Origin of the sequence: Dactylosporangium cerinum, from assembly GCF_042653625.1 — a bacterium.
GTDB lineage: Bacteria > Actinomycetota > Actinomycetes > Mycobacteriales > Micromonosporaceae > Dactylosporangium > Dactylosporangium cerinum.
The window spans coordinates 139,794-195,879 of the sequence record NZ_JBHSIU010000037.1 but is presented as its reverse complement, the minus strand read 5'-3'; the positions used below and the strand labels follow the sequence as shown (position 1 = coordinate 195,879).

General features: G+C 71.7%; 51 protein-coding genes and 1 riboswitch (1 of these 52 running past the window's edge). Of the genes, 18 read left to right on the top strand and 33 right to left on the bottom strand.

The annotated features are described in order from the left end of the window. Positions 1-515: 515 nt before the first annotated feature. From ACFPIJ_RS27525 to ACFPIJ_RS27515, 3 genes are read right to left on the bottom strand one after another with little or no spacing between them, the layout of a single operon-like run. On the bottom strand, positions 516-1,334 hold the full coding sequence (locus ACFPIJ_RS27525; protein WP_239136016.1) for an ABC transporter permease: 819 nt from the start codon (positions 1,332-1,334) through the stop codon (positions 516-518). After that, on the bottom strand, positions 1,334-2,101 hold the full coding sequence (locus tag ACFPIJ_RS27520) for an ABC transporter permease (protein ID WP_380118778.1): 768 nt from the start codon (positions 2,099-2,101) through the stop codon (positions 1,334-1,336). Before ACFPIJ_RS27520 ends, ACFPIJ_RS27525 begins: the two co-directional genes overlap by 1 nt. Next, entirely contained in the window at positions 2,101-3,033 is a 933-nt protein-coding gene (locus ACFPIJ_RS27515) for an ABC transporter ATP-binding protein (protein ID WP_380118776.1), read from the bottom strand. The genes ACFPIJ_RS27520 and ACFPIJ_RS27515 overlap by 1 nt, the downstream gene beginning before the upstream one ends. 55 nt (positions 3,034-3,088) lie before the next feature. Between ACFPIJ_RS27515 and mptB the strand changes: the two genes are divergently transcribed. Further along, positions 3,089-4,528, top strand: a complete 1,440-nt coding sequence (gene mptB / locus ACFPIJ_RS27510) for a polyprenol phosphomannose-dependent alpha 1,6 mannosyltransferase MptB (protein ID WP_380118774.1) — start codon at positions 3,089-3,091, stop codon at positions 4,526-4,528. 150 nt (positions 4,529-4,678) lie between these two features. Here mptB and ACFPIJ_RS27505 read toward each other — a convergent pair whose 3' ends face one another. Further along, positions 4,679-5,218 carry a hypothetical protein gene (locus ACFPIJ_RS27505; protein ID WP_380118771.1) on the bottom strand — a complete coding sequence of 180 codons (540 nt, stop codon included), beginning with the start codon at positions 5,216-5,218 and terminating at the stop codon, positions 4,679-4,681. A 16-nt stretch (positions 5,219-5,234) separates the two neighbouring features. Further along, the gene (gene dnaG, locus ACFPIJ_RS27500) at positions 5,235-7,082 is read right to left on the bottom strand and encodes a DNA primase (protein WP_380118768.1); all 1,848 of its coding nucleotides are present in this window, start codon (positions 7,080-7,082) and stop codon (positions 5,235-5,237) included. A gap of 121 nt (positions 7,083-7,203) precedes the next feature. Between dnaG and ACFPIJ_RS27495 the strand changes: the two genes are divergently transcribed. Both ACFPIJ_RS27495 and ACFPIJ_RS27490 read left to right on the top strand, forming a co-directional pair. Beyond that, the gene (locus ACFPIJ_RS27495) at positions 7,204-8,190 is read left to right on the top strand and encodes a SanA/YdcF family protein (protein ID WP_380118766.1); all 987 of its coding nucleotides are present in this window, start codon (positions 7,204-7,206) and stop codon (positions 8,188-8,190) included. Positions 8,191-8,345: 155 nt separating this feature from the next. After that, positions 8,346-9,653, top strand: a complete 1,308-nt coding sequence (locus ACFPIJ_RS27490; protein WP_380118763.1) for a polyprenyl synthetase family protein — start codon at positions 8,346-8,348, stop codon at positions 9,651-9,653. A 26-nt stretch (positions 9,654-9,679) separates the two neighbouring features. Here ACFPIJ_RS27490 and ACFPIJ_RS27485 read toward each other — a convergent pair whose 3' ends face one another. Both ACFPIJ_RS27485 and ACFPIJ_RS27480 read right to left on the bottom strand, forming a co-directional pair. After that, positions 9,680-10,408: a hypothetical protein gene (locus ACFPIJ_RS27485; protein ID WP_380118761.1), complete on the bottom strand. Its 729-nt coding sequence runs from the start codon at positions 10,406-10,408 to the stop codon at positions 9,680-9,682. A gap of 119 nt (positions 10,409-10,527) precedes the next feature. Then, positions 10,528-10,670, bottom strand: a riboswitch (cyclic di-AMP (ydaO/yuaA leader). A 46-nt stretch (positions 10,671-10,716) separates the two neighbouring features. Continuing rightward, positions 10,717-12,255 (bottom strand): diguanylate cyclase domain-containing protein, encoded by a 1,539-nt coding sequence (locus ACFPIJ_RS27480; protein WP_380118758.1) that lies wholly within the window; start codon positions 12,253-12,255, stop codon positions 10,717-10,719. Between the two features lie 181 nt (positions 12,256-12,436). Here ACFPIJ_RS27480 and ACFPIJ_RS27475 point away from each other — a divergent pair, with 181 nt between their 5' ends. Further along, positions 12,437-13,099 (top strand): hypothetical protein, encoded by a 663-nt coding sequence (locus ACFPIJ_RS27475; protein WP_380118756.1) that lies wholly within the window; start codon positions 12,437-12,439, stop codon positions 13,097-13,099. Here the strand turns inward: ACFPIJ_RS27475 and ACFPIJ_RS27470 are convergent. The 6 genes from ACFPIJ_RS27470 to ACFPIJ_RS27445 all read right to left on the bottom strand — a co-directional run bounded on the left by ACFPIJ_RS27470 (position 13,057) and on the right by ACFPIJ_RS27445 (position 19,202). Then, on the bottom strand, positions 13,057-14,199 hold the full coding sequence (locus ACFPIJ_RS27470) for a sensor histidine kinase (RefSeq protein ID WP_380118754.1): 1,143 nt from the start codon (positions 14,197-14,199) through the stop codon (positions 13,057-13,059). The genes ACFPIJ_RS27475 and ACFPIJ_RS27470 overlap by 43 nt on opposite strands. Further along, positions 14,196-14,861 carry a response regulator gene (locus ACFPIJ_RS27465; RefSeq protein ID WP_380118751.1) on the bottom strand — a complete coding sequence of 222 codons (666 nt, stop codon included), beginning with the start codon at positions 14,859-14,861 and terminating at the stop codon, positions 14,196-14,198. Before ACFPIJ_RS27465 ends, ACFPIJ_RS27470 begins: the two co-directional genes overlap by 4 nt. Positions 14,862-15,133: 272 nt before the next feature. Further along, positions 15,134-16,378 carry an NAD(P)/FAD-dependent oxidoreductase gene (locus tag ACFPIJ_RS27460; RefSeq protein WP_380118748.1) on the bottom strand — a complete coding sequence of 415 codons (1,245 nt, stop codon included), beginning with the start codon at positions 16,376-16,378 and terminating at the stop codon, positions 15,134-15,136. A gap of 88 nt (positions 16,379-16,466) precedes the next feature. Further along, the gene (locus ACFPIJ_RS27455; protein ID WP_380118746.1) at positions 16,467-17,726 is read right to left on the bottom strand and encodes a deoxyguanosinetriphosphate triphosphohydrolase; all 1,260 of its coding nucleotides are present in this window, start codon (positions 17,724-17,726) and stop codon (positions 16,467-16,469) included. Next, positions 17,723-18,841: an AI-2E family transporter gene (locus ACFPIJ_RS27450; protein WP_380118744.1), complete on the bottom strand. Its 1,119-nt coding sequence runs from the start codon at positions 18,839-18,841 to the stop codon at positions 17,723-17,725. Before ACFPIJ_RS27450 ends, ACFPIJ_RS27455 begins: the two co-directional genes overlap by 4 nt. A 7-nt stretch (positions 18,842-18,848) precedes the next feature. Continuing rightward, the gene (locus ACFPIJ_RS27445; RefSeq protein WP_380118742.1) at positions 18,849-19,202 is read right to left on the bottom strand and encodes a VOC family protein; all 354 of its coding nucleotides are present in this window, start codon (positions 19,200-19,202) and stop codon (positions 18,849-18,851) included. A gap of 239 nt (positions 19,203-19,441) precedes the next feature. Between ACFPIJ_RS27445 and ACFPIJ_RS27440 the strand changes: the two genes are divergently transcribed. The 4 genes from ACFPIJ_RS27440 to ACFPIJ_RS27425 all read left to right on the top strand — a co-directional run bounded on the left by ACFPIJ_RS27440 (position 19,442) and on the right by ACFPIJ_RS27425 (position 21,529). Then, complete coding sequence (locus tag ACFPIJ_RS27440; protein ID WP_380118740.1) at positions 19,442-19,621, top strand: hypothetical protein; 180 nt, start codon at positions 19,442-19,444, stop codon at positions 19,619-19,621. Then, positions 19,618-20,604, top strand: a complete 987-nt coding sequence (locus ACFPIJ_RS27435; protein WP_380118738.1) for a hypothetical protein — start codon at positions 19,618-19,620, stop codon at positions 20,602-20,604. Before ACFPIJ_RS27440 ends, ACFPIJ_RS27435 begins: the two co-directional genes overlap by 4 nt. A gap of 32 nt (positions 20,605-20,636) precedes the next feature. Next, positions 20,637-21,056: a roadblock/LC7 domain-containing protein gene (locus ACFPIJ_RS27430; protein WP_380118736.1), complete on the top strand. Its 420-nt coding sequence runs from the start codon at positions 20,637-20,639 to the stop codon at positions 21,054-21,056. 101 nt (positions 21,057-21,157) lie between these two features. Continuing rightward, positions 21,158-21,529 carry a hypothetical protein gene (locus tag ACFPIJ_RS27425; RefSeq protein ID WP_380118734.1) on the top strand — a complete coding sequence of 124 codons (372 nt, stop codon included), beginning with the start codon at positions 21,158-21,160 and terminating at the stop codon, positions 21,527-21,529. Between the two features lie 11 nt (positions 21,530-21,540). Here ACFPIJ_RS27425 and ppdK read toward each other — a convergent pair whose 3' ends face one another. Then, positions 21,541-24,201, bottom strand: a complete 2,661-nt coding sequence (gene ppdK / locus ACFPIJ_RS27420; protein ID WP_380118732.1) for a pyruvate, phosphate dikinase — start codon at positions 24,199-24,201, stop codon at positions 21,541-21,543. Between the two features lie 377 nt (positions 24,202-24,578). Here ppdK and ACFPIJ_RS27415 point away from each other — a divergent pair, with 377 nt between their 5' ends. Both ACFPIJ_RS27415 and dusB read left to right on the top strand, forming a co-directional pair. After that, entirely contained in the window at positions 24,579-25,778 is a 1,200-nt protein-coding gene (locus ACFPIJ_RS27415) for a pyridoxal phosphate-dependent aminotransferase (protein ID WP_380118730.1), read from the top strand. A 35-nt stretch (positions 25,779-25,813) separates the two neighbouring features. Next, a complete protein-coding gene (gene dusB, locus ACFPIJ_RS27410) occupies positions 25,814-26,929 on the top strand; it encodes a tRNA dihydrouridine synthase DusB (RefSeq protein WP_380118728.1) in 1,116 nt (371 codons plus the stop codon). Positions 26,930-26,958: 29 nt separating this feature from the next. Here the strand turns inward: dusB and budA are convergent, their stop codons facing one another. The 3 genes from budA to ACFPIJ_RS27395 all read right to left on the bottom strand — a co-directional run bounded on the left by budA (position 26,959) and on the right by ACFPIJ_RS27395 (position 30,420). Further along, entirely contained in the window at positions 26,959-27,717 is a 759-nt protein-coding gene (budA, locus tag ACFPIJ_RS27405) for an acetolactate decarboxylase (protein ID WP_380118726.1), read from the bottom strand. 78 nt (positions 27,718-27,795) lie between these two features. After that, positions 27,796-29,475 carry an acetolactate synthase AlsS gene (gene alsS / locus ACFPIJ_RS27400; protein ID WP_380118724.1) on the bottom strand — a complete coding sequence of 560 codons (1,680 nt, stop codon included), beginning with the start codon at positions 29,473-29,475 and terminating at the stop codon, positions 27,796-27,798. Between the two features lie 270 nt (positions 29,476-29,745). Then, the gene (locus tag ACFPIJ_RS27395) at positions 29,746-30,420 is read right to left on the bottom strand and encodes an RICIN domain-containing protein (RefSeq protein WP_380118722.1); all 675 of its coding nucleotides are present in this window, start codon (positions 30,418-30,420) and stop codon (positions 29,746-29,748) included. Here ACFPIJ_RS27395 and ACFPIJ_RS27390 point away from each other — a divergent pair. Beyond that, the gene (locus tag ACFPIJ_RS27390) at positions 30,419-30,640 is read left to right on the top strand and encodes an RICIN domain-containing protein (protein ID WP_380118720.1); all 222 of its coding nucleotides are present in this window, start codon (positions 30,419-30,421) and stop codon (positions 30,638-30,640) included. The two genes, ACFPIJ_RS27395 and ACFPIJ_RS27390, sit on opposite strands and share 2 nt — an antisense overlap. A gap of 69 nt (positions 30,641-30,709) precedes the next feature. Here ACFPIJ_RS27390 and ACFPIJ_RS27385 read toward each other — a convergent pair whose 3' ends face one another. Beyond that, positions 30,710-32,737, bottom strand: coding sequence for a ThuA domain-containing protein (locus tag ACFPIJ_RS27385; RefSeq protein ID WP_380118718.1), 2,028 nt, complete (start codon positions 32,735-32,737; stop codon positions 30,710-30,712). A gap of 66 nt (positions 32,738-32,803) precedes the next feature. Further along, entirely contained in the window at positions 32,804-35,707 is a 2,904-nt protein-coding gene (locus ACFPIJ_RS27380; RefSeq protein ID WP_380118715.1) for a PQQ-dependent sugar dehydrogenase, read from the bottom strand. 122 nt (positions 35,708-35,829) lie between these two features. Between ACFPIJ_RS27380 and ACFPIJ_RS27375 the strand changes: the two genes are divergently transcribed. Beyond that, positions 35,830-36,111 carry a hypothetical protein gene (locus tag ACFPIJ_RS27375; RefSeq protein ID WP_380118712.1) on the top strand — a complete coding sequence of 94 codons (282 nt, stop codon included), beginning with the start codon at positions 35,830-35,832 and terminating at the stop codon, positions 36,109-36,111. 70 nt (positions 36,112-36,181) lie between these two features. On the opposite strand, the gene ACFPIJ_RS27370 is transcribed toward ACFPIJ_RS27375, so the two are convergent. Both ACFPIJ_RS27370 and ACFPIJ_RS27365 read right to left on the bottom strand, forming a co-directional pair. Continuing rightward, positions 36,182-36,553, bottom strand: coding sequence for a hypothetical protein (locus ACFPIJ_RS27370; RefSeq protein ID WP_380118710.1), 372 nt, complete (start codon positions 36,551-36,553; stop codon positions 36,182-36,184). Positions 36,554-36,638: 85 nt separating this feature from the next. Further along, positions 36,639-39,293, bottom strand: a complete 2,655-nt coding sequence (locus ACFPIJ_RS27365) for a glycosyl hydrolase family 95 catalytic domain-containing protein (RefSeq protein WP_380118708.1) — start codon at positions 39,291-39,293, stop codon at positions 36,639-36,641. A 440-nt stretch (positions 39,294-39,733) separates the two neighbouring features. On the opposite strand from ACFPIJ_RS27365, the gene ACFPIJ_RS27360 reads away from it, so the two are divergent. Genes ACFPIJ_RS27360 through ACFPIJ_RS27350 form a run of 3 tightly spaced genes read left to right on the top strand, consistent with a single transcriptional unit; the run spans position 39,734 to position 43,109 of the window. Next, positions 39,734-40,069, top strand: coding sequence for a hypothetical protein (locus tag ACFPIJ_RS27360; protein WP_380118705.1), 336 nt, complete (start codon positions 39,734-39,736; stop codon positions 40,067-40,069). Beyond that, the gene (locus tag ACFPIJ_RS27355; protein WP_380118703.1) at positions 40,038-42,143 is read left to right on the top strand and encodes an MFS transporter; all 2,106 of its coding nucleotides are present in this window, start codon (positions 40,038-40,040) and stop codon (positions 42,141-42,143) included. Before ACFPIJ_RS27360 ends, ACFPIJ_RS27355 begins: the two co-directional genes overlap by 32 nt. Positions 42,144-42,200: 57 nt before the next feature. After that, entirely contained in the window at positions 42,201-43,109 is a 909-nt protein-coding gene (locus ACFPIJ_RS27350; RefSeq protein ID WP_380118700.1) for an NAD(P)H-binding protein, read from the top strand. A 10-nt stretch (positions 43,110-43,119) separates the two neighbouring features. Here the strand turns inward: ACFPIJ_RS27350 and ACFPIJ_RS27345 are convergent, their stop codons facing one another. The 4 genes from ACFPIJ_RS27345 to ACFPIJ_RS27330 form a co-directional block, all read right to left on the bottom strand. Continuing rightward, on the bottom strand, positions 43,120-43,884 hold the full coding sequence (locus ACFPIJ_RS27345) for a metallophosphoesterase family protein (RefSeq protein WP_380118698.1): 765 nt from the start codon (positions 43,882-43,884) through the stop codon (positions 43,120-43,122). Beyond that, positions 43,881-44,648 carry an SAM-dependent methyltransferase gene (locus tag ACFPIJ_RS27340; protein ID WP_380119161.1) on the bottom strand — a complete coding sequence of 256 codons (768 nt, stop codon included), beginning with the start codon at positions 44,646-44,648 and terminating at the stop codon, positions 43,881-43,883. Before ACFPIJ_RS27340 ends, ACFPIJ_RS27345 begins: the two co-directional genes overlap by 4 nt. Positions 44,649-44,756: 108 nt before the next feature. Then, a complete protein-coding gene (locus ACFPIJ_RS27335) occupies positions 44,757-45,782 on the bottom strand; it encodes a CU044_5270 family protein (protein ID WP_380119159.1) in 1,026 nt (341 codons plus the stop codon). A gap of 5 nt (positions 45,783-45,787) precedes the next feature. After that, positions 45,788-46,390 carry an RNA polymerase sigma factor gene (locus ACFPIJ_RS27330; RefSeq protein ID WP_380118696.1) on the bottom strand — a complete coding sequence of 201 codons (603 nt, stop codon included), beginning with the start codon at positions 46,388-46,390 and terminating at the stop codon, positions 45,788-45,790. Between the two features lie 210 nt (positions 46,391-46,600). On the opposite strand from ACFPIJ_RS27330, the gene ACFPIJ_RS27325 reads away from it, so the two are divergent. Further along, entirely contained in the window at positions 46,601-47,329 is a 729-nt protein-coding gene (locus ACFPIJ_RS27325; protein WP_380118694.1) for a zf-HC2 domain-containing protein, read from the top strand. Here the strand turns inward: ACFPIJ_RS27325 and cobF are convergent. Further along, positions 47,326-48,078, bottom strand: a complete 753-nt coding sequence (gene cobF / locus ACFPIJ_RS27320) for a precorrin-6A synthase (deacetylating) (protein ID WP_380118692.1) — start codon at positions 48,076-48,078, stop codon at positions 47,326-47,328. The genes ACFPIJ_RS27325 and cobF overlap by 4 nt on opposite strands. Positions 48,079-48,141: 63 nt before the next feature. Between cobF and ACFPIJ_RS27315 the strand changes: the two genes are divergently transcribed. Further along, positions 48,142-49,116, top strand: a complete 975-nt coding sequence (locus tag ACFPIJ_RS27315; RefSeq protein WP_380118690.1) for a class I SAM-dependent methyltransferase — start codon at positions 48,142-48,144, stop codon at positions 49,114-49,116. Between the two features lie 21 nt (positions 49,117-49,137). Here the strand turns inward: ACFPIJ_RS27315 and ACFPIJ_RS27310 are convergent, their stop codons facing one another. From ACFPIJ_RS27310 to ACFPIJ_RS27295, 4 genes are all read right to left on the bottom strand, one after another. Continuing rightward, positions 49,138-49,569 (bottom strand): YcxB family protein, encoded by a 432-nt coding sequence (locus tag ACFPIJ_RS27310; protein WP_380118688.1) that lies wholly within the window; start codon positions 49,567-49,569, stop codon positions 49,138-49,140. A gap of 133 nt (positions 49,570-49,702) precedes the next feature. Then, the gene (locus tag ACFPIJ_RS27305) at positions 49,703-50,431 is read right to left on the bottom strand and encodes a histidine phosphatase family protein (RefSeq protein WP_380118686.1); all 729 of its coding nucleotides are present in this window, start codon (positions 50,429-50,431) and stop codon (positions 49,703-49,705) included. A 1,009-nt stretch (positions 50,432-51,440) separates the two neighbouring features. Then, entirely contained in the window at positions 51,441-52,391 is a 951-nt protein-coding gene (locus ACFPIJ_RS27300; RefSeq protein ID WP_380118684.1) for a TIGR03943 family putative permease subunit, read from the bottom strand. Then, a complete protein-coding gene (locus ACFPIJ_RS27295; RefSeq protein ID WP_380119157.1) occupies positions 52,388-53,386 on the bottom strand; it encodes a permease in 999 nt (332 codons plus the stop codon). Before ACFPIJ_RS27295 ends, ACFPIJ_RS27300 begins: the two co-directional genes overlap by 4 nt. A 48-nt stretch (positions 53,387-53,434) precedes the next feature. Here ACFPIJ_RS27295 and ACFPIJ_RS27290 point away from each other — a divergent pair, with 48 nt between their 5' ends. Continuing rightward, on the top strand, positions 53,435-53,866 hold the full coding sequence (locus ACFPIJ_RS27290; RefSeq protein WP_380118682.1) for an XdhC family protein: 432 nt from the start codon (positions 53,435-53,437) through the stop codon (positions 53,864-53,866). Here the strand turns inward: ACFPIJ_RS27290 and ACFPIJ_RS27285 are convergent. From ACFPIJ_RS27285 to ACFPIJ_RS27275, 3 genes are all read right to left on the bottom strand, one after another. After that, on the bottom strand, positions 53,863-55,245 hold the full coding sequence (locus ACFPIJ_RS27285; protein ID WP_380118680.1) for a glycine--tRNA ligase: 1,383 nt from the start codon (positions 55,243-55,245) through the stop codon (positions 53,863-53,865). The genes ACFPIJ_RS27290 and ACFPIJ_RS27285 overlap by 4 nt on opposite strands. Before the next feature lie 156 nt (positions 55,246-55,401). After that, entirely contained in the window at positions 55,402-55,896 is a 495-nt protein-coding gene (locus ACFPIJ_RS27280) for an Rv0361 family membrane protein (protein ID WP_380118678.1), read from the bottom strand. A gap of 17 nt (positions 55,897-55,913) precedes the next feature. Next, on the bottom strand, positions 55,914-56,086 hold the 3' portion of the coding sequence (locus ACFPIJ_RS27275) for an antibiotic biosynthesis monooxygenase family protein (RefSeq protein ID WP_380118676.1). 151 nt of this gene lie beyond the right edge of the window; 173 of the gene's 324 nt are visible here — the last part of the coding sequence; the start codon falls outside the window, past its right edge; the stop codon is at positions 55,914-55,916.

The following is a 56,086-nucleotide window of genomic DNA, read 5'->3' as shown; positions in this document are numbered from 1 at the left end:
CATGCGTTACACCCGTGTTGCGTCGAGACTTTAGGCCCTGAAAAGCGCCGCGTCTAGGTCTTCTATCCCCCGTTACCAAACTTTTGCTGAATCCAACGGAAGTTGGCCCACTTCCGAACGTTTCCAGGTTTTCCCAGCTCAGACCGCTTGCCGCCGCTTCTGCAAAGCCCCGCTTATCGGACGAATCGCCCCACAGCCCGGACACTCCCATCCGGTCCCGGCCCGCCCCGCGGCTCCCAGGGCTGTCAAGCCCCCACCGATGCAACATTCCCACTCACGTGGCTCCGGTCCGCACGATCGAAGGACCGGACCGGCCACCAAAGTTCCGTGATCACGGCACGGGGACGACCACCACCAACGGCACCGACCCGACGAGGGTCAGCGCCGCACCCGTGATCGAAGTCGCGGCCGGGTCGGGGCCATACACCACCCCGGCGGACGCGACCCGCCCCGCGCAGCGGAAGCCGCCCGCGCAGCAACGGAAGCCGGGCCGAGCGGCAGTGGCGTGGGCGGGGTTACTTCAGCAGCAGCACACCCATCCGGCGGCTGGCCATCGTCAGGCCGGCCACGGCCAGGGCGACCAGATACGCCACATGCCACAGCACCGTCCAGTCCGGCGAGCCGGTCGTGATCGCCCGCAGCAGCGCCACCCCGTGATACAGCGGCGTCACCTCGATCAGGATCTGCAGCGGCACCGGGAAGTCCGACGGCGGGGAGAACGTGCCGCTGAACAGGAACAGCCCGAACTGGGTCACGTTGATGTAGTCGAAGTCCTGCCAGGAGCGCAGCAGCGTGGACAGGCCCATGCCGAGCGCGCCGAACGCGAACCCGACCAGCAGCGTCACCGGCAGCGCCACCAGCGCCCAGCCCCACGTGGTGAGGTCGAGCGCCGCCATGACGACGAGGAAGACCGCGGAGTAGACGCCGCCCCGGCACATGGCCCAGATGAGCTCGCCGACGGAGACCTGCATGGGCGTGATCGGGGTGGCGAGCGTCGCATCGTAGATGCGCATGAACTTGAGCTTGCCGTAGAAATTCATCGTCGTCTCTGCCAAGGCCCCGTTCATGGCGGAGGCGGCCAGCATCGCCGGCGCGACGAACTGCGCATACGTCACGAGCCGCCCGTCGGGCAGCGCGATGTCACCGACGAGCCGGCCGACACCGACGCCGATCGAGAGCAGGTAGAGCAGCGGCTCGACGAAGCCGGACAGCAGCACCCACCAGTACGCGGCGTGCCGGGCCGCGGCGAGGTTACGCGCGGTGACGGACAGGGCGCCCGAGGCGCGGTGGTCGAGGCGGGACATCGCCCGCGGGAAGATCAATGTGGTGACCATCAGTCGCCCAGCTTCCGGGTGAACGAGCGCAGCGCCAGCACGTAGCCGACCGCGCACCACACAGCGAGGACCGCGGCGTGCGCGGGCACTCCCCAGGCGGTCGTGGTGCCGAGGGTGGCGGCCCGGGACAGTTCGACGCCGTGCCACAGCGGTGACACGTACGCCAGCAGGCGTGCCGCCCACGGCAGCCCCTCGACCGGGAAGAACACGCCCGCGAACAGGGTCATCGGGACCACCGCCACCCGGAACAGCACCGCGAAGGCGCCGTCGCTGCTGGCCCGTGCGGCGAACCCGAAGCACGGCGCCGCGCACGCCGCGCCCACCAGGACGGCGACCAGCGGGGTCGTCAGCGCCCACCACGAGTGCAGCGCGCCGAACAGCAGCAGCACCACCAGGAACCCGGCGCTGGACAGCGCGACCCGCAGCAGGACGAACGCCAGATGTCCCCGCAGCACGTCACCCACCGTGAGCGGCGACGCCCGCATCGCGTGATACACCCTCGTCCAGTGGAACCCGCCATACACCGGCCACGTCGAGTCGCCGACCGCGACCTGCAGGGCCGTCGCGGCCAGCAGGCCGGGCCCCAGATAGTCCAGGTAGGGCACGCCGATCGAGGTGGACCGCTCGTCGATGTAGTGCCCGACGGTGATCCCCATCGCGACCAGGAACATCGCCGGCAGCGCGAACGAACTGAACACGCTGGAGCGCCAGGTGCGCTTGTAGGCCACGAGGTGGAACTCGAGCGCCAGCGCGGTCGGATGCGCCATCAGTCGACCAACGTCCGGCCGGTGAGCTGCAGGAACACGTCTTCGAGTGAGCCGCGCCGGACCAGCACGCTCGACGGCGTCAACCCCCGGCCGTGCACCTGCGCGGCGGCCGCGTCGCCGTCGCCGGTGTAGACGAGGATGCGGTCGGGCAGCACCTCGAGGCGCTCGCCGATGCCGTCGAGTTTGTCCGCGAACCCGTCGAGCGGGTCGTTGCCGAACCGCACCTCCAGGACCTCCCGGGTCGAGTGCCGGTCGATGAGCTCCCGCGGTGAGCCCTCCGCGACGATCCGGCCGGCGTCCATGACGACCAGGCGGTCGCACAGCTGCTCCGCCTCGTCCATGTAGTGCGTGGTCAGCACCAGCGTCACGCCACGCTGCTTGAGCCGGAACAGCCGCTCCCACACGAGGTGCCGGGCCTGCGGGTCGAGGCCCGTCGTCGGCTCGTCGAGCAGCACGATCTCCGGCTCGTTGACCAGCGCCCGGGCGATCGTGAGGCGGCGCTTCATCCCGCCGGACAGCGGCTCGACCTTGTCACCGGCGCGGTCGGCGAGCTGCACGAAGTCGAGCAGCTCCATGGCCCGCGCCCGGGCCACCTTGCGCGGGATGTTGAAATAGCGCGCATAGACCGTGAGGTTCTCCAGGACGGTGAGCTCCAGGTCGAGCGAGTCCTGCTGGGGGCACACCCCGAGCCGCGCCCGGATCGCCGCGCCGTCCTTCGCCGCGTCCAGGCCCAGGATCCGCAGCGCCCCGCCGGTGGGCCGGGACACACAGCCGATCATCCGCATCGTCGAGGACTTGCCGGCCCCGTTGGGACCGAGGAACCCGAACGCCTCCCCGGCCTGCACCCGCACGTCGATGCCATCGACCGCGGTGAAGTCTCCGAACTGTTTGACCAGCGCGGTCGCCGCGATCAATGCTTCGTCTTCAGCCACGTGGCGACACTAACCCAGGGGTCTGACAAAAACGGGCCCGTGGCACGATGGGCGGGTGAGCGTCAACCCGCGCTGGCTCGGGCTGGCCGCCACCGTCCTGCTCGCCGCCAGCGGTTTCCTGGCCGGCAAGCCGGTCCCGCACGACCGCGCGTGGCTGCTCGGCGTCGTCGTGTGGTTCGTCGCCCTCGCGATGCTGATCCGCGCCTGGTGGACGCTGCGGGAGGAGACCGACCAGCGCGGGGTCCTGGTGACGGCCGCGATCTGGAGCGTGCCGCTGCTGTTCGCACCGCCGTTGGGCAGCCACGACGTCTATGCGTATGCCTGCCAGGGCCAGCTCTTCAACGCCGGCCTCGACCTCTACCAGGTGGGCCCGGCGGCGCTGCCCTGCACCTGGCTCTCCGACGTGCCGGAGCTGTGGCGGGAGACCCCGACGCCCTACGGTCCACTGTGGATCGCGATCGAGGGTGCCGCCGCCTGGCTCGCCCACGGCAGCCTCCCCGCCGCGGTCCTGCTGCTGCGCGTCGCCGCCGTGCTCGGCCTGCTGCTGTGCGTCGCCGCGGTGCACCGCCTGTCCCGCCGCAACGCGCTGCTGGCCGCGAGCCCGCTCGTGCTGGTGCACGTCGTGTCCGGGGCCCACAACGACGTCGTCCTCGCCGGGCTGGTCCTGGCCGGGTTCGTCGCGGCGCGCCGCCCGGGCGCCGCGGCCGGGGCATTGTCCGGGCTCGCCTTCGGCCTCGCCGTCGCCGTCAAGGTCACCGCCCTCGCCGCCGCCCCCTTCGCGCTGTTGTTGCTCTTTTTCGCCGGTACGCCCAGAGCCCGCTGGACCGGTCCCGCGGCGTTCGCCGGGGCGGCCGTCGGCGCGTACACCATCTTCGCCCTCCTCACGGGGCACGGCCTCGGCTTCCTGCACGCCCTCGGCTCGACCAGCACCATGGTGCAGTGGTTGTCCGTCCCGACCGGGGTGGGCATGGCCGTCGGCTACGTCCTGCGCGTGACCGGCCAGCCGGAGTCCTTCGCGACGGCGGTCGCGGTCGCCCGGGCCGCCGGCCTCCTGGCCCTCGCCGCGATCCTCCTGACCCTGTGGTGGCGGGCCGCAAGGACCCTGGCCGCCCAGACCCGCGACGCGCAGGACGGTGACGCGCAGGACGGCGACGCGGCCGGCCACCGCGGGCAGGACGTGGTGCTCACCGCCGCGGGGGTCGGCATGCTCGCCGCGGCGGTCCTCGGCCCGGTCTTCTACGCCTGGTACGCGATCGCCGGCATCGCCCTGCTGGCCGGCACCGTGCTCACCGGCCGGCTGCGCACGGTCGTGCACGTCGCCGCGGCCGGGCTGCCGCTGCTCACCCTGCCCGACAGCCTCGGCCTGGCCACGAAGACGAAGGTCCCCGGCGCGTTCCTCGACGTCGCACTCGTCGCGGCCGCCGCCGTCCACCTGATCCGCCGCCGCCGGCCCGTGACCGAGATCCCGGCGACCCCCGAGACCACCCGCCCGTGACCGTTCAGGCAGTGGCCGGGTCCGGCGACCCGAAACCACCCGCCCGTGACAATTCAGGTGGTGACCGAGGCCCCGGCGACCCCGAACCACCCCGCCGGTGACAGTTCAAGCGGTGACCGAGGCCCCGGCGACCCCGAAGCCAGTGACGGATCAGGCGGTGGCCGGCGTGCCGATGGAGTCGCGGGCCCACGAGACGAGGGTCGCGGTCTGCTCGGCGACCCCCGGGGCGGCCGGGTCGACGCCCTCGTCATAGCGGACGGTCCAGCGCAGGCCGTCGACACCACTGACCCGGCGGGCGACGACACGGACGCCGAAACCAGCCTCGAGTGGATGGTGCGAGGTGTGCGCGATCGACTTGTTCACGCGGGTGCGGACCTGCTCCGGCACCCGGTCCGGGTCGAGCAGCGCGAGGACCAGCGGCGGCAGGTCCTGCATCACGACGTAGCCACCCGGACCGTCGGCGGGCAGCTCGCGGGCCGCGATCAGGGTCAGCTGCCGGCCCGACCACGTCGCCTTGTGGATCTCGTGCCAGCCGAGTCGCTCGCCGGCGCCGGGGAGCCACAGGCCGAGGTTGGTGACGACCACGACGTTGTCGCCGGTCGTGCCAGCCCAGGACAGGACCCGCTCGTCCGCCGCGAGGTCGGGCCGCTGCCCGGCGGGCAGGCGGCGCTTCTTCAAGAAGCCGAACACGACGCACTCCTTCGGGTCACCAGCGGCTCGCGCTGCGGTCGCGCAGCGCCCTGGCGTGCTGCTCCAGGGACACCAGCTCGCTGAACAGGCGCAGATACTCGTCGGCGTTGGTGACGGGGTTGATGCGCTGCTGCTTGGACTTGAGGTCGGCGATGCGCCGGTTGAGCGCGGGCAGCTGCAGCCGCACGACGGTCGCCTCGACATACCGCGGGTCGGGCTCGCCGTCGAGACGCAGCGGCTCCACGGCCAGCTCGGTGACCAGCCCGCCGGCCGCCGGGTCGGGGCAGGCCTCGCGGACCCGCTCGATCCAGACGGCGCCGCCGGTCGCGGAGGAGGCGCCACCGGCGTCGGCGATCGCGGCGCGCAGGGCCGCGTAGGTGGGGTGGGCGTAGATGTCGGCGCCGACGGCGTCGAACATGGGGCCGGCCAGGGCCGGCTGCTGCAGGGCCAGCTTCAGCGCCTCGCGCTCGACGAGGGCCTCGGCGCTGTCGGGTGCCAGGATCTTGCGGGTCGGGGCGGCGGGCGCCTCGACGAGACCCTTCGCGGCGGCACCGACGGAACGCTGGACCGTCTCGAGCTCCATGCCGAGGTCACCGGCGAGCTTGCGGGCATACTCCGGGCGCAGCGTCCGGTCCTTGATCTTCGCGACGAGCGGCGCGGTGGCCTTCAGGGCGCCGACCCGCCCCTCCGCGGTGTCGAGGTCGAACCGCTGGATCACGGAGCGCAACGCGAAGTCGAGCAGCGGTTGCCGGTCGGCGACCAGGTCACGCACCGCGACCGGGCCCTTGGCCATGCGCAGCTCGCACGGGTCCATGCCGTTGGGGCCGACGGCGATGAACGTCTGGGCGACGAACCGCTGGTCGTCCTCGAACGCGCGCAGCGCCGCCTTCTGCCCGGCGGCGTCACCGTCGAACGTGAAGATGATCTCCCCGCCGTAGCCGTCGGCGTCCAGCAGCAGCCGGCGCAGGACCGCGATGTGGTCGGCGCCGAACGCGGTCCCGCAGGTCGCGACCGCCACCGGCACGTCGGACAGGTGGCAGGCCATCACGTCGGTGTACCCCTCGACGATGACGACCTTGCTCTGCTTGGCGATCTCCCGTTTGGCCTGGTCGACGCCATACAGGACGTGGGACTTCTTGTAGAGCGGGCTCTCCGGGGTGTTCAGGTACTTGGGGCCGTCGTCGTCGTCGAACAGCTTCCGGGCGCCGAACCCGATCACGTCGCCGGAGATGTCCTTGATCGGCCACAGCAGCCGGCGGCGGAACCGGTCGATGAGGCTGCCGGACCGGGCCTCCTTCGACAGGCCCGCGGTGATCAGCTCCTGTGCCGTGTAGCCCTTCAACCGCAGATGCTTGCTCAGCGGGTCCCAGCCCTCGGGCGCGAAACCGCAGCCGTAGCGCTCCGCTTCCTCCCGGCCGAACCCGCGCTGGGCGAGGAACTCCCGGGCGAGGCGGGCGCCGGGCGAGCCGAGGTGCTCGGCGTAGAAGCGGGCCGCCTCGGCGTGCGCGGCGATGAGCCGCTGCTTCTGCCCCGTCTGGCGGACCGGTGCGCTGCCCCCCTCCACATACTGCAGCTGCAGGCCTGCCCGGCCGGCGAGCCGCTCCACCGACTCGACGAACGACAGGTGGTCGTGGTCCATCAGGAACTTGATGGCGTCGCCGCCGGCGCCGCAGCCGTGGCAGAAATACACGTTGCGCGCGGGCGACACGTTGAACGAGGCGGTCTTCTCGTCGTGGAACGGGCAGAGCCCCTTGAGGTTGCCGCCCCCGGCCGACTTGAGCGTCACATGCTCGGAGATCACATCCGCGATCGCGGTGCGCTCCCGTACCAAGGCGATGTCCTCGTCCTTGATCTTGCCGGCCAACCGACGCCACCTCCCCTACCCGAGGGATACATCCTGCCTCGCGCCACCGACAATTTACGACTCCACACGATGAGCACCACACGGGCACCACCACATCACAGTGTCGTGCGATGCTGCCGCCATGCCGAAACTGCGTGACGAGCGTGTCGCCTGGCTCGCCGTACAGGACCGGTTGCAGCGTCGCAGCCGCCGCCTGGGGCCACTGGGCTGGCTGATGACGATCGCCACGCTGGGCGCGTGGGCGGTGCTGCGCTCACGCGGGCGGGGCGCGGCGCGGATGGCGGCGTATTCCGTCGCGGTCGACCACGTCACCGGCTATCTCGACGACGACGAGCGCGAGACACTGCACAGCACCCGGAAGGTCCCGTCGTGGTTCCTGTTCGAGGTCGAGCGGGCCCGGTGGGCGGCGCGCGACCGGCAGCGGCTCCCCACCGGCCGGGAGACCCGCCTGCAGCGCCGCCGCCGGATCCTGCTGCGGGTCGTGCTCACCGGCAGCGTCGTCGCCGCGCTGGTGCTCGCGCCGACGGCCTGGGTGCGGGCCGGTTCGCTGGGCCGGATCGGACCGGCCGCCGAGGCGCCGGCCGCGGACGTGGCGATCGTGTTCGGCGCGCAGGTCGCGCCGGGCGGGCAGGTGCCGATGCCGTTCCTCAAGGGCCGGCTCGACGTCGCCGCACGGCTGCTCACCACCGGCAAGGTCAAGGCCCTGCTCATCTCCGGCGACGCGCAGGGCGGCTCCGGCAACGAGGTCCGCGTCATGCGGGAGTACCTGGCCGGGCAGGGCGTGGATCCGGCCAGGATGGTCGTCGACCCGCACGGCCTGGACACCTACGACACCTGCCGCCGCGCCCACGACGTGTACGGGGTGACCAAGGCCCTCCTCGTCAGCCAGGAGCTGCACCTGCACCGCGCGGTCACCCTGTGCCGGCGGCTGGGGGTCGACGCGTACGGCGTTCCGGCGCTCTGCGAGGGATGCCGGCGGGTGACAATCTGGTACAACACGGCCAGGGACGTCGCGGCCGCCCCGAAGGCGGCGTGGGAGGCCTTCCGGCACCGCCGGGCGACAGTCGTGTCGCCACCGGATCCGTCCCTGCTCGAAGCGGCCCGCTGACCCGCCCACCATCGTGGTTTTGGGCGTGTCCGGCGGGCACCTTCGGCATACTTGACCAGTCCACGGCGCCGGCACTGATCGGCGCCTGTCCATGGTCAGCTCCGATGGGTGGTGTGTTTTCCGGTGAGTGTCCCCCGCCAGGCGGTATCCGGTTGATGGTCACCGTGCTGCGCACCGTCGACGACGTCCTTTCCTGGGCCGGCCTCCTGGTCGAGCCGCCGCTGCGCACCGCCGTCGGGCGACTGCCCGCACCGTCCCGCGACGTGGCTGAGCTGCAACTGGGCCGGCTCGACGAGGATCCGCCGGGGATACGGACGCGGGCCGCGCTCAGTCTCGTCTGCGCCGGCGCGGTCGGCGGCGACCCGCACGACGCGGTGGCCGGTGCCGTCGCGGTCGAACTGGTGCATCACTGGTCGGCGCTGCAGCAGGACCTGTTCGACGGGGACCTGACCCGCCGACACCGGCCGACGGCGTGGAGCGTGGTCGGCCCGCACCCGGCGACGCTCGGCGGCGAGGCGATGCTGGCCCTCGCGTTCGACGTGGCGGCCACCGGCGACCCGACCCGGCGCGTGCCGCGGCCGGTGCGCCAGGCCACCCGGAGCCGGCAGCCGGTGGGCGACCCCCGGCCCGGAAACGACGGCCCGCCCACGGCCGGCCCGCCCAGTGGGAGCGAACTGCCGGCGGTGGACGGCACGCCCGCCGCCGACGGACCGGCAACCGGCGAGCGGGGCGACGAACCGCGGGCGACCCGGGACCAGTTCATCGAGCCGCCCGACGAACGGGAGACCCGGGACCGGGTCGTCGACGCGTGCGCCGACGGCGGGCAGCACCGGGCCGGGGCGGCACCCGTCGACCGGGCCGGCGTCCGGGTCCTCGGCGACACCGTCCAGCAGCTCCTGCACAGCCAGCACACGGCCCTCGGTGCCGCCCTCGACACCACGACGACCCGCCGCCGGTCCGGCAGTGACCTGCTGCGCGACTGCATCACGGCGGTCGAGCAGCGCAGCGGCGCCCTGCTCGGCTGCGCGTGCGCGCTCGGCGCCATCGCCGGCGGCGGCGACCCGGCGCGGGTGGAGCAGCTGCGGCTGTTCGGCGTGCGGCTGGGGCTGGCCGTGCAGTTCACCGAGGACCTGCTCGGCATCTGGGGCGACCCGGACGTGACCGGCCGGCCGGCGTTTCCCGACCTGCGCCGCCGCCGGCTGTCGCTGCCGGTCGCCGCCGCGCTCGCGGCCGGCGCCGACGAGCTCACCGAGCTGCTGCGCCACGACAGCCGGCTGGGCGACGCCGACCTCGAACGCGCCGCGAAGGTCATCGAACGCTCGGGCGCCCGCTCCTGGTGCGTCCAGCAGGGCGAGGACCTCCTGGCGCAGGCGCTGCTCGCACTCGACCTGGCGATCCCGGAGCCAGCGGCGGTCGCCGAGCTGGTCGCCCTGGCCCGCTGGTCCACCCGCCACCCCGCCTGAGCGGCACGGCGGCGGGCCGGACCAGGTCAGGTGAGCGCGCCGACCACCTGCTCCGCGCGAGCGACGTGCTTCTGATACGCACCGGGGAACGCTGAGCGCTGCACCGCCTGGGCGGCCGCGGTGACACTCATCCGCTCCCAGCCCTGCACCCTGGCCAGCGCGTTGTAGAACAGCATCGCCGAGTGCGCCGGGTTCATCAGCTCCGCCACCGTGCCCCAGCCCTGGCTGGCCCGTTGCTGGAACAGCCCGACCGAGTCATGGTCGGTGGAGACACCCTGGTGCGGCAGCTGCAACGAGGACGGCACGGCGGAGCTGGCGACGTTGTACAGGTCGCTCTCCTGCATCGCCGTCGCGATCGCGACGACGAGGGCCCGGTCGGACATGCCCTGCGCCCGGCCCTGTTTCACGATGAGCGCGGCGTTGTCCATCTGCCGCTGGTCGAGCCCGGCGACCGGCCGGACGACCGGCGGCGCGGGTGGCACGGGCGGCACGGCCGGCACCGCGACGGCCAGCGGCCCGGGCAACGACGGCGCCGGGGACGGCGACGCCGACGATGACGAGGACGGAGACGAGGACGCGACGGCGCCGGTCTCGGCATACGCCGAACCGGTGAACATCGACGGCGGCGAGTCGGCCGGCAGCGTGGCCAGCAGCGTGGCGGACAGCACGGCGACCGAAACGGTGCCGGCCTTCGCGCCGAAGATCAGACGGGCCCGGCGATGTCGCGGGTGGAACTGGCGTGGCAACGGCTTCACTACTGAAATTCCTTCGTCGAAGACATGAGGCATCGGCACGTCGTGGCGGGCACGGCGTGCTGGAAGGGGGGAATCAGTGGTGCGGCGCTACGACGGCAAGCGGGCGGCCATCATCGGCAGACTCCTTCCGGTGCCGCCTACCGGGTTAGCTGACGGGTTCGGGCGGGAAGATTCGCCCTACCGTGGCTCGGCCACGGATACACCCCAGAGGACTACATGGGTCCCCGGCTCGCGAAACATCGCGACTCGACGGCGCCTGCCCGGCAGCGCCGATGCGGCGCAGGTCGACCGGAGCAGACCTCACGACCCTACTGGGCGGCCTCGGGACGGGCCAACCGCAGCACCGGCATACCACCCGGCGCACCCGAACGCTCACCGGGCGCTGTCACCCGTCTGGTCATCCCTCCGGCGTGACGGGCGCCCTTGACCAGGTACATCGCACGATCGGCGGCGCGCAGGGCGGCACCCGCGTCCTCGATGGTGTCATCGATCACGGCCACGCCGACGCTGACCTGCACCCGCATGATGTGGCCCTGGTGCATGACCGGCGCGCAGACCGAGCGTTCGAGGCGGTCGACCAGCGCGCCGAGGTCAGCGACGGTGACGTTGCCGGTGAGGACGACGAACTCGTCGCCGCCGAGCCGTGCGACGGTGTCGGTGGGCCGGACCAGGGAGACGAGCCGGTGCGCGACGGCGACCAGGACCGCGTCGCCGGCGTCGTGGCCGAGGGTGTCGTTGACGACCTTGAAGTCGTCGAGGTCGCAGAAGAGCAGCGCGCTGACGACGCCGTCGGCGCGGGCCCGCCGGATCGCGGTGGCGAGGGGCTCGGCGAAGGCGTCGCGGTTGGCGAGGCCGGTCAGCGGGTCGCGGGAGGCCCGCCGGACCAGGTCGGCCTCGGTCGCCTTGCGGTCGGTGATGTCCTGCACCTGCGTGATCGCGAACGCGGGCGAGCCGGCGACGACCGACATCGTGGCGGAGATCCAGATCGTCTCGCCGTCGCCGCGGACGCACCGGACCTCGTAGTCGCGGATCGATCCGGTGCCGGCGGCGAACACCTCCCGGCTGTGGTCGAGGTCGTCGGGGTGGATGAAGTCGCCGAAGCGCATCGAGACGAGGACGTCCTCGTCCCGGCCGAGCAGTTCACACAAAGCCGGGTTCACCCGGACGATCCGGGTCAGGTCGGCGCCCTCCAGGCCGATCATGCACATGCCGGTGCCGGCACCGTTGAACGCGAGCCGGAACGCGGCCTCGCTGGCCTCCAGGTGCCGGCGTTCCTGGCGCAGCGCCTCGACCAGGTTGGCGTTGTTGATCGCGATGCCGGCCTGCGCGGCGAGCATCTCGAGGAGTTCCCGCTGGAACGCGCCGGGGCGTTTGCCGTCGGCGGGCAGGTCGACGCTGAGGACCCCGACCAGCGAACCGTCGGGTGCACACAGCGGCGCGAACAGGGCGTCGAGCGGGTGCCAGCGCTCCTCCTCGGGGACGTCCTCCGCGCCGTCGGCCGGGGCGGGGACCCAGGACTGGATGCCGTCGTTGTGCCGCTCGTGCGGCAGGAAGCGCAGCTGCCCCCACTCGTCGGCGGCGGCGAGGTGCGCGTCGAACTCGGCCGCCGGGTAGCGCACGCCGAGCAGCTCGGCGCGGGCCTCCTCGGGGCCGGCGATGGCGACCGCCTCGTACACGCCGCCCGGATGCAGGTAGTTGACCACCGCGGCACCGAACCCGACGCCCTCGACGACGGCCTCCGCGATCCGGTGGAGCGTCTCGACGACGGTGCTGCCGGTGTTGATGCGCCCGGTGATCGTGTACACGGAACGGATCGCGGCCATCGCCATGTCCCGATCTCGATCCACGGCTCGCCTACCCCGATCCGGCCGACCCTGCACCCTCACATCGACGCATCACCTCCGATCCTAAACACAATGTGCGTCCGCGGCGGCGCTGATCCGGGTCAGCGTCGCGGCTGACGACGGCCCGGGAGCGCCCGACCTACCGTCCGGCTCGACACATCACCGTTCGAGCCGAAAGGTCGTCATGCCGCACAAGTTTCGACGTCTCCTGGCCGGGGCCTGCCTCGTCGCCGCGCCGCTGTTCTACGTCGCGGGTCTGCTCGCCGACCCGGCCCTGCGCGCCGGTGACGCCGCCGACGGGGCCTACGGGCGCCATCCGGGGCAGGTGTCGGTGAGCGCGGCCCTGTTGCACTGGAGCTGGGTGCTGCTCGTGCCCGGCATCATCGGGATGATCCACCTCGTGCGGCGGCGCGCGGTGCTGTTCGGGCACATCGCCGGCGTGGTGGCGCTGCTCGGCGTCGTCAACTTCTCCGCGTTGATGCTCGGTGACTTCTTCTACGCCAGGCTCGAGGCGGACCTCGGGACCGCGGAGGGCGATCGGCTGGCCGATGCCGCGTTCGCCGCGGCCGGTGCGTTGTGGGGTTTCCAGGTGCCGGGTTTCCTGGGTCTGCTCGGCGTGCTGCTGCTCGGTTTTTCGCTGGCGTACGACCGGCAGGTGCCCTGGTGGGCGCCTCCGGCGATGGTGGCCGGGATGCTTGCCGGGCCGGTGTACCCGGTCGGCATGATCGCCGGGAGCCTCCTCTACATCGCCGGAGCGGGCGTGATCGGGGTCCGGATGCTGCGGATGAGCGACGCGCAGTGGGCTCAGGCACCGGCGGTGAGCGGGAACGTCGCGGCGACCGAGTAGCCGCCGCCGGGACGGGCACCGGTGCGCAGGGTGCCTCCGTGCAGCGCGACGCGCTCACCCATGCCGACCAGGCCGTGCCCCACCCCCGCCCCGCCGCTGTCAGCGGCACCGCCCGTGCCGTCGTCGCGGACCTCCACGGCCAGCTCTCCGGGGGTGAAGCCGATCGTCACGTCCACGCCCGCCGCACCGGCGTGCTTGAGGGTGTTGGTCAGCGCCTCCTGCACCACCCGGTAGACGGCGAGGCCCAGCGACGGCGGCAGCGGGCGCGGCGGGCCGGCGACGGTGAGCCGCACGTCGAGCCCCGCCGCCCGCAGCGGCCCGGCCAGTTCGTCGAGGCGGTCGAGCCCCGCCGGCGGGCGCCCGTCGCGCAGGACGCCAAGCAGCATCCGCAGCTCCTCCACGGTGTCGCGGCCGGCTCGTTCGACGCCTCGGAGGAGGTCGCGTTCGCGTTCGCGGTTTCGGTCGGTGCCGAGCAGCAGCCGTACGCCACCGGTCTGCAAGGTCATCAGGCTGACGTTGTGGGAGATGACGTCGTGCAGTTCGCGGGCGATGCGGGTGCGCTCGTCGGTGGCCGCGACCGCCGCCCGCTGCGCCATCCGGACCGTCCGCTGGGTCTGCCGGCGCAGCAGGATGCCGCTGCCGTAGGCGACGCCCATGAAAATGGCGCCGATCAGGCTCTCGGCGACGTCCTGACCGGGCAGGGTCTGCAGCAGCGCGTAGGCGGCGAGGACGGCGAGGACGCCGGCGGCCCGCCGGCGCGGCCCGGTGGACTGGCTGCCGACCGTGTGGATCAGGATCAGGTTCGAGTAGAACTGCCAGGCGGCCAGGGGGTAGTCGTCGTCGGTGACGGCGACGCGGAACACGGCCGACAGTGCGGTCAGCGCGGCCAGCGTCCCGACCGGGAACCGGCGGCGCAGGAGCAGGAGCACGCCCGCGACGAGGGCACCCGCGGCGACCAGGTCCGGCCGGTGCACGTGTCCGGGTCCGGGGCCGGCCCGCCCGTAGGCCTCGACGATCCCCGCCCCGGCGACGGCGACGGCGAGGAGGGCGTCGAGCCACGACGCCCGCCAGCGTGCGGGTGCGGCGGGTGCGGCGGTCATCCGCCGGGACGGACGATGCCCGCCTCGTAGCCGTACACGACCGCCTGGACCCGGTCGCGCAGCCCCAGCTTCTGGAAGATCCGGCCGACGTGGGTCCGCACGGTCGCCTCGCCGACCAGCAACCGCCCGCCGATCTCGGCGTTGGAGAGCCCGCGGACGAGCAGCTCCAGCACCTCGCGTTCGCGGCCGGTCAGCGTGTCGAGTTCGGGCGCGGGCACCGGCTCCGGCCGGGCGGCGAACGACGCGATGACCCGGGTCGTCACCGCCGGGTCGATGAGCGCGTCGCCGGCCGCCGCGACCCTGACCGCGTCGATGAGCTGCTCCGGCGGCGACACCTTGAGCAGGAACCCGCTGACCCCGAGCCGCAGCGCCGCGTGCAGGTGCTCGTCGGTGTCGAACATGGTCAGCAGGACGATCTTCGGTGGTCGCGGGCCGGTGAGCAGCCGGCGCGCCGCGGACAGGCCGTCCAGGCGGGGCATCGCGATGTCCATGACGAGCACGTCGGGCCGCAGGCGGTGGACCGCGGCCACCGCCTCTTCGCCATCGGAGGCCTCGCCGACGACGGTGATCGTCGCGGCGGCGGCGGTCTCGACGACCAGCCGCAGGCCGGCCCGGATCATCGCCTGGTCGTCGGCGATCACGAGCCTGACCTGCTCCGACATGTGTGCAGGATAGCCAGCGGCGGCAACCGCCCGGCGGTCGGACCACCTCGGGGTGCCGCTTCGACCACGCGATGAGCGGCTCGAGGGCGGCGATGAGCTCGGCGGCGGCCGAGGGCGCGTAGAGCACCTGGACCGGCGGGTGAACTGCCGGCTGGGTCCACGACCTGCGCTTCGACACCTTCGTGTTCTGGCCGGTCGCGGACCACGCCGAACAGGTCCGCCGGTTCGCCGCCGAGGTCGTCCCGCGGGTGCGTGAGCTGACCGGGTGGCGGTCAGCCGAGCAGGTCCGCGAGGGCCACCTTCGGGTCGGCGAGCCCCTCGAGGTCGACGGCGGTGCCGGCCCAGCCGGCGCGGACGAGGGCCTGGATGTCGTCGGTGACGTCCCAGACGTTGACGTTCATGCCGGCCAGGACCCGGCCGTCCTTGACCCAGAACGCGATGAACCCGTCCGCGACCGACGTCCCGCCCCGGAACACCACCTGGTCGTAGCCGCCGGGCGCGGCGAAGCCCGAGTACTCCATGCCGAGGTCGAACTGGTCGGAGAAGAAGTACGGCACCCGGTCGTAGCTGGCCTCGCCGAGCAACGACGCGGCGACGACCTTGCCGCCGTTGAGGGCGTTCGCCCAGTGCTCGACCCGCAGCCGCCGGCCCAGGCCGGGGTGGTCGAGGTTGACCACGTCGCCGGCGGCGTAGATGTCGGGGTCGGAGGTGCGCAGGGCGGCGTCGACGACGATGCCGTTGTCGACCTCGAGACCCGCGTCGACGGCGAGCTCCGTGTTGGGCTGGATGCCGATGCCGACGACGGCGACGTCGGCGGGCAGTTCGGTGCCGTCGGCGAGGACGACGCCGGTGAGCTTGCCGTCGATGCCGGTGAACCGGGCGACGGAGGCGCCGAAGCGGAACTGGACGCCGTTGGCCCGGTGCAGGTCGGCGAAAACGGTGGCGACCTCGTCGCCGAGCACGCGTTGCAGGGGCAGGTCGGCGACCTCGACGACGGTGGCGGTCGTGCCGTGCTTGCGGGCCGCGGCGGCGGTCTCCAGGCCGATCCAGCCGGCGCCGACGACGACCACGTGCGCGGCGGCGCGCAGGTGCGCCAGCAGCGCGTCGGCCTCGTCGACGGTGCGCAGGTAGCGCACGCCGGTCAGGTCGGCGCCGGGCACGTCGAGGGTGCGCACCCGCGACCCGGTGGTGAGCAGCAGCTTGTCGTAGTGCAGTTCGTCGACGCCGTCGAGGGTGACGGTCCGCGCCGCCGGGTCGACGCGGGTGACCCGGGTGCCGAGGCGCAGGTCGACGTCGTTCTCGGCGTACCACCCCTCCGGGTGCACGAACGCCTTGCCGCGGGCGTCCTCGTCGCCCTGCAGGTATGCCTTGGACAGTGGTGGGCGCTCGTAGGGGCGCTCCGTTTCCTCGCCGATCAGCACGATCCGGCCGGTGAAGCCTCCGGCGCGCAGCGTCTCCGCCGCCTTCGCCCCGGCGAGGCTCGCGCCCACGATCACAAATGTCCGCTCGTCAGCCATACGTCCAGCCTTCCCTACCGCTCCGCGATCTGCCACCGATCACACGCGCACAGCTACCACCGGGTTCAGCGGCCACTGCACAGTGGTCCTAGGACACCGCCGCCGGGTGCAGCCGCTCGTGCCAGGCCGTCGCCGACAGGTCGGTGAGGCTGGCGACCTGGTCGATGACCACCCGCAGCCGGGCCGCGTCGTCGGGCGCCGCCCGCCACATCGGGGCGAAGACCGCGTCCAGCCCGTCGGGCGACCGGTCGGCGAGCGCCGCCACGAGCTCCTGCAGGATGGTGACCTCCTGCGCGTAGCGCTGTTTCGAGCCGGGGCGGCGCATCACGTACCGCAGCGCGATGCCCTTCAACAACGCGCACTGCGCCCGCACCGGCGGCGGGACGATGAGCCCGGCCGCATAGCGCCGCACCGGCGCGTCGCCGTGCGCGGCCCTGGTCGCTGACACGGCGGCGGCGGCGAAACGGCCGGTGAGGACGCTCGTCACCCGTTTCAGGGCGACCTGGGCGGCGTGGCTGCCGTCGTAATGGTCCAGCGGCGCGAGGACCGGGTCGGCGAGCAGGTCGAGCAGGACGGCCTCCAGGTCCGCGGCCCGCTCGGAGGAGTAGGCGGCGGCGACGTCCTCGCACAGCGCGGCGCGCTCGCCGGCGTCGGCGCGCAGCGTGGCCAGGTGCACGTAGCCGCCGTGGATGCCGTCCTCGACGTCGTGCACGGAGTAGGCGACGTCGTCGGCCCAGTCCATCACCTGCGCCTCGAGGCAGCGTTCATCGTCGGTGCGCCCGTCGCGCAGCCACGTGAAGACGGCCGCGTCGTCGGGGTAGACCCCGAACTTGCGGTAGCCGTCGCGGCGGGGCCACGGGTACTTCGACACCGCGTCCAGCGCGGCGCGGGTGAGGTTGAGCCCGGCCGAGGTGCCGTCGGGTGCCAGGACCTTGGCCTCCAGGCGGGTCAGCACCCGCAGGGTCTGCGCGTTGCCCTCGAAGCCGCCGCACGGCTGCGCGACCTCGTCGAGCGCGTCCTCGCCGTTGTGCCCGAACGGCGGGTGGCCGAGGTCGTGGGCGAGCCCGGCGGTGTCCACGACGTCGGGGTCGCAGCCGAGGCGGGCACCCATCTCCCGGCCGAGCTGCGCGACCTCCAGGGAGTGGGTGAGTCGGGTGCGCAGGAACGCGTCGGCGCCGGCGGTGTGCACCTGGGTCTTGGCCGCGAGGCGGCGGAACCCGGCGGAGTGCAGCACCCGGGCCCGGTCCCGCTGGAACGGCCCGCGCCCGTTGTCGGCGGACGTCGTGGTGCGATCCTTCTGCGGCTCGTGCACGAAGCGATCCGTGTCCAAGCTCAAGTCCGGGCTCACGCCTCGAGCTTAGAGGTCTCCTCAGTTCCCTGATCTCTCGGCGGCGGAATGGGCACGGGCGGCGCCGCGGGTGGGTCCCGCTCCGCGGGCGGCTCGTTGAGCGCCTCGACCACGGGTGTCATCAGGACCTTGATCGCGGCGACGACCGGGATCGCCATGAGCGCGCCGACCACGCCGAGGGTCGCGCCGCCGACGAGCGCGGCGAGGAGCACCGCGATCGAGGACAGGTCGACGGTGTTGCGCAGCACGCGCGGGGCGATCAGATAGTTCTCCAGCTGCTGGTACAGCAGGAAGAAGGCCGCCACGACGACGGCGTTCGGCCACACGTCGCCGGTCACCAGCGCGACGACCGTGCAGCCGACCGCGCCGACGGTGGCGCCGATGAGCGGGATCAGGTCGGTGATCGCGACGAAGAAGGCAAGGGGCAGCGCGAACGGCACGTCCAGCAGGAACAGGCAGACGAACGAGGACACGCCGGCGAACAGGGAGATGATCAGGTTGCCGATCATGTAGCCGCCGACCTTGTCGACGACGACGTTGATCGCCTGCGCCGCGCGGGGCCGGCCCGACCGGGGCACCAGCCGCACGATCCCGCGCCGGATCCGGGGCAGGTCGGCCATGAAGTAGATCGTGAGCACGGTGACCAGCAGGACGTTGAGGATCGCGCTGAAGATGCCGGCGATGACGCCGAGCGCGCCGCCGCCGATCTTGCCCGGCAGGGTCCTGGCGTATTCGGTGAGCTTCTCCGTCAGCCCGTAGCGGTCCGCCACCTCGCGGTAGGTCTGCGACCGTTCGGGCAGTTCCTGCAGATACTGCGGGATGTTGCGGAGCAGGTCGCCGCCCTGCCCGACGAGGGTGGGGACCAGCGACCAGACGAACCCGACGAGGATCAGCAGGGCGAGCACGACGATGACGGCGACCGCGACCGAGCGGCGCACCCCGCGGCGGATCAGCAGCCGGACCGCAGGGTCGAGGCTCACCGCGACGAAGACCGCGATGACGACCTGCACGAGGATCTGCCGGACGTTGTAGAGCGCGAACGCGCCGGCGGCCACGGTCAGCAGGCCGAGGCCCGCGGCGACGGCCAAGCGGTACGCCCTGCCGAAGTCGATCACTGGCGGCTCATCCGGGGGTTCGCAGGATGCAGAACTCGTTGCCCTCCGGGTCGGCGAGGACGAACCAGGTGGCGTCCTCGGGCTGATCGACGTCGACGTGGCGGGCGCCCATGTTGACCAGGCGCTCGATCTCGGCGTCCAGGTCGTCGGGGCGCAGGTCGAGGTGGAGGCGGTTCTTGGCGTGCTTGGGATCCGGGTGGCGCAGGAAGATCAGCCGTGGGTGGCCGTCGGCACCGGGGCTGACCACGACCTCCCGTGGCGACACGCTCTCGACCCGCTGGTCGAGCACTTCCGCCCACCACCGGCCGAGCCGCTCAGGGTCGAGCGCATCGACGATCAAGGCATCCCACCGGCTCCCCATGCATACCTCCGTGGTCGGCGTGGGGACTCACCATACGCCGGGTCGACGACCGTCGCAGCCGCCTCGATGCGCGCGGGGACGCCACCTTAGCGAGTCTCCCGAGGCACCGTGCCGTAAACGTGCATTTTGCAAAAAGCAATGTCTGATCAGCTTCTGGTTATCACCCGAACACACGGAGTAGCTGATCAAGTGGCTCGGGGTAATTTGCCGAAAGCGCATCGTTACGGCCGCTCCCCGCGGTGCCCGGCGACACCGTCGAGGACGTCATCATCAGCACGTCCGCGGCGTATCACCTGATCCGGCCGGTGCGCACCGGCTTCGACTCGCGGCTGGTCCTCTACGTGTGGCTCGACCGGACCGAGGGCAACCTGGCGATCGCCCGCCGCCGCATCCGATCGCTCGCCGAAGACCTGACGTGAACACCACGGCGAAGTCCCGGCAGCAGCAGCCGAAGCTCGGCCGGGGCGTCACCCCGGCCAAGGCCCTCGGCCAGCTCGCCGCCCTCGGGGTGACCGGCGCGCTGACCGTCGTCGGCGAGCCCGGCGGCGTCATCTTTCTCCGCGACGGCCTGGTCAACGGCGTCGAGTCGCCGGCCGCGCCGAGCGTCGACCGGATCCTCACCGCCTGCGGGAAGGTCGAGGAGCGGGTCTGGGAGAACATCCCGTCGCGGCCGGCCCGGGCCCTGGTGGAGGGCGGGCACGTCAGCGCCGCCGAGATCGAGCTGTGCGCGATCAGCGCCCTGTACGACGCGGCGTACTTCGTGCTGTCGACCGACCGGGCCGAGCTCCGCTTCGCCCCGGACATCGAGCACTGGCTCGGCGCGGACTGCACGGTGACGTCGGACCAGTTGTGCGACCACGTCGTCCGGCAGCGGCGCATCCTCGACGAGGTGCACCCCTCCGACGTCACTGACACCGCCCCGGTCCGGCCGGTCCTGCGACCGGGTCTCGACCGTGTGCTGGTGTCAGGGCTGCAGTGGGAGATCGTGCTGCACGCCGACGGCCACCGCACCCCGCAGGAGCTGGCCGGCCTGCTGGGTTGCTCCGCCTACGCGGTGACCCTGGACGTGCGGCGGCTCGCCGCGGCGGGACTGGTGGAGCCACCCCTCGCCACGGAGCCGGAGGAGCCGCCGGTCCCGCCCGAACCCCCGGCGGCGGCGTCCGGAACCGCCGCCGTGCCCGCCGCCGCGGCAGCGTCGCCGCAGACGAACGGCGCGGACCGCCGGGAGATCCTGCCGCGGCGGGTGCCGGGGACCTTCACGTTCGAGGACCCGCCGACCGGCACCCGGCGGCACCTGCCGGCCGGGGTCAGCACCCTGGCGGTGCTGCCCGGCGCGATCGACAAGCCTCCCGACGACTCGCTGCTCAAACGCATCCGCACGGCGCTGCAGTCTCTGCGGTGAGACCGGCTTCTTCAGATGGAGGTGACACGGCGATGACGACCGACCTGGACCTGCGCGACGAGCTGCTCGCGGAGCTGCACCGGCTGCGCCGGGCCGTGCCGGAGCTCACCGGCTGCCTGGTCGCCAGCACCGACGGCCTGCTCATCGTCGACGACGCCGAGACGGTGGTCGTCGAGGGTGTGGCCGCGCTCGCGGCGGCCTGTCTCGGCGTCAGCCAGCGGATCGCCGACAGCGCGGGCCACGAGGACTTCCAGGAGGTGCTGATCAGCAGCACCGGCGGCCACGTCGCCATGTACCTGGCCGGCAACGGCGCCGTGCTGGTCCTGCTGGCCGGCGCCGGCACGAACGTGGGACGGCTGCATCACGAGGCCCGGCGGGCGATCACGGTGGTCTCGCGGATCGTGGCCACCGCCGCGCTCACCTTCTCCCAGGCGCTCCCCGAGCCGGCCTGATGGTAGGGCGCAACGGTGGGGCGCACCGACGAACGAGACGAACGAACGACCCGGCAGCGAAACCCGGTGACACTCCCCCCATCAAGCTCACGGAGGTAGCCATGGCGGACATGGAAACGGCGCTCAAGGAACTCATGACCATCGACGGCGCCATCGGCGTCGCGCTGGTGGACTACAACAGCGGTATGGCGCTCGGCGTGCTCGGCGGTTCGAAGGACCTGGACCTGACCGTGGCCGCGGCCGGCAACACCGACGTGGTCCGCGCCAAGATGCGCACGATCGAGATGCTGAACCTCAAGGACGGCATCGAGGACATCCTGATCACGCTGAACAACCAGTACCACCTGATCCGGCCGGTCACCGGCCGTTCCGGCAAGGGGCTGTTCCTCTACCTGGCGCTGCTGCGGTCCCGGGCCAACCTTGCGCTGGCCCGGCACCAGCTGTCCCGCACCGAGGGGGAGCTCGACGTCTGATCGTCCTCGTTCTAGCGGCTGTCGGAGGTCGACTGCTCGGCTACGGCCGCGCGGCCGGCCTCCAGCCGTGCCACGGGCACCCGGAACGGTGAACACGACACGTAGTCCAGGCCCACCTCATGGAAGAAGTGCACCGACTCGGGGTCGCCGCCGTGCTCGCCGCACACCCCGAAGTGCAGCTCCGGGCGGGCCGCCCGGCCCTCGTCGACGGCGATGCGCACGAGCCGGCCGACGCCGTCGCGGTCGATGGACTCGAACGGCGACACCCCGAAGATGCCCAGCTCCAGGTAGCGCCAGAAGAACGCACCCTCGACGTCGTCGCGGGAGAAGCCCCAGCCCATCTGGGTCAGGTCGTTGGTCCCGAACGAGAAGAAATCGGCGGCCTGGGCGATGTCACCGGCGGTCAGCGCCGCCCGGGGCACCTCGATCATCGTGCCGATCTTCACCTCGACGTCGTGCTCGCCGATGATCTTCTCGGCCTCGGCGCGGATCGTCTCCAGCTCCTGCACCGCGCCGACGAGCGGCACCATGATCTCCGGTTGCGCGCCGTCGACCTGGGCCGCGGCCTCGACGATCGCCCTGACCTGCATCGCGAACAGCCCGGGGATGACCAGTCCGAGCCGCACACCGCGCAGCCCCAGCATGGGGTTTTCCTCGTGCATTCGCCGTACCGCATCTAGAAGATCCTTGTCGTGCCCTGGATCCTGACCACGTTCCTCCGCGACCGCGACCTTCACCGCGAGGTCCTCCAGCGGCGGCAGGAACTCGTGCAGCGGCGGGTCGATCAGCCGCACCGTGACCGGCAGGTCCCGCATCTCGCGGAACAGTTCGACGAAGTCGGCCCGCTGCAGCGGCAGCAGCTCGCGCAGCGCCGCGTCGCGGTCCTGCGGGGTGCGGGCCAGGATCAGCCGCTCGACGAGGGCCCGGCGCTCGCCGAGGAACATGTGCTCGGTCCGGCACAGCCCGATGCCCTGGGCCCCGAACCGGCGCGCCCGGGCGGCGTCATCGCCGGTGTCGGCGTTGGTGCGCACCTTCAGCCTTCTGGTGTCGTCGGCGTGCGTGAGGATCCGGTGCACCGCGCTGACCAGCGGGTCGGCCTCGGCGTCGAGCGTGCCCTCGAAGTACTGCACGACCGGTGACGGCTGGACCGGGACCTCACCGAGGTAGACCCGGCCGGTGGTGCCGTCGACGGAGATGACGTCGCCCTCGGACACCACGTGCCCGTCCACCGTGAACTGCCCCTTGTGGAGGTTGACGTCGAGGTCGTCGGCGCCGCACACACACGTCTTGCCCATGCCGCGCGCGACCACGGCCGCGTGTGAGGTCTTGCCGCCGCGGCTGGTCAGGATGCCCTGCGCCGCGATCATGCCGGGCAGGTCGTCGGGGTTGGTCTCGCGGCGGACCAGGATGACCTGCTCCCCCTCCTTGGCCATGGCCACCGCGTGCTTGGCGTCGAACACGGCCTTGCCGACCGCGGCGCCCGGCGACGCACCGACGCCCCGGGTGAGCTGCGCGGGCTCCTGTGACAGGTCGAAGGTCGGGAACATCAGCTGCGCCAGCTGCGCGCCGTTGACCCGCCGCAGCGCCTCGTCCATGTCGATGACACCCTCGTCGACGAGGTGCGTGGCGATGACGAACGCGGCCGCCGCGGTCCGCTTGCCCACCCGCGTCTGCAGCATCCACAGCTTGCCGCGCTCGATGGTGAACTCGATGTCGCACAGGTCGCGGTAGTGCTCCTCGAGCTTCGCCATGATGGTGAGAAGGTCGTCGTACGCCTTCTTGTTGACGTCGGCGAGTCCTTCGAGGGGCGTGGTGTTGCGGATACCGGCGACGACGTCCTCACCCTGCGCGTTGGCGAGGTAGTCGCCGTAGACGCCGGACTCGCCGGTGGCCGGGTCACGGGTGAACGCCACGCCGGTGCCCGAGTCGGCGCCGAGGTTGCCGAAGACCATGGCGACCACGTTGACGGCCGTGCCGAGGTCGGTCGGGATGCGCTCCTGGCGGCGGTACAGCACGGCCCGGTCGGCGTTCCAGGAGCTGAAGACCGCGTTGACGGCGAGGTCGAGCTGCTCACGGGGGTCCTGCGGGAAGTCGCGCCCGGTGTGCCGCTTGAAGATCGCCTTGTACTCCCGCACCAGTGTCCGCAGCGCGGCCGCGTCGAGCCCCAGGTCGTCCTTCGTCCTGACGGCGTGTTTCGCGTCGTCGAGCGCGTGCTCGAACTCCTCGCCCGGCACCTCGCACACGGTCTTGCCGAACATCTGGATCAGCCGCCGGTAGGAGTCCCAGGCGAACCGCTCGTCGCCGCCGGCCTGCGCGGCGAGCCCGTCGACGCTGTCGTCGGTGAGCCCGACGTTGAGCACCGTCTCCATCATGCCGGGCATCGAGAACTTCGCCCCGGACCGGACGGAGACGAGCAGCGGGTCGTGCCGGTCCCCGAGCTTGCGGCCCATCCTGGCCTCGAGCGCGGCGAGGTGCTCACCGACCTGCCGGTCCATCCCGTCGGGCAGCCGGCCCGTCTTCAGGTAGGCGCGGCACGCGTCGGTGGTGATGGTGAACCCGGGCGGGACCGGCAGGCCGAGGTTGGTCATCTCGGCGAGGTTGGCTCCCTTGCCGCCGAGGAGATCCTTGAGGTCCCGGTTACCCTCTTCGAAGTCATAGACGAACTTCTCCACTGAAGCCTCCACTACCCTTACTGGTGCGGCCGAGCCATCGTTAGGGTTCCCGTGTGCGGCACACCGTAAAGCGGTATTCCGCAATTTGGCAGCGCCATATGACAAGTCACACAAGGAACGGCACACGGGGCTTTTACGGGTGCATTTGGGAGCGCTCCACCACGCAACTTCGCGCATCGTTCATGGTCGTGCCCGTTTTGGGCCTTCCGCGTTCCAGCACTTCGGGATGCGTACACCTGCTTCGTCCCAGCTCTTAGCGAGCAGCAACGAGCATCATTTGTGCGCACGTCCGGCCTTGCTCCTCATTGATGCGGACGGATCACGAGCGGGCGAAAATACGGATGACGATCCGGGGAATGGCGTGCCACGGTGGCGATATGAGCCGTATTGCAGCGCGTATCGCCGGTATCGCGGAGTCAGCCACCCTCGCCGTCGACGCGAAGGCCAAGGCAATGCGGGCGGCCGGCCGGCCGGTGCTGCCCTTCGGCGCCGGCGAACCCGACTTCCCGACGCCAGAACACATCGTCGAGGCCGCGCAGCGCGCCTGCGCCGAGCCGCGCTTTCACAAGTACACGCCGTCGGGCGGCCTGCCCGAGCTCCGCGAGGCGGTGGCGGCCAAGACGCTGCGCGACTCCGGATACGCGGCGCGGGCGGGCCAGGTGCTCATCACCAACGGCGGCAAACAGGCCGTCTACCAGGCGTTCGCCACCATCCTCGACCCGGGCGACGAGGTGCTGGTGGTCGCGCCGTACTGGACCACCTACCCGGAGGCGATCAAGCTCGCCGGCGGCGTCCAGGTCGACGTGGTCACCGACGAGACGTCGGACTACCTCGCATCCGTCGAGCAACTGGAGGCGGCCCGCACCGACCGCACCACGGCGATCCTCTTCGTCTCCCCGTCGAACCCGAGCGGCGCGGTGTACCCGCCCGACCAGGTGCTGCGGATCGGCCGCTGGGCCGCGGCGCACGGGCTGTGGGTCGTCACCGACGAGATCTACGAGCACCTGACCTACGGCGACGCGGTCTTCACCAGCATCGCCACCGCCGTGCCGGAACTCGCCGACAAGGTGATCGTGCTCAACGGCGTCGCGAAGACCTACGCGATGACGGGCTGGCGGGTGGGCTGGATGATCGGCCCCACCGACGTGATCGCGGCCGCGACCAACCTGCAGTCGCACAGCACCTCCAACGTGTCCAACGTCGCGCAGGCGGCCGCGCTCGCCGCGGTCTCCGGCGACCTCTCCGCCGTCCAGCGGATGCGGGCCGCGTTCGACCGCCGCCGGCAGATCACCGTGCGGATGCTCAACGAGATGCCCGGCGTCTCCTGCCCCGAGCCCGCCGGCGCCTTCTACGCCTACCCGTCCGTCAAGGGCCTCCTCGGCCGCGAGCTGCGCGGCCGCCGCCCACGGACCTCGGCGGAGCTGGCCGACCTGGTGCTGGAGGAGGCGGAGGTCGCGCTCGTCCCAGGCGAGGCGTTCGGCACCCCCGGCTACTTCCGGCTCTCCTACGTCCTCAGCGACGAGGACCTGGCCGACGGCCTGCTGCGCCTCGGCAAGCTGTTCGCCGAGGCCCGGTAGGCCGCCGCGCCGTGCCGCCGTGCCATGCTCGAGGGGTGACGCTGCGCCTCGGCCCCTACCCCGTCGACCCGCCCGTGGTCCTCGCCCCCATGGCGGGCATCACCAACGTGGCCTTCCGGCAACTCTGCCGCGAACAGGGCGCCGGCCTCTACGTCTGCGAAATGATCACGACCCGCGCCCTGGTCGAGCGCAACCCCAAGACCATGAGCATGATCCAGTTCGGCGCCCTGGAACGGCCACGGAGCCTGCAGCTGTACGGCGTCGACCCCGCCACCATCCGCAAGGCCGTCGAGATGGTCGTCGAGCAGGACCTCGCCGACCACATCGACATGAACTTCGGCTGCTCGGTGCCCAAGGTCACCCGCCGCGGCGGCGGCTCCGCCCTGCCCTGGAAGCGCAAGCTGTTCGGCGACATCGTGCGCTCCGCCGTCGAGGGCGCGGCCGGCATGCCCGTGACGATCAAGATGCGCATCGGCATCGACGACGACCACCAGACCATGCTCGACGCCGGCCGCATCGCCCAGGACGCGGGCGTGGCGTGGGTCGCGCTGCACGCCCGCACCGCCGCCCAGCGCTACTCCGGCGAGGCCAACTGGGCGGCGATCGCCGAACTGAAGCAGGCCCTCGACATCCCGGTCCTCGGCAACGGCGACATCTGGGAAGCCGAGGACGCCCTGCGCATGATGTCCTCCACCGGCTGCGACGGCGTGGTCATCGGCCGGGGCTGCCTCGGCCGGCCGTGGCTCTTCGCCGACCTGGCCGCCGCTTTCGCGGGTCGCACCGACCGCGCCTTCCCGACCCAGGGCGAAGTCGCCGCCCTGATGCTCCGCCACGCAACGCTGCTCGTCGAATGGTGGGGCCGGGAGAAGGAAGGCGTCACCGACTTCCGCAAGCACGTCGCCTGGTATCTGAAGGGCTTCCCCGCCGGCGGCGAACTCCGCGCCGCCATGGCCACCTCGTCGTCCCTGGCCGAACTCGGCGACCTGCTGGCCCAGCTCGACCCGGACGTACCCTTCCCCCGCGAGATCCTCGGCCAGCCGAGGGGCCGCACCGGCACCCCGGCGAAGGTCGTCCTCCCGCAGAACTGGCTGGACGACCGCGACGACGACACCATCCCCGAAGGCGCCGAACTCGACGACAGCGGCGGCTGACAGCCGCCACGGCCTCCGGCGGCCTCGGCTCAGCCGCCTTCGGTCTGGTGAATGCGCTCCGAGAGATTGGTGGACGTGAGATCGGCGTCCAGGAACGGACCCGACGTCGGCAGGCTCAGGTGCAGGTCGGTGAAGGTGCAGATCTGCATCGTGCCGGCGGCCAGCCGGAAGGCCAGGGCATGCCCGCCGTGGGACCGGGCGTCGTCGACGAAGTGCAGGTGGTAGCCGGCGACCGAGACGCCCTGCTCGTAGGCGGGCATCCGGAATCCGGCCAGGGTCCCGGTCACGTCGTGGAAGTCGGTCTCCGCCTGCCCGGCGGTCGCCTCGGTCAGCGGCGGGTAGGGTGCGGTCTGCTTCCGGACGGTCCGGGTCCGCACCGAGCTGAATGTTCCGGTGATCCGGATCCCGTAGATGAGGTTCTCGCTGCGGAGGTTCGTGTCGATGACCGCGGTGGCTTCCGCCCGGGTCGCGGGCGCGGTGACCGGGATCGTGATGTCGGGCGTGAAGTAGGCGACCGCGGCGAAGGGGGTCAGGTCGGTGGTGGCGGCGACCTGGACGCTGCCGTCCGCCCGCAGGTGGTGGCAGATGCCGTCGAGAATGACCATCTCGCCGTCGAGTTCGTTGAACGTGCCCAGGCCGAAGTCGCCGTGGGTCAGCAGTTCTCCGATCGTCACCTCGCCCTCGTAGATGCCGTCCAGCAACGCTCCCATGGTTGAGGACTGGTACACCTCCCGGGCCCGACCGGCGTCGTGCTGGGCGCCCACGCCGCCGAAACGGTGCGCGAGCACGGTCCTGGACCATCGGCGGAACCCGTCATCGGCGTGCCGTGGCTCGGCCAACGTCGCTCCCCTCACGCTCGAGCGCGGTCACTCGAAGAGATCCGCGTGCAGTTCGGCGGCGAGGCCGGTGTTGTTGCTGTAGTCGACCGGCACGTCGATGATCGATGGACCGCCCTCGTCCAGTGCCTGGCGCAACGCGGTGGTGAACTCCTGCTCCGTGCTGACCCGGTAGCCGCGGGCACCGAACGCGCCGGCGTACCTGACGATGTCGTAGTCGCCGAGCACGACGCCGGACCTGCGGCCGTACTTCAGTTCCTCCTGGAAGCCGACCATGTCGTAGCTGTTGTCCCGCATGATCACGTGGGTGAACGTCAGGCCGAGCCGGGTGGCTGTCTCCAGTTCCTGTGCGGAGAACAGGAACCCCCCGTCGCCCGAGACCGACACGACCTGGGTGCCGGGCCGGACCAGGCTCGCGGCCATGGCCCATGGCATGCCGACACCCAGCGTCTGCTGGCCGTTGGAGAACAGCAGGTGCCGCGGCTCGTAGACCCGGAAATGCCGGGCCATGTAGATGTAGTTCGAGCCGACGTCACAGGCCACCGTCGCGTTGTCGTCGAGCAGTTCCCGCAGTCTCAGCACGAGTGCCGCCGGGTTGAGCCCCCGGGCCGTGTGCGCTCCCGCCCGGGCGGCGTCGTCGATCGCGGCCAGCGCGCGTCGCTGGCCGGCGATCTCGGTCCTGAACGCATCGGCCACCTGCATCCCGGACAGCGATTTCGCCATGTCGGTGAGCGTCGCTGCCACGTCGCCGCGCAGTTCGACCGCCGGCTGGTAGGCGGTGTCGATGCCCGCGGGCACGGTGTCGACGTGGATGATCGGACGGTCCGTGCCGGCGTTCCACAGTGCCGGGTCGTACTCCACCTGATCGAATCCGACCGTGATCACCACGTCGGCGCGGGCCAGGATCACGTCACCCGGCTGGTTGCGGAACAGTCCGACCCTGCCGACGTAGTGGTCCTCCAGATCGTGTGAGACCACGCCCGCGCCCTGAAAGGTCTCGATCACCGGGAGCGCGGTGTCGCTGACCAGCCTGCGGATCGCGGCGCAACTGTCCGGATCGGCGCCACGTGCCCCGACCAGCAACGCCGGCCGCTGCGCGCTCCGGATGATCTGCAGCGCACGCTGGACCTCCTGGTGCGGCGCGGCGCCGAGCGAAGCCGGTGTCATGGCCTTGATCGGGCCGGAGGAGGTCGTCTCGGCGAGCACGTCCATCGGCAGGACCACGGCGGCCGATCCGCACGGTGCCGTGGCGGCCGCGCGGAACGCGTTGACCACCGTCTCCAGCACGTCGTCCGGGTGATCCACCTCGCCGGTGAACTTCGTGACCGTGGTGAGCAGCGCGGCGGCGTCCATCGACTGGTGCGTGCGTTTGAGCCGGTCCGCACGGTTCACGGCCCCGCACAACGCGACCACCGGATCCTGTTCGGTGTTGGCGGTCACCAGAGCTGTCGTCAGGTTGGCGGTGCCGGGTCCCGACGTCACCAGCACCACGCCCGGCACACCGGTCAGCCGGCCCATCGCGGCCGCCATGAACGCCGCGTTCTGCTCGTGCCGGCACACCACCAGTTCGAGACCCGAGTCCGTCAACGCGTCGAAGACGGCGTCGATCTTCGCTCCCGGAACGCCGAAGACGTAGCGCACCCCGGCCGCCCGGACCGCCTCCACCACCCGGTCGGCACTGCGAACCGGCACCCGGACTGTTGCACCCATCATCGACCCCATCCGACCAGACCCACCGCATCCAGCACTGCGCGGACTGTTGCACTGCCTACGCTCACACCGTCCGGGGTGACGGCGCACGCGCCCTTCGCAGGACACGACGGATGATCGCGAGCAACTGTGCCGGCTTGCCGAACAGCCCGGTGGGGCGCCCGCGTGCCGGGGCTCGATGGAGTGCGCGGATCAACGACCGGGTCCGCGCCGACCACGCCGGCCGCGACCGTCGCCAGGACGGCCACGACCAGCGTGATCAGAGTTTCATCAGCTGCGCGCCCACCTCTGGTTGGTCCCGCCGTTGCAGGTCCAGATCTGCAGCAGGACACCGTTGGCGGTGCCGTGGCCGGTCGCGTCGAGGCACTTGCCGGAGCCGACGTTGACGACGGACCCGTCCGGGTTGACGTTCCACTGCTGCGCGCCGGAGCCGTTGCAGTCGTAGATCTGCACGACGGTGCCGTCCGCGGTCCCGCCGCCGTTCACGTCCAGGCACTTGCTGCCGTACTGCAGCTGCTTCGCCGGCGTGAGCGTCCAGCTCTGGTTGGTGCCGCCGTTGCAGTTCCACAGGTTGACGGCGGTGCCGTTGGTGGTGCTGTAGCCGGGGACGTCGACGCAGAGGCCGAACTCCTGGCCCTTGAGGATGCCGCCGAGGTTGCCGGCCGGGTTGGCGGTGACGCTGAGGTTGTCGAACTGGTTGGTCTGGTACCCGACGACGCCGACGCCGACCTGTCCGGTGACGAACGACCGGTCGGTGACGCTGCCGAGGGTGACCCCGTCGGCGGTGGCGGTGATCTGGTTGCCGGAGAACCCGAGCTTGACGTTGTGCCAGGTGTTCAGTCCCAGCGCCGAGCGGGTGCCGGAGGCGAGGGTGGTCAGGATGCCGCCGCTGGTGTTCTTCGCGATCTGCCAGGCGCCGGTGTTGCTGATGTCGTAGTTGATCATGTCCTGGGACCAGAAGTTGCCGCCGCCGATCCTGGTGCAGCTGTGGGACTGCAACGGCACCGGCGCCCAGATCTGGCAGCCGCAGCCCAACGGTGCACTGCGCAACCCGAACTCCGGCAGGTGCCTCGACCTCCCCGGCTGGTCCACCACCTGGGGCACCCAGGTGACCATCTGGGACTGCACCGGCGGCGCCAACCAACAGTGGTTCCTGCCCGCCTAGCCGATCGTGGGAAGCCAAGGTCGAGGGACCCTGCCGTGCCTGGACGGCAATGGCAGGGCCCCTCGGCGCTCAGCTGGCGTAGGCCTCGAACTCGTAGATGCGGGCGGCGGTGTCGGTGTTGCTGGTCGGTGCGATGACGTTCAGCCGCAGATAGCGGGCGTTCGTCGCGGCGAACGTGTGCGTGGTGACGTTGGCCGTGTTCCCGCGCGGCGACGCGACCGTCGTCCACGTCGTGCCGTTGGTGCTCACCTGGACGTCGAAATCACGCGTGTTCCACACCGCGTTCTCCCCACCCGCCCCGGCATGCCGGATGACGACCCGGCTCACCGACTGGCTCGAGCCCAGATCGACCTGCCACCACTTCGACGCACCCACCGAACACCACTTGTCGGCGTTGCCACCGTTGACCGTGCCGTTCACCGCCTTCGCCGGCGCCTCCGACGCCGCGCACTGGCTGTCCGCGGTCGCCGGTTTGTTCAGCGCAAGGTTGGTGCTCGGGGCACCGGTCGTGGTGGCGGTCACCACGTTCGAGGCGCCGGAGCGGTTGCCGGCCGCGTCCCTGGCCACGACGTAGAACGTGTAGCCGGTGCCCGCGGCCAGGCCGCCGACCGTGAAGGTGGTGCCGGTCGGCGAGCCGACCAGGACGTCGGTCGCGCCGTTCTCCCGGAACACGTCGTAGCCGCTGACCCCGACGTTGTCGGTCGAGGCGTTCCAGGCCAGCGCGATGCTGCTGGACGTCGTCGCGGTCACCCGGTTGTTGCCCGGCACCGTCGGCGGCGTGGTGTCCCCGCCCGGCAGCTCCTTGATGCGGACGTTGCGGAACGACACGTCGTCGCCCGTGCCATGGTTCTGGATGCCGATGTACCCCTGGACCAGCGAACGCGCCGGCACGGTGTTGGTGAAGTCGTTGATGAGCCGGCCGTTGAGGTACACCCGCAGCCGCTCCCCCTCGACGAGGATCTCGTAGGTGTTCCACTCGCCGGGCGGGTTCAGGGCGGCGTTGCGGGCGGCGAGGTCGGCGGACTTGAAGCCGTAGATCGACCCGGTGGTCCGGTCGTCGGTGTCGGTGGCGTCGATCTGGATCTCGTAGCCGTTGTTGATCGCCGAGTTCGGGTCGGTGCTGGCGGGGAAGCCGACGAAGATGCCCGAGTTGTCGTCGCCGGGCATCCGCCAGTCGAGCTTCAGCGAGTACGCCCGGAACTCCTTCGCCGAGTACCACAGCAGGCCCAGCCCGCCGACGGACGTCAGGGTGGCGTCGCTGTTGGTGAAGCTGCCGGGGCCGGCCTGCGACCAGCCGGTCGTCGATCCGTTGAACAGCGTGGTGTACCCGGTCTCCGGGCGGCAGTCGGCCTTCGTCCGGGCGGCCGCGTACCGGATGCCGCCGAGGAGCTGGTTGCGGAAGTTCGCCTCGGTGTATGACGCGATGGTGTGCCCGAGTCCGGTGTAGAACGACCGTCCACTGTCGACGGTCTTGCACCAGGTGATCGGGTGGTCCGCGCCCATCGTCCCGCCGGAGTAGGAGCTCTCGTCCAGGTTCGCCAGGACGCGGGCGGTCGAGCGCGGGTTGGTCTGGTAGTTGTACAGCTCGTCGGTGCGGGTCCAGACCTGCGGCAGGTGCGCGGTCGCCGCGTGCGCGCGGTTCTCGACGCGGACGTTCACCTGCTGGATCGCCGGGTGCGAGGCGAAGTACGCGCCGACCAGGGAGCCGTAGAAGGGCCAGCCGTATTCGGTGTCCGCCGCCGCGTGCACGCCGACGTAACCGCCACCGCCTCGGATGTAGGACTCGAAGGCGGTCTGCTGGGTGTCGTTGAGCACGTCGCCGGTCGTGTTGAGGAACACGACGGTCTCGTACTGGGCGAGATTGCCGGTGGTGAACGCTCCCGCGTCCTCGGTGGCGGTCACGGTGAAGTTGTTCGCGGCGCCCAGATCGCGGATCGCCTGGATGCCGGCCGGGATCGCGTCGTGCCGGAATCCTGCGGTCTTGGAGAACACCAGGACGTCGTAGGCGGCGTCGGCGGCCTGGCTCTGCGGGGCGTGGGCGAGGGCGAGCAGCGCCGCCGTGACCGTGGCGACGCCGAGCACTCTACGGAGAATCATGGTCTCTGCTTCCCTTCGGGCGTAGCAGGCCGGTGGGCGGGGCCGGAGCCCCGCCCACCGGAGGCGTCAGCTGGCGTAGGCCTCGAACTCGTAGATCCGGGCGGCGGTGTCGGTGTTGCTGGTCGGTGCGATGACGTTCAGCCGCAGATAGCGGGCGTTCGTCGCGGCGAACGTGTGGGTGGTGACGTTCGCGGTGTTTCCGCGTGGTGACGCGACGGTCGTCCAGGTGGTGCCGTTGGTGCTCACCTGGATGTCGAAGTCGCGGGTGTTCCACGCGGCGTTCTCCCCGCCGGCCCCGGCGTGCCGGACGACGACCCGGCTGACCGACTGGCTGGTGCCCAGGTCGACCTGCAGCCACTTGGTGGCGCCCACCGAGCACCACTTGTCGGCGTTGCCACCGTTGACCGTGCCGTTCACGGCCTTCGCCGGTGCCTCCGTCGCCGCGCACTGGCTGTCCGCGGTCGCCGGTTTGTTCAGCGCCAGGTTCGACGGCGGCGGGCCGCCGCTGTTGATGGTGAACGCGTCCACGTCGAACAGCGCGCCCGCGCCGCCGGTGAAGACCAGGAACAGCGTGGTGGTGCCGGCCGGCAGGTTGGACAGGGTGCCGGTGACGTTCGTGAACGTCTCGAAGCTGCCGGTGTTCGGCACCGCGGCGCTGCCGAGCAGCGTGCCCGTGGCCGAGCCGGCGCGCAGCGACAGGGTGCCGCCCGGGCCGCCCGAGGAGACCCGGGCCGTGAACGAGGTCGCGCCGCTCAGCGCGTACGGCGTGAAGCTGATCCATTCGCCGTTCTGGATGTCGCCGACGGTCCGCCCGCCCTCGGCGGTCGTCTTGTCGAACAGCCCGACGCCGGACATCGCCCCGAAGTGCTCGGCCTGCCGGTGTCGCGGCTGGGTGATGCTCTGCTTGTGCGTGGTGATGCCGCCGTTGTCGGTGTACTCGGCGTCCCACACCCCGAAGACGTTCGCGGCGGCGTCGTGCTCGCCGTCGACCGGCACCGTGATCGTGCCCGAGCAGCCGGTCTGCGACGTGATCTGGTGTGCGTGGCTGTCGTGGCCGAGCAGGTAGGTCATGCGGACCCGGCTGCAGTTGATCGTGCCGTCCTCCGGGTCGGTGACCTGGATCTGGTACGGCACCGTGTCGCCGAAGTTGAACAGCTGGCCGTTGACCGGCGTGACGACGGTGACCGTCGGGGCCGTGTTGCCGACGCTGATCTGCACGCTCGCGGTCGCCGTCGCCGGTGGGCTGGCGTTGTCCCGGACGGTCAGCGTGGCCGTGTAGGTGCCGGCGGCGCTGTACGTCTTCGTCGGGTTGGCCGCGGTCGAGGTCGTGCCGTCGCCGAACGCCCACGAGAACGTGATCGGGTTGCCGTCCGGGTCGCTGGAGCCGGCGGAGGAGAAGGCGACTGTCAGCGGCGCGGGGCCGGACGTCGGGGTCCCGGCCGCGCGGGCGATCGGCGCGCGGTTGGTGCCCCGGCCGATGTACTCGATGCGGTACAGCGCCGAGAACGAGTCCGGGCTGCCGAAGCCGGTGCCGTAGTCCAGCACGTACAGCGCGCCGTCCGGGCCGAACGCCATGTCCATGACCTGGGTGCCGGTCCACGGGAAGCCGATGATGCTGCCCGGCGAACCGTCGCCGTTGACGTGCACGGTCTTGATCCAGCGGCGGCCGAACTCGCCGGCGAAGTAGTGCCCGTCGAAGTCGGCCGGGAACTTCACCGTCGACGGGTTCGCGGCGTCGTAGCGGTACACCGGACCGCCCATCGGCGACTCGGACCCGCTGCCGAACTCCGGCGGCGAACCGGCGTCACCGGCGTAGCGGATCCACGACGGGCGCGCGGCCGGCAGCGTGCCCTGGCCGGTGTTGCGGAACGAGTTGTTCGTCGGGCCGCCCGTGCAGTTGTACTTCGGCCCGGTGGCGTTGGTGGCGAAGTTCCACTCGTTGTACGTCTCGTTCGTGGTGTTGGTGCCGGTGCAGTACGGCCAGCCGTAGTTGCCCGGCGACGGCACCCGGTCGAACTCGACCTGGCCGCTCGGGCCGCGGGTGGCGCTGGTGGTGCCGGCGTCCGGCCCGTAGTCGCCGACGTAGACGACGCCGGTGGCCTTGTCGACGTTCATCCGGAACGGGTTGCGGAAGCCCATCGCGTAGATCTCCGGCCGGGTGTTGGCCGTGCCGGGCGCGAACAGGTTGCCGGCCGGCACCGTGTACCCGCCGCCGGTCGCGTTCGGCCTGATCCGCAGGATCTTGCCGCGCAGGTCGTTGGTGTTGCCGGCGGAGCGCTGCGCGTCGTACGCCGGGTTGCGGTCGGTCCGCTCGTCGATCGGCGCGTAGCCGGCGGAGTCGAACGGGTTCGTGTCGTCGCCGGTCGTGAGGAACAGGTTGCCGGCCGCGTCGAAGTCGATGTCACCGCCGACGTGGCAGCACATGCCCCGGTCGGTCGCCACTTCGATGATCATCGCCTCGCCGCTCAGCGCCCAGCTCGTGCTCAGCGTGAACCGGGACAGCCGGTTGACGCCCCGCCAGGTGTTCCAGGTCGCGGCGGTGCCGGTGGCCGGTGCGTCGCCGCCCGGCGTCGACAACGGCGGGGCGTAGTACAAGTAGATGTACCGGTTGCTGGCGAAGTTGGGGTCGACGGCGACGCCCTGCAGACCCTCTTCGTCGTGTGTGTACACCGGGATGTTCGCGACGACCGACGTGGTGCCGTTGACGTCGGTGCGGCGCAGCGTGCCGTTGCGCGCCGTGTGCAGCACCGAACGGTCGGGCAGCACGGCCAGGGTCATGGGTTCGCCGACCTCGGCGACCCCGCGGGCCAGCTCGACCTGCTGCCAGTCGGCAGCGGTGATGACGGTGTGCGCCCCGGCCGGTGGCGCCTCGGCCACGACCGTAGCCGCCCAGGCGATCAACAGCAGGACGGCGGCATATACCCATCGTTGTCTGGAAATTTTTCGATGTCCGAGGGACCGGGCGTGCATGCGGCGCTCCTTCCCGGACCCGGCAGGTCCGGTGGCGTGCGGCGGAGGGGTGGCGGCGGGAACGCGGGTGAGCGGCTCATGGCGGCGAGCGCTCACCGCCGCGTCAGGGACGCGGACCAGGGGTGACCGGCGGCGGTGACGGGGAACAGGCCGGCGCGTGCGGTGTGGCGGGCACGGCGATCACGCGGGCGCAGACACGGCCGGCGGCGGGACCGGCACGGGTGGCATCGGTGGCGAACGGACGCGACGCCTCGGCATCGACGGACTCCTTCACATTGCTGGAGGAGCGCGCCGACGCACCTGCGGTGACGACGGTCCGCGGACGGGTGCCGTGGATTGCCGTCGTCGTTGACGACTGTGGCAAGAAGGCAGCCGAGCTGTCAACACTTTCATCGGATGAATAGCGGCCAGATCGAGGCCTGAACGGGCATCGGAGCGGATCTCCGCTGCATACATCGGTGGTATTGCGGCCCGCTAGGTCCGGATGATGCGCATTGAGGAGATCACGTCGCGGCCGCCGGTGTTGACCGTGTCCGGGTTGTCGGCGGTGAACGTCCACAGCGTGCTGAGGAAGCCGCGGTGCTGGAACGCGGTGACGGTCCAGCCGGACGGCACCCGGACCGAGGAGACGCCGTCGTTGGCGATCCCGGCCGCCCGCAACCGCGGGAGGTCGTAGTCGCCGGCGCCGAGCGTGACCGCCGAACCGCCGTAGTTGACGTCGCCGTAGAACGTCGGGCCGGCGTCGGCGGGCCCGGACCGGACGGCTGCGTACAGCACCGCGCCGGCCAGCAGCGCGGCGACGGCGGCGACGGGGATGAGCACCCGGCGCCAGGAAGCGGAGGACATCGCGGCTCCTTGTCGGCAACCTCATCGTCGGCGGAGGTCGTGGATCGCCGCCGGGACGGCGATCCACGACCAGGTGCGGGCGGATCTAGCTCCTGGTGATGCGCACCGAGGAGATCGCGTCGTTGTTGCCGGTGTTGATCATGTTCGGGTTGTCGGCGGTGAACGTCCACTGCGTCCCGGCGAAGCCGCTGTGCTGGAACCCGGCGACGGTCCAGCCGGACGGCACCCGGATGGAGGAGACGCTGTCGTTGGCGATCCCGGCCGCCTGCAACTGCCCGAGGTCGTAGTCGCCGACGCCGAGCGTGACCGCCGAACCGCCGTAGTTGATGTCGCCGTAGAACGTCGGGCCACCGCCGGGCTGGCTGCCGCCGCCGATGCCGAGGGTGGACGCGGTGCCGGACAGCGACTTCACGCCGTTGTTCTGCGTGCCGGTCAGCGTGGTCGCCGAGTAGGCCGACAGCAGCTTCGCGGTGCGCTCCACGACGTAGTTGGTGTTCGCCGCGGTGGCGAAGCTGATCTCCGACGCGGTCGAGGTGGTGATGATCGCGTTGTCGGAGGTCCGCCGGACCCGGACCTGCTGGGTGCCCCACGGGTTGACCACCCGGGCCTGCTTGCCGTGCAGGCTGCGCAGGCCGACGTACTTGACCTCGCCGCCCTCCCGCTCGGAGGAGACCAGGAAGCCGTCCTTGGCCAGCAGCGTGAACTTGCCGACGAAGCCGCCGAACGTCGGCGCGGCCGGGAACACCCGGATCTTGTCGTTGTAGCTCTGCATCAGCGCCTCGTTCATCGCCACCAGGTGGATGCCGAGGTACTCGAAGACGCCGTTGGTGTTGTTGGTCATGCCGTTGGGGTAGTTCTGGTAGCGCTGCAGCATGGTCTTCATGCCGTTGAAGGTCTGGTCACCGAGGCCCAGCCGGGCCGCCTGGGCGTGGTCGTTGGCCCACACGTTGCTGTAGGGGTTCGGCCGGCTGTTCCACGTGTTGAGCGCGGTCTGGTAGTCGCTCGCGCCGATGCCGGTGCGGTCGTACGGCCAGATCAGCTCGGCGGACACGTTCTCGCCGTTGCGCTGCTGGGCCGGCGCGGGCGGGTCGTGCGGCAGCCAGGCGCCGTTGGACACCTGATACGGGTGCATCCGGTTGACCAGGTCCTGCCACTGCGTGCGCAGCCCGCTGTCGACGTTGAGGTCGGTGGCGACCTGGATGGCGATCGGGGCGAGCAGCCGCACCGCGGCGAGGTCGGTGATCGCGTTCTTCACATCCCAGTACGTCTCATGCGCGTTGGAGTTGGGCATGACCCACTCGTTGTTCTGCAGCTGGAACCGGTTCTGGTAGAAGCGCAGCACGTCGCGCATGAACGGGTAGACCGTGTTCTGCAGATACGCGGTGTCGTTGGTGTACCGGTACTGCAGGTACATGTTGTAGGCGGCCTCGGTGCCGGTGGAGTAGATGTCGTTGACGTAGTCGCTGCCCACGGTGCCGCGGGCGTTGCCGTCCCAGCCCATCGTCTCGGGCACCCACAACGCGTTGCCGACCCCGTACCGCGTCTGCGTATAGGACGTCAGCGCGCCCTGGTTGCGACTGTAGAGCCGGTTGAACGTCGACATCATGTCGGTGTGGTTCGATGCCAGGAACGAGTTGTAGACATCTCGCTGGTTCCAGTACCAGTAGCCGTTGGACCACTTGGTGTTGTCCTGCGTCGCGCGGAACACCCCGTTGATGAAGTGCACCGGGTAGTTGCCGAACCCACCGGCGGCGATCATGTAGGTCGACAGGTAGTAGGCGTTCTCCAGGTAGTCGGCGTCGTTGCTGCCGCCGTACTGCACGAACGACCTGCCCCAGAAGCTGTGCCACCAGTTCTTGTAGTTGGTGAACGTGGTGCCGTAGCCGGTGGACTTCACCGAGGCGAGCTGGTTGCGCGCCTGGGTGACGGAGTCCCGGTTCGGCGCGTTGATCCGCGACGCGGCCGTGAACCAGATGGTGTAGCTCGACGACGGCGTGATGGTCAGCCGGACGCGGGTGCCGTTGACCGTCGAGGACGTGTACCCAGCACCCTCCACCGACGCCGCCAGGGTGTAGCCGAATCCGTTGGGGTCGGCCTGGCCGCGGGAGATGCCGATGCCGCCCGCGTCGGCGAAGGTCGACGCGGTCTTCCAGGTGGTCAGGTTCGGCACGTCGGCGGAGTTGGTGACCGCGTTGAGGTCCCACAGGCTCAGCTCGAGGGTGATGTTCGAGACGCCCGTCCGGGTGTCGTCGACATGGATGCCCATGACCTCGGAGTTGGGCGAGCCCATGATCGTGACCGTGCGGTTGGTGTCGTACTTCGTCGTCAGCGTGCCGTCGTACAGCGACAGGCGCTGCTGGAACGTCGAATACCCGGTGTTCATCGCCGGCGTCGTGGTGAGGCTGACGTTGCCGGCCGCGTACGCCGACTGCTCCGACAGGTCCACTCCGGACACCTGCATCGAGAGCTGGTTGGCGTTCCAGACCATCGCGCCGGTCCGGCCGTTGCCGACGGTCAGGCCGTACAGCGGGTTCGTGTTCGGCGAGTTGTAGACCACGTCGTGCTTGGACAGGTATGAACCGTAGTTCACATCCAGGGTGCCGGAACTCGAGTTGAACGCGGCGTCGGTCGTCGAGGCGCTGGCGGGCCCGGACTGGACGACGGTGTACAACAGCGTGCCGGCGAGTGAGGCGGCGGCGACGACGGGCATGAGCGCCCGGCGCCAGGCAGTGGGGGACATCGCGGCTCCTTGTCGGACTACATGAGACCGATGACGCAGGAATCAGGGCTCGCCGAAGACCCCGGGCATGTCGCGCATCCCGGACGATCAAGGCAGGGCATACATGGGATGTATCGCGATCATCGAACGCGAGCTTTGGCGGCAATCTGGCAGGCGGAGGCCACCCTGCGGTGCGTTTGGCGGTCGCACCTATCGACGGGTTACGGACATGCTCGGCGAAACATAGGATGACCGCCGGGCCGCTGTCAATACGAGCGGCCAACTCCGGCACAACGCACTCACCGAGATGCCCCGGGACCGGCCGGATCGTTACGGTCCGATCAATGGTTTCGTCAACGTCGATGTCTCGGCGACCTCCGCAGCACGTGGTCGCCAAGCGTCGTCCGGGGAGGAATGGGCATGTTCTCGACAACCAGCATCGGGGTGGCCGGCGGTGCGGCATGACCGCCCAGGCCCGGCCGGTGCCCACGTTCGCCCTGTACGGCCTGCTGTGGGCGCCCTATCTGGCCGCGATGCCAGTCCTGTGCGACGCGGCGGGCGGCCCCGGGCGGCTCGGCGCGATCCTGCTCGCCGGCGGCCTCGCCACCCTGCCCGCGATGTTCGCCACCGGGCGGCTGCTGGGGCGGTTCGGGCTGCGCCTCGGCCGCGCCGCGGTCGCCGGGGTTCACCGTCCTGGCCCCGCTGCCGGTCCTGGCCGCGACGGCCGGCCCGGCCGCCCCGCCGGGGCTGCTGCTGGCCGCCGTCGTGCTGTTCGGCGTCGGCACGGGCGCCTGTAACGTCGCCGCCGTCGGGCTCGCCGCGCACACCGAGAGCGTGCCCGGCCGCCGGACGATGAGCCGGTCCCACGCCGCGTTCAGCGGGGCGCTGCTCGCCGGGAGCCTCGCCGGCGGGGCCGCGGTGACCGCCGGGGTGTCACCGCTCGTCGTCGCCCTCGCCGTGAGCGCCGGGGTGCTGCCGGTCGCCGTCCGCCCGTTCCCCGCCGCCGCGCCACCCATGCCGTCCGTGCCGGCCGCGCCGCCCGTGACCGCCGGCCGGCGCCGGCTCACCTGGCCGGTCCTGGTCCTGTGCGCCGTCGGGGCGCTGGCGATGGTGATCGAGAGCGGGGTCCAGCAGTGGAGCGCAGTGCTGCTCACCGGCGAGCTGGGCGCGCCGGCCGGCCTGGCCGGGACCGCGCCGGGGGTGTTCGCCGGCGCGATGGCACTCGGCCGGCTCGCGGGCCACGAACTCACCAGGCTGCTGCCGGAGCGGGCGCTGCTCGCCGGGTCCGGGCTCGTCTCCGGCGCGGGGCTGGCCGTGCTGGCCACGGCCGGTTCCGTCCCGGTCGCCCTGGCCGGGATCGCCGTCGTGGGCGGGGCGGTCTCGGTGGCGACGCCGATGGTCTACACCCTCGTCGCCCGCCAGGTCCCGGGACCCGACCAGGCCCGTACCCTCGGCGCCGCCGTCGCGCTCGCCGGCGTCGGACTGCACCTCGGCCCTGCGTCGGTCGGCCGGCTCGCCGGCTCGACGGACCTGCGCACGGCCCTCGCCGCGCTGGTCGTCATCGCGGCGGCGTTCCTCGTCCTGGCGCTGGTCGTCCGGACACCGGCAAGGGCCGGCTGCCCTGCCGGCGCTGCCGGCGCTGGCGGCGCTGCCGGCGCTCCGGCCGCCGACCCGGCGCCGCCGAGTCCCGCGGTGATCAGCGGCTGCACCGGGCGGGGCGGGGCCGCGTTCGTCCACGCCGCGACGCCCCGGCACCTGATCGGTGACACGCCGGTGCCCGCCGGTGCGGGGGAGCGGCCGGTCGTGCCGCTCCCCCGCACCGGCGGGCACCGGGACTGGCTCGTCACCGGCTACCGCGAGGCCCAGCAGGTGCTGCGCGACGCCGCGCTGAGCCGGGCCGCCCTGACCGACCCCGAGCACCCGCCCGGGCCCGCGCTGCGCATGTCGATCACGGAGCTGGACCCGCCCGCGCACACGACGGTCCGCACCCTCGTCGGGGGCGCGTTCTCCGCCCGCCGGGTCGCCGGCCTCGTCCCGGTGCTCGACCGTGCCGCCGCCGCCCTCGCGGACGATCTCGCCCGGGCCGGCTCCCACGCCGACCTCCTGGCCGACTTCGCGGCGCCGCTCGCCTTCGACGCGCAGTGCGCGGTGCTGGGCGTGCCGCCGCGGCACCGGCCGGTGCTGCGCGAGCTGTCCCTGTGCCGGATCGCGCGGGCCCAACCGGTGGAACTGGCCGAGGCCGAGGTGCTGCTGCTCGACGGGGTCGCCGCGCTGTTCGCCGACGAGGCCGACCCGCCGGCGGGCCTGCTCCGCGAACTGCGCGACGGCGACCTCGGCCTGGACGCCGCCGACCGGCTGGCGCTCTCCGCGTCGCTGTTCTTCGACGGGCACGCATTGAGCGCCGCGCAGCTGGCCAACTCGCTGCTGTGGCTCCTGCTCGACGACGCCCGCCGGGCCCGGGTCACCGCCTCGCCCGCGGCGCTGACCGCGTTCGTGGAGGAGGCCGCCCGCAAGGTTCCGGCCGTCGGGTTCGGCATGACGCGGGCGGTGACCGCCCCGGTCCACGTCGGCGGCGTCAACCTGCACCCGGGCGACCGGGTCGTGGTGGCCCTCGGCATGGCGAACCGGGACCCGGACCGGCCGGGCGGGCAGCACATGACGTTCGGCTACGGCACGCACCACTGCATCGGCGCGCCGCTGGCCCGGGCGGTGATCGCCGCGGGCATCCGCGCGGCGCTGCGCCTGCCCGGGCTGACGCTCGCCGTCGACGAGACGGACCTGACGTGGTCGCTGAACGCCACCGTCCGGACCCTTGCCGCCCTGCCGGTGCGGTGGCGGACGGCCGACCGGCTGACCAGGCGCGCGGCGTGAACGGGTCCCCCCGGGCGGGTGTCGCCGGCCGGGCAGGGCGCGCCGAGCATTGCGTACATGACGGAAGCCGAGTCGCCCGTGCTCGTCACCGGGGCGGGCGGGGGCGTGGGATCGGTCGGGCGGACGGTGGTGGAGCTGCTGCGGCAGCGCGGCGTGCCGGTGCGGGCGTTCGTGCACCACGAGGACGACCGGACCGAGGTGCTGCGGGCCGCCGGAGCCGAGGTCGTGGTCGGGGACCTCACGCAGGCGGGTGACGTCGTGCGGGCCCTGGCCGGGTGCCGGCGCATGTACTTCGGGATGAGCGTGTCGCCGCGGTACCTGCAGGCAACCGCCACCGTGGCCGCGGCCGCCCGGGCGCAGGGTGACCTCGCGGCGCTGGTCAACATGTCGCAGATGACCGTCTCGCAGATGACGCTGACCAGCACCGCCGAGTCGAAGCAGCAGCGCCTGCACTGGCTCGCCGAGCAGGTGCTCGACTGGTCGGGCCTGCCGGTCGTCCAGGTCCGGCCGACCGTCTTCCTCGAGAACCCGCTCTTCACGACGTTCGCGGCCGGTTCGATCGCCGGCAGCGGCACGATCCGGCTGCCGTTCGGCTCCGGGCGCACCGCACCCGTCGCGGCCGATGACGTCGCCGAGGTGGTGGCCGACGTGCTGGCCGACCCGGCGCCGCATGTCGGGAAGGTCTACGAGCTCACCGGGCCGAGGTCGCAGGACATGACCGCGACGGCGGCGGAGTTCTCCGCCGCGCTGGGCCGGCCGGTCACGTACGTCGACGTGCCGCTGCGGCAGTGGATCGACGAGGAGCTGGCGCCGCTCGGGCTGCCCGCGCACCTGCAGGAGCACCTCGCCACCATGGCGCGGCTGCACCACGACAACCGCTACGACCGGCTGACCCACGACGTCGAGGCCGTCACCGGGCGGCCCGCCACCAGCGTCCGCGACTTCGTCGCCGCGCAGGCCCGGTGATCACGGACCGTCAGTCGGAGAACTCGAGGCGCTCGGCGTCGGCGGTCAGTTCGGCCACCGACGGCGGGGCGGTCAGCAGCCCCGTGATCACGTCGGCCTTCGGGTCGCCGGCGGCGACCGTCGCGGCGATGGCCGCGGCGACGTCGTAGCGGGTGCGGCGCAGCGCCACGTCCGGGCCGAGCAGTGCCCAGTAGGCCGTGCCCGGGGTGCTGTCGTGGTACGGCAGGCCGACGCTGCCCGGGTTGACGCTGCGCAGGTCGCCGGCGCGGCGGTCGAACTGCAGGTGGGTGTGGCCGCCGACGAGGATCCGCTCCGGCACGTCCGCGCTCAGGGCGGCCAGCCGCGCAGCGGGGGTGGCCGGGGTGACGAGTTCGGTGTCGGCGCGCGGCGAGCCGTGGCAGCAGCGGACGGCGCCGAGGCCGGTGACGTCGACGACCACGGTGAAGTGGAAGCCGGCGAGGAACTCCACCACGGGTGCCGGGTGCAGGCCGAGCATCCACGCCTCCCGCGGGGTGGCGGCGGGGCGGGTGCCGGCGGCGAGTTCGACCACGGCCCGGTCGGCGTTGCCGCGGACGAACACGGCGCGCGGGCCCAGGGCACGGACCAGGTCGGCGGTGCGGGCGGGCTCGGGCCCCCAGGTGAGATCGCCGCAGAAGACGACGAGATCGGCGGCGGCGACGTCCGGCTCGGCGAGGACGGCCTCCAGGGCCGGGACGTTGGCGTGCACGTCGGACAGGACGGCGAGCCGCTCGACAGGGCCGAAGCGGGCGGTCATGGCTTGCGGCCCACCGCCGCGTACATGGCGACGTCAGCGGGCGTGGCGTCCGGGTAGGCGTCGCGCCAGTCGCAGACCGCGACGATGCCCGGCGGCACCAGGTCCAGGCCCTCGAAGAAGGCGCCGAACTGCGCCGCGCTGCGGGCGTAGCCGTCGGTGCGGCCGGCGGCGAACATCGCCCGGTACGCCGCGGCGCCCGCCTCGTCGGCGAAGTCGACGGTGGCGTTCGTGGCGACCAGGTAGCTGCCGGACGGCAGCGCGGACAGCAGGGTCCGCACGATCGGCAGGGCGGCCTCGTCGGTGTGGATGAAGTGCAGGATCGCCACCAGCAGCAGGGCGACGGGGCGGTCCAGGTCGAGGGTGGCGCGCAGGTCGGGGTGCCGCAGGATGGCGGCCGGGTCGCGCAGGTCCGCCTCCAGGTACGCGGTCCTGCCCTCGGGTGCGCCGGTGAGCAGCGCCCGCGCGTGGGTGAGCACGATCGGGTCGTTGTCGACGTAGACGACGCGGGACGTCGGGTCGACGCGCTGGGCGAGCTCGTGGGTGTTGTCGGGGACGGGCAGGCCGGTGCCGATGTCGAGGAACTGGCGGACGCCGGCCTCCTCCGCCAGGAACCGCACGGCCCGGCGGAGGAAGGCCCGGTTCGCGAGGACCGCCGTGCGCACCGTCGGGAACGCGGCGGCGATCTCGTCGCCGGAGGCCCGGTCGGCGGCGAAGTGGTCCTTGCCACCGAGCCAGTAGTTGTAGCGGCGGGCCGGGTGCGGCATCGATGTGTCGATCCGGTCCTGTCCGGTCACAACGAACTCCCCCTCGTGTCACGGCGTCGCGGTGACGCTCAGGTTAGTCGATATGTCCGCACCCGTCCCACCCTCGTGCTACCCGCAGGTTTGCTGCTTCGGGCCGGGCTTCACCGCCGGCGCCTGGTCCGACACCGTCACCGACAGCTGGGCGGTCGCCGCCAGCTGGGTGCCGGCCGGCGCCCCGGCCTGGGCCGCGTCGACCACGACGGACCGCGAGCCGAGGTACCCGAACGTGACCGGGTCGAAGATCAGCTCGAAGCGCAGGCCGTTGTACACATAACCGACCGCGACGCCTGCACGCCCGGCGGCGTCCTGCGCGTCGCCGACCAGCTGGGCGCCGGGGACGAGCTTCAACGCCTGGAACACGGCCTTGTGCTGGGCCATGGGCATTGCGGCGCCGGCCAGCTCGGTGCCGGCCTTCCACGCGTAGTAGTTCTTGTCGGCGCCGCCGCCGGGGAACTTCCTGAAGTAGGTCAGCATGCCCTGCGCGTCGGCCGGCAGGGTGGCGTAGTACGCGTAGTCCTGCCTGGCGACGTCGCCCTTCACGGGGCAGAGCATGTGCTCGTCGACCGAGCCGGCGGCCGGCGCGCCCGTGGGGACGGCCCGCCCCGGGAACGGCAGCGGCTCCAGGTTCTCGGACCGGATCGCACCCTTCTTCGTGTTGTCGGAGGAGATCCAGGTGGTGCGCTTCGCCCGGTACAGGTACCGGCCGTCGTCGCCGAAGAACATCTGGTCCTGCACGACGGACTCGGTGACCACGAACTGCCCCGGCCCGGGCGTGACCCCGGGGGCGGCGGCCGCGGCCAGGTCGAGCACCTCGGCCACGGAGACCGGCTTCAGCGTGACCGCCGGAGCGGTCGACGACGGGCCGGCAGCAACCCCCGCCGGGGGCTTCGCCGGGGTCGTCGTGGTCAGCAGCACCGCCACGGCCACCCCGGCCGCGGCCGTGGCGAGACCCGTGACGGCCAGGAGCGGCCGCCGCGACCTGGGCCGCACGGCCCGCTCGGTGCGCAGCATCGTCACGAAGGACCGTTCGGCCCCGGTCAGTTCCTCGCCGGAAAGTTCCGGCACCTCACCGCGGAACTCGCGGAGTTGTCGCATGTCGTTCACAGGTCCTCCTGGATGGACGTCGGATCCGCCCCGCCGAGTGCCGCGCGCATCCTGCTTCGAGCCCGGTTCACCCGGGACCGCACCGTTCCCACGGGCACGCCGAGCGCGACCGCGATCTCCTCGTACGTGAGGTCTCCCCACGCCACCAGCAGCAGCGCGTCGCGGTAGCCGGGACGCAGGCCCGCCAGTGCCGCGGCGAGCCGCCGGTTGACGGCGTCCGCACCCAGCCGGGCATCGCTGTGCACCTCGAACCCCTCCGTCACCGGGTCGACGCCGGTGCGTTCCAGAGCTCTCAGGGCCCGGATCTCGGCGCGGCGCTGCCGGCCGATCAGGTTGGTGGCGATGCCGAACAGCCACGGCCGGGCGTCGAGCCGGTCCGCGGCGTATCGGTGCCGCTGCCGGAACGCCGCGAGGAACACGTCGGCGCAGACGTCCTCGGCAACGGACGGGCCGAGGCGGCGGGTCACGTACCGCTGGATCACCGGCGCGTGCCGGCGGAAGATCAGTGCGAACAGTTCGGGCTCATCCTGGGACCGCACGATGATCACGGCGTCGCCCACCGGTTCGGTGGCCACCGCCGTCTCGGTTGGTCTGGTCATCGGACATCAGGCCTCTCGGCTGTCGGTCAGTACACCCGGTACTTGCCCGACAGCCGGGCCGCGGTTCCCGATTTCAGTCCTCGACGCCGGCGGCGGCCCCGAACACCCACGGCGCGGTCTGCGCGATGACGTCTTGACCGATGTCCGGCGTAATCGTAGCCACGCGGGAACTTCCCCGGCCACGGCGGCGACTACCTGTCCGTGGAGTGCATGCGGTGCCGGGAAGCGCTGTCCGCGCGGATGGACGGCGAGGACGAGGCGGTCGCGCCGGCCCTGGTCGACGCGCACCTGGAGCAGTGCGGGGCGTGCCGGCGGTGGCAGGAGCAGGCGGTCACGGCGACGAGGGCGGCCCGGCTGTGGCCGCTGGCCGGCGTGCCGCTCCCGGCTGCCCGGCTCCTGGTGGGCTTCGCCCCCGCTGTCCGCCGGCGGGCGCGGCTCGCGCGCTCCCTGCGGGTGCTGCTCGGCGGGTTCGGGCTGGCGCAGTTCGTGCTCGGCATCGCCCAGGCCGCGAACGCCGCGACCGCCCACGTCCACCAGGCCGGGCACGTGTTCCACGAGTCGGCCGCCTGGAACGTGGCGATCGGCGCCGGGTTCGCCTGGATCGCGACCCGGCGGGCCACCCCCGCGGGCGCGCTGCCGATGCTGACCGCGTTCGTGGCGCTGCTCGCGCTGCTGTCCGCCAACGACCTGCTCGCCGGGGCGGTCGAGACGACGCGACTGGTGAGCCACGGGTTCGTGCTCGCCGGCTACGCGATCGTGGTCGCCCTGTCCCGGCCCGCCCTCGACCCCGGCGGCCCGCCCGCCGACCGGCAGCGCCCGCCGTGGCGGTTGGGGCGCCCGCCGGGCCTCGACGATCCCGCTCCGGCGCCGGCACCGGCCCGCCTGCGCCTGATCCAGGGCCAGGCGCACGTGAAGACCCGGCGCGACCGCGCCGCTTAGACCCGGCGCAGCAGGTACGTGTCCATGATCCAGCCCTTGCGGGCCCGGGCCTCGCGGCGCACCGCGTCGATCTCGTCGATGACCTTGCCGAGCCGCCCGGCGACGAGCAGCTCGTCGGGGGTGCCGAGGTACGCGCCCCAGTAGATGTCGACGTCCTCGTCGCGGTACGCACGGCAGGCGAGATCCGCGTCGAGCATGACGACGACGTCGTCGCAGCCGTCGGGCCAGCCGGCCGCGAGCCGGCGACCGGTGGTGATGTGGACCGGCCCGGCGACCCGGTTCAGCATGATCCGGTGCCGGGCGGTGAGCGCCTGGACGCTGGTGATGCCGGGGATGACTTCGTAATCGACGGCCACGTTCCCGCGGGCGGCGATCGTGTCCAGGATGCGGATCGTGCCGTCGTACAGCGCCGGGTCCCCCCAGGCGAGGATGCCCACGACCCCGTCCTCGGCCTCGGCGAGCAGCGCCTCCTCGATCATCCGGGCCCGCTCGTCGCGCCAGTCCCGCACGGCACCCTCGTAGTCGGGGGCGGTCCGGTCGCGGGGCGGGTCGGCGATGACCACCGTCCGGAACGGCCGGGAAGTGGCAAACCGCTCGCAGATCGCCCGCCGCGCCTCCGTCAGGTCCGCGGTCGTGTCGCCCTTGTCCAGGACGAGGAACACGTCGACCGCGTTCATGGCGTTGACCGCCTGCACGGTGACGTGCTCCGGGTCGCCCGCGCCGATTCCGATGATCAGTACCTTTCGCACCGGCCCATGATGTCAGGTGCCCCGCTGTCCACGGATCGGCGGCGGTTTGCGCATGATGTACCGATGACACAGGACCGGTGGGACGAGGTCATGGACCTGCTCGTGGCGGCGGTCCCGGCAGGGCCCGCGACGGTGGTGGTCGACGGCACCGACGAGCGGACCGGCCAGGTGGCCGACCGGCTCGCGGCGGCACTGCGAGCCGCCGGCCGCCCGTGCACCAGGCCACCCGGCGACGCCCCGGCCGCCGACGCCGCTGTCGTGGTCGCCGACGGGCCGTTTGCACGCGAGCACCCGCCGGTCGGTGGCTGGGACGTGATCGTCTGGCTGCGCACGTCACGGCGCCAGCACGAGGCCGACGGTACGCGAGGCGACACCGCGGACGTCGTCGTCGACCTGCACGACCCCGACTGGCCGGTCATCCGGCACCTGGCCCCCCGGCTCCTGCCGCATCACCGCTGGCACCTGACCGAGTCCAGGGCGTTCTTCGGGGTCCGCGCCGCGACGTGGGACGCGAAGTTCGGTGACGACCTGCCCGCATACGCCGCCGCGGTCGACGCCGCGGACCTCCCGCCGGGCGGGGTCGTCATCGACGCCGGCTGCGGCACCGGCCGGGCCCTGCCCGCGCTGCGCGCCGCGGTCGGCCCGGCCGGGACGGTCGTCGGGCTGGACCACACGCCGCAGATGCTCGCCAAGGCCCAGGAGAAGGGCAACGGCGGTCTCGTCCTCGCCGACGCGGGCCGGCTGCCGTTCGCGGACGGCAGCGTCGACGCCGTCTTCGCCGCCGGGCTCGTCATGCACCTGCCCGACCCCGTCGACGGGCTCCGCGAGCTCGCCCGGGTCACGCGGGCCGGCGGCCGGCTGGTGCTCTTCCACCCGACGGGCCGGGCCGCCCTGGCCGCCCGCCACGGCCGGGTCCTGCGCCCCGACGAGCCCCTCGCCGAGGGTCCGCTCACCGCGGCGGCCGCCCGCGCGGGCTGGCGGCTCGTGCGGTACGACGACGGACCGGACCGCTTCCTGGCGCTGGCCGACCGTTCCTGACCTCGCCGGTTCCAGCGTCTTTCAGCGTTCCAGCGTCGACTCGTGCTTGCCGGTGAGCAGGCCGCGGCCGACCAGGAACGCCCTGGCCTCGGCGACCTCGGCGGGCGACAGCTGCGTCCACGGCAGCACCAGGGGGTTGATCCCGGCGACCGTCACGACCCAGAACTCCGGCGTCTCCCGCACCGCCTGGACGGACTCCCAGCGGTACCCCACGTTGAGGCTCCTCGTGTGCGCCTGCACGTCGACGTCGGTCAGCTCATACGTCGCCGTCTCGCCGAGGATGCCGGTCCTGGCCTGCGCGGCCGCCCGCGAGACGAGCCACGGGAAGCAACACAGCCCGGCGCCGAGCGCGAGCGGCGCGGCACCCGACGGGATGTCATTGACGAACATGACCGCCCCGAACACGGCGACGACGGCACCGAGGACGTACAACCGCAGCAGCTTCCCACCCATCGTGGTTTTGATGGCTCGACGGGCGCGAGCCTGATCCGGCTCGACCGTGAAGCTGATGTGCATCGTTCTTCCCCCATCGACGCGCACACCGTACACCCGTGCCGTCCACCGGAGGGGGCGCCCTCCGCCGGGGTCAGATGCCGTCGCTGGCCGAGCCGACGGTCCAGTAGACGCGGTTGTAGTCCTCCAGCTCCAGCTGCTCGCCGGACGCCGCGACCCGGTACGTCGTCACCCCGCAGTTGGCCGGCGTCTGCCCCTCCGGCCAGCGCTGCGCCTGCTGATACCCCCACCGCTCCAGCAGGAACCGGAAGCACCGCAACGTCCCACCGTGCGTGACAACCATGATCTTCTGCCCCGGCCGGTCCCGGAACAACGTGTCGAGAAACGTGTGGACCCGCCCGGTCACGTCCGCAAGGCTCTCCCCACCCGGCGGCCGCGCCATGAACCCGCCGAACGTGTGCCAGTACTCGTTCAGCCACGGGAACGCCGCCTCCGCCTCGGCGGTCGTCATGTCGTAGGCGAACCCGGGGTCACGCTCCCGCACGAAGATGTTGGTCCGCACCCGCATGCTGTCCCGCTCCTGCGACGTGTACGCCCCGAGAATGCCCTCAGCGGTCTGCACGGTGCGCGCGTACCCGCTCGTGTACACGTAGTCGAAGACCCCGAACCGCTCCCGGATCGCGTGGCCGGTCTGCTCCGCCTGCTTGTGCCCGTCGGCCGTCAGGTCGATGAGATGGTCGGGCACCCCGCGCACCACCTGCCGGGCCGCGTCGTCGGCGAAGTAGACGCTGCCCTTCTTCGCCTGATTCCGGGCCGACTCGGCGTGCCTGACGAGCACCAGCAGTGCCGGGCGCTTGGACACCGTTTCCTCCTCAGCGGTCGGGCTTCCACCCCCTCGACTCTCGCACCTCCACGCTCGCACCGGCAGCCCCGCCGTCGTCGCCGTGATCACAGGCAGGTGCCGGGATCGCCCGCTCCGACGCTCACCAATGTCCGGACAGTCCTCTGTGTACGCCTTGCTCCACCCCACCCCGCAGAGCGGACCTTCCCGGAGGTCACGCGCTGGCCGTGGGCGACCAGTCCGCGACTTCGATCATGGACCGAACAGCGCGCCGTCTCATGTTGAGCCGTGCGTGATCTTGCGCCCGTGATCGAGGCCGCCCACCGGCTCCGCGGACAGCCAGCCAGCGACTTCGATCACCAGGAAAATCCACTCCCGGCACAGCACAAGCCGACAACAAGGCCGAACCAGACACCGGCAGCACCGGACCGAGCGCCACGCACGCGGCAACGTCGCCGCCTTCCCCAACAGCCCAAAGGATCCCCGGGCACCCGACCCCGCGATCCTTCGACTTGTCGCACCACCATCCGCCAGACACGACCTTGCACAGATCGAAGTCGTGCAGCGGTCGCCCATGCAACCAAAACGCGCCTTCGATCACCGACATGGCAGCGTTCGCCCCGGAACAGATCTCACAAAGACGACAAAACGAATCCGTGGCAACGTCTTGACCGGCGGCGCCACCCAAGATTTCGATCCGCGCCTTCAGGGTCGTGCACAACTTGGTGAGCAACGGGGCCCTCATCGAGGCCTGCGCACCATCCCCGACCTCGCCGCCCACCGCCACGGCACCGCAGCGCCCCGCGCGGCATCACCGAGATCCTCAGGAAGCACCGGTGGACCCGGATTCGCCCGCAGCGCGGCGTGACGCGGCCGGAGGCACCCGGGTCAGCCACCGCGGACGCAACCCCGGTCGGAGACACCCGAGTCTGCCATCGCGGGCGTGACACGGCCGGAGACACCCGAGCCGGCCGCCGCGGACGCGACCCGGCCGGAGGGCTCAAAGGTCGCCCACCGCCGGGGTGTGGGGCTACGACTCGTACTGCTCGACGGGCGCCTCGATCAACGCCACCTCGGCCACCTCGATGAACGGGATGGTCTCGCCGTTGACGGTGTCCTTCACCTGCCGGCCCGTGTAACCGCCGGTGACCCGCAGCCACTGCTCGTCGCGGAGTCCTTCGGGCAGCTGCCCGGCGAGGGCGACCTTCACCGGTCGCGCGTCGGCGGCGCAGCAGCTCAGCATCATGCGGGCCAGCAGCCAGGTGCCCTCGGGGCCCCGCATCACGAACCCGGTCAGCTCGACGCGCCGCTCCCCCAGCGACACCCCGCGGTCGAACACGGCCCTGGACGCGTAGTCGAGCATGGTCAGTTTGACCGGGTCGCCGGCCGGCAGCGGCGCGAAGTCGGACTTCTCCACCAGCGCCGACCCGGCCCGGCCTGCCGCATACGACCCGAGCGCCGGCGGCGCCACCAGCAACAGCCCGAGCACCGGCGCGAGCAGCAGCCAGGCGACCTTCGGCCCGCCAGGCCCGTGCCCATGCCCGTCGTCGTCCCCGTGCCCGTCGTCCCCGTGCCCGGCAGCCCCATGACCGTCAGCCCCATGACCGTCAGCCCCATGCGTGACAGCCCCGTGCCCGTCGTCACCATGCACGGCCGCCCCATGACCGGCGTGCCCGGGCGAGCCGCCGCCGTCCATGCCCACGACCGCAGACCCACCGGCCACGGCCGGACCATCACCGCCGCCGGCCCCGGCCACCGCCGGACCACCGGCCACTGCGGGACCACCGGCCGTTGCCGGCCTGGTGGGGCGCAGCTCATACCAGAGCGAGAAGAGCCCGGCGACGACCAGAATCGCCCCGGCGAGGATCAGATACGGCTGGAGCCCCGCCTTGACGTAGTTGAGGTACTGATCGGTGAGGCTGGCCCGCAGCACCGCGCCCCCGACGAGCAGCAGAATGACCGCCTGCGCCTGCCTGTTCACAACAGCACCGTCCCGACCACTGCGGCCACCCCGATCGCGAGCACGAACGTCGCCGGCGCGAACCGCAGCGCGAACCCGCGCCCGAAGATGCCGGCCTGCATGGCGAAGAGCTTCAGGTCGATCATCGGACCGACGACCATGAACGCCAGCCGGGCGGTCATGGAGAACTGGGTCAGCGACGCGGCGACGAACGCGTCGGCCTCGGAGCAGATGGACAGCAGCACGGCGAGCAGGCCCAGCACCAGGACCGCGATCACCGGGTCGGCGGCGAGGTGCGCCAGCCACGACTTCGGCACGACCACGCCGATGACGGCGGCGGCGGCTGCGCCGATGACCAGGAACCCGCCGGCGTGCAGCACGTCGTGCCGGACGCTGGCCCAGAACGCCGGCCATTTGTCCATCCCGTCGAGGTGCGCCCGCGACGGCATCCTGAGCCAGCTGCCCTTGCCGAACGCCTGCCACAGCCAGCCCATCAGGCACGCGACGACGAGGCTGGCCAGGGCCCGGGCGATCACGACCCGCGGCTGGCCGGGGAACGCGACCGCGGTCGAGACCAGCACGATCGGGTTGACCGCGGGCGAGGCGAGCAGGAACGCGAACGCGGCCGCGGGGGTCACGCCGCGGCGGACCAGGGCACCGGCGACCGGCACGGACGCGCACTCACAGCCGGGCAGCACGACCCCGGCGACGCTCGCGGTCGGCACGGCGAGCGCCGGATGCTTCGGCAGTGCTTTGGCGAAGAACGACGGCGGCACGAACACCGCGATGATCCCCGACAGCACGACCCCGAACACCAGGAACGGGATCGCCTGGGTCATCACGGACACGAAGACCGTCAGCCAGGTCTGCAGCGCGGGCGCCGACAGCGACTCGGTGAGGGGTCCGCGAAACAGCACCACCACCACGAGCAGCGCGGCGAGCACCTCGACCGAGCCGATCCGCCGCCGCCGCCGTCGTCGGGCGGCGTCGGTGCTGGTGGGCGGCGAAGACGTCATCGTCACGCCTGGAGGCTACCGTCCAGGTATGACAGTTCGGCGAAGCGCATGAGCACAGACGCTGAAAGGGCGCTCGTGGCGGTGTTCGACACCCCCGTGGCCACGCACCTGATGCAGTTCGCGACCACGCTCGGCTACCGGGTCACCCTCGCCGACCCGGACCTCACCGACACGCAGATCGACGGGCACACCGACATCGTTGTCACCGACCACGACCGGCCGGAGCTGGGTGCCGTCCTGCGGGACGCCCTCAACTCACCGGCCCGCTGGATCGGCGTGATGGGCAACATGAGGCACGCCGGCCCGCACGTGGCGGCCCTGCGCGCGTTGAACGTGCCCGAGGACGAGATCGCCAGGGTGCACCGCCCGGTCGGCCTGAACATCGGCTCGAAGACGCCGGCGGAGATCGCCCTCGCGACCCTCGCCGGCCTCATCGCCGACCGTAACGGCCGGCCGGGCGGGTTTTTCCAGACGCCCTAGCAGCCCGGCAGCCGCTCGATCAGGTATGTCTCGACCTGGTCGAGCGACACCCGCTCCTGCGTCATGGTGTCGCGGTCGCGGACCGTCACCGCGTTGTCGTTGAGCGTCTCGAAGTCGACGGTCAGGCAGTAGGGCGTGCCGATCTCGTCCTGGCGGCGATACCGGCGACCGATGCCCTGCGCGTCGTCGAAGTCGACCGTCCAGCGCTTGCGCAGCTGCTTGGCGAGGTCACGGGCCTTCGGTGACAGGTCGGCGTTGCGGGACAGCGGCAGCACGGCCGCCTTGACCGGCGCCAGCCGCTTGTCGAAGCGCATGACCGTGCGCTGCTCGACGCTGCCCTTGGTGTTCGGCGCCTCGTCCTCGTCGTAGGCCTCGAGCAGGAACGCGAGCACCGCGCGGGTGAGACCGGCGGCCGGCTCGATGACATACGGCACCCAGCGTTCCTTCTTCTCCTGGTCGAAGTACGACAGGTCGACGCCGGAGTGCTTGGAGTGCGTGGTGAGGTCGAAGTCGGTGCGGTTGGCGATGCCTTCGAGCTCGGAGAACTCCTGGCCACCGAAGCGGAAGCGGTACTCGATGTCGACGGTGCGCTTCGAGTAGTGCGACAGCTTCTCCTTCGGGTGCTCGTAGAAGCGGAGGTTGTCGGCGGACAGGCCGAGGTCGAGGTACCAGTTCCAGCGCTCCTGGAGCCAGTACTCGTGGGCCTCCTCGTCCTTGCCCGGCTCGACGAAGTACTCCATCTCCATCTGCTCGAACTCGCGCGTGCGGAAGATGAAGTTGCCGGGGGTGATCTCGTTGCGGAAGCTCTTGCCGACCTGCGCGATGCCGAACGGCGGCTTCTTGCGCGCGGCGCCCTCGATGTTCTTGTAGTTGATGAAGATGCCCTGCGCGGTCTCGGGCCGCAGGTAGTGCAGGCCCTCGTCGTTCTCGACGGCGCCGAGATACGTCTTCATCAGGCCGTTGAACATGCGCGGCTCGCTGAACGTGCCCTTGTTGCCGCAGTTGGGGCAGTTGATCTCACCGAGGACGAAGGGCTTGTCCGCGCCGTGCTTCTCGACGAACGCCTCTTCGAGGTGGTCGGCACGGAAGCGCTTGTGGCACGACGCGCACTCGGTCAGCGGGTCGACGAACGCGTCGACGTGGCCGGAGGCGACCCACACGTCCCGGGAGAGGATGACGGCGGAGTCCAGGCCGACGATGTCGTCGCGCTGCTGGACCATGGTGCGCCACCACTGCCGCCGGACGTTGTCCTTGAGCTCGACGCCGAGGGGGCCGTAGTCCCAGGCGGAGCGGGTGCCCCCGTAGATCTCACTGGACGGGAAGACAAAGCCGCGGCGCTTCGCGAGGCTGACGACGGAATCGATGCGATCGGCGGCCATGGTTCCTCCTCGGCCTCACGGCGACTGGCTGTCGGCAAGGCGGGTGTCGGGTGCTGAAAGGTCGGTCAAGACGGGCAAACCGTCAACGTCCACATCGACGGTACGGTTACGCCCGGGCGAGCCGCACCAGATTATCCGCAGTGCCACCGGGGCCGATCAGTCGACCCCTCCGCAGATCACCCACCGGGTCGTCTGCTGCAGCATGGTGAACGTCATCAGCGACTCACCCTGGCCGCGGCGTTTCACGGTCGCCGGGACCTGGACGAGGTTCACGTCGACGTCGTTCTTGTCGACGATGAAGTCGGTGACCTCGGAGCCGCGGTAGTGCTGCTCGTACCAGGCGACGGTGTGCGTGCGCTGCTGCTCCGGGCACAGCTGCCCGCGGGCCGCCTCGTAGTCGGCCGCCCGCATCGCGGTCAGGTAGGTGTCGACCACGCTGACCAGCTGGGAGCGGGCGACCCCTTCGAGGCCGGTGAGCAGGAAGCCGCCGCCGAGGACACCGCCGACGCAGCACAGCACGAGCACCAGCCCGCCGACGCCGAGACCGATCCACAGGCCGCGCAGGTCGCGGTCGCGGGGCGGCGCCGCGAACGGTGTCACCACGCCGGGGCCCGGTGGCGGCGCCGGCACCTCGGTCGGCGAGGGCATCATGCCCCAACAGTATCCAACTACGCCCGGTCGCTCGCGGTGACCGTGAGCGCGCCGCCGGGGGCGACCTCGGCGAGCTCCTCGAACGCGGACGGTTCGTCGAGGGACTGGGCGAGCAGGGGCGTGGCGTACATCTTCACGTCGAAGGCCGACAGCGCCCGCCGGTACGCCCCCACCGACTGCCATTCGGTGA

Bases quoted from the DNA above. Each gene is read 5' to 3' on its own strand.
- ACFPIJ_RS27525 (WP_239136016.1), bottom strand. From the start codon at position 1,334: ATGGTCACCACATTGATCTTCCCGCGGGCGATGTCCCGCCTCGACCAC.
- ACFPIJ_RS27520 (WP_380118778.1), bottom strand. From the start codon at position 2,101: ATGGCGCATCCGACCGCGCTGGCGCTCGAGTTCCACCTCGTGGCCTAC.
- ACFPIJ_RS27495 (WP_380118766.1), top strand. From the start codon at position 7,204: ATGCCGAAACTGCGTGACGAGCGTGTCGCCTGGCTCGCCGTACAGGAC.
- ACFPIJ_RS27490 (WP_380118763.1), top strand. From the start codon at position 8,346: ATGGTCACCGTGCTGCGCACCGTCGACGACGTCCTTTCCTGGGCCGGC.
- ACFPIJ_RS27475 (WP_380118756.1), top strand. From the start codon at position 12,437: ATGCCGCACAAGTTTCGACGTCTCCTGGCCGGGGCCTGCCTCGTCGCC.
- ACFPIJ_RS27470 (WP_380118754.1), bottom strand. From the start codon at position 14,199: ATGACCGCCGCACCCGCCGCACCCGCACGCTGGCGGGCGTCGTGGCTC.
- ACFPIJ_RS27465 (WP_380118751.1), bottom strand. From the start codon at position 14,861: ATGTCGGAGCAGGTCAGGCTCGTGATCGCCGACGACCAGGCGATGATC.
- ACFPIJ_RS27460 (WP_380118748.1), bottom strand. From the start codon at position 16,378: ATGGCTGACGAGCGGACATTTGTGATCGTGGGCGCGAGCCTCGCCGGG.
- ACFPIJ_RS27445 (WP_380118742.1), bottom strand. From the start codon at position 19,202: ATGGGGAGCCGGTGGGATGCCTTGATCGTCGATGCGCTCGACCCTGAG.
- ACFPIJ_RS27430 (WP_380118736.1), top strand. From the start codon at position 20,637: ATGACGACCGACCTGGACCTGCGCGACGAGCTGCTCGCGGAGCTGCAC.
- ACFPIJ_RS27425 (WP_380118734.1), top strand. From the start codon at position 21,158: ATGGCGGACATGGAAACGGCGCTCAAGGAACTCATGACCATCGACGGC.
- ACFPIJ_RS27415 (WP_380118730.1), top strand. From the start codon at position 24,579: ATGAGCCGTATTGCAGCGCGTATCGCCGGTATCGCGGAGTCAGCCACC.
- alsS (WP_380118724.1), bottom strand. From the start codon at position 29,475: ATGGGTGCAACAGTCCGGGTGCCGGTTCGCAGTGCCGACCGGGTGGTG.
- ACFPIJ_RS27390 (WP_380118720.1), top strand. From the start codon at position 30,419: ATGTCCTGGGACCAGAAGTTGCCGCCGCCGATCCTGGTGCAGCTGTGG.
- ACFPIJ_RS27395 (WP_380118722.1), bottom strand. From the start codon at position 30,420: ATGATCAACTACGACATCAGCAACACCGGCGCCTGGCAGATCGCGAAG.
- ACFPIJ_RS27385 (WP_380118718.1), bottom strand. From the start codon at position 32,737: ATGATTCTCCGTAGAGTGCTCGGCGTCGCCACGGTCACGGCGGCGCTG.
- ACFPIJ_RS27380 (WP_380118715.1), bottom strand. From the start codon at position 35,707: ATGCACGCCCGGTCCCTCGGACATCGAAAAATTTCCAGACAACGATGG.
- ACFPIJ_RS27370 (WP_380118710.1), bottom strand. From the start codon at position 36,553: ATGTCCTCCGCTTCCTGGCGCCGGGTGCTCATCCCCGTCGCCGCCGTC.
- ACFPIJ_RS27365 (WP_380118708.1), bottom strand. From the start codon at position 39,293: ATGTCCCCCACTGCCTGGCGCCGGGCGCTCATGCCCGTCGTCGCCGCC.
- ACFPIJ_RS27360 (WP_380118705.1), top strand. From the start codon at position 39,734: ATGACCGCCCAGGCCCGGCCGGTGCCCACGTTCGCCCTGTACGGCCTG.
- ACFPIJ_RS27350 (WP_380118700.1), top strand. From the start codon at position 42,201: ATGACGGAAGCCGAGTCGCCCGTGCTCGTCACCGGGGCGGGCGGGGGC.
- ACFPIJ_RS27345 (WP_380118698.1), bottom strand. From the start codon at position 43,884: ATGACCGCCCGCTTCGGCCCTGTCGAGCGGCTCGCCGTCCTGTCCGAC.
- ACFPIJ_RS27340 (WP_380119161.1), bottom strand. From the start codon at position 44,648: ATGCCGCACCCGGCCCGCCGCTACAACTACTGGCTCGGTGGCAAGGAC.
- ACFPIJ_RS27335 (WP_380119159.1), bottom strand. From the start codon at position 45,782: ATGCGACAACTCCGCGAGTTCCGCGGTGAGGTGCCGGAACTTTCCGGC.
- ACFPIJ_RS27330 (WP_380118696.1), bottom strand. From the start codon at position 46,390: ATGACCAGACCAACCGAGACGGCGGTGGCCACCGAACCGGTGGGCGAC.
- ACFPIJ_RS27325 (WP_380118694.1), top strand. From the start codon at position 46,601: ATGCGGTGCCGGGAAGCGCTGTCCGCGCGGATGGACGGCGAGGACGAG.
- ACFPIJ_RS27315 (WP_380118690.1), top strand. From the start codon at position 48,142: ATGACACAGGACCGGTGGGACGAGGTCATGGACCTGCTCGTGGCGGCG.
- ACFPIJ_RS27310 (WP_380118688.1), bottom strand. From the start codon at position 49,569: ATGGGTGGGAAGCTGCTGCGGTTGTACGTCCTCGGTGCCGTCGTCGCC.
- ACFPIJ_RS27295 (WP_380119157.1), bottom strand. From the start codon at position 53,386: ATGACGTCTTCGCCGCCCACCAGCACCGACGCCGCCCGACGACGGCGG.
- ACFPIJ_RS27290 (WP_380118682.1), top strand. From the start codon at position 53,435: ATGAGCACAGACGCTGAAAGGGCGCTCGTGGCGGTGTTCGACACCCCC.
- ACFPIJ_RS27285 (WP_380118680.1), bottom strand. From the start codon at position 55,245: ATGGCCGCCGATCGCATCGATTCCGTCGTCAGCCTCGCGAAGCGCCGC.
- ACFPIJ_RS27280 (WP_380118678.1), bottom strand. From the start codon at position 55,896: ATGATGCCCTCGCCGACCGAGGTGCCGGCGCCGCCACCGGGCCCCGGC.